Origin of the sequence: Prevotella sp. P4-51, assembly GCF_002251455.1 — a bacterium.
In the GTDB taxonomy this organism is placed as follows: Bacteria; Bacteroidota; Bacteroidia; order Bacteroidales; family Bacteroidaceae; genus Prevotella.
Map to the genome: position 1 here is coordinate 1 of NZ_NPJM01000017.1, position 57,671 is coordinate 57,671.

The 57,671-nt window shown below is 55.9% G+C and carries 47 protein-coding genes; 25 read left to right on the top strand and 22 right to left on the bottom strand.

Annotated features, from left to right (window positions below):
- Positions 1 to 76: 76 nt before the first annotated feature.
- The 3 genes from CIK94_RS01690 to CIK94_RS01700 form a co-directional block, all read right to left on the bottom strand.
- Positions 77 to 880, bottom strand: a complete 804-nt coding sequence (locus CIK94_RS01690; protein WP_094420972.1) for a ThiF family adenylyltransferase — start codon at positions 878 to 880, stop codon at positions 77 to 79.
- A 36-nt stretch (positions 881 to 916) separates the two neighbouring features.
- The gene (locus tag CIK94_RS01695; protein ID WP_094420974.1) at positions 917 to 1,807 is read right to left on the bottom strand and encodes a DMT family transporter; all 891 of its coding nucleotides are present in this window, start codon (positions 1,805 to 1,807) and stop codon (positions 917 to 919) included.
- 177 nt (positions 1,808 to 1,984) lie between these two features.
- Positions 1,985 to 2,881, bottom strand: a complete 897-nt coding sequence (locus CIK94_RS01700; RefSeq protein ID WP_144007673.1) for a hypothetical protein — start codon at positions 2,879 to 2,881, stop codon at positions 1,985 to 1,987.
- 200 nt (positions 2,882 to 3,081) lie between these two features.
- Here CIK94_RS01700 and CIK94_RS01705 point away from each other — a divergent pair, with 200 nt between their 5' ends.
- Both CIK94_RS01705 and CIK94_RS01710 read left to right on the top strand, forming a co-directional pair.
- A complete protein-coding gene (locus CIK94_RS01705; protein ID WP_094420979.1) occupies positions 3,082 to 3,960 on the top strand; it encodes an OmpA family protein in 879 nt (292 codons plus the stop codon).
- Between the two features lie 912 nt (positions 3,961 to 4,872).
- Complete coding sequence (locus tag CIK94_RS01710; protein WP_094386690.1) at positions 4,873 to 5,151, top strand: hypothetical protein; 279 nt, start codon at positions 4,873 to 4,875, stop codon at positions 5,149 to 5,151.
- A 9-nt stretch (positions 5,152 to 5,160) separates the two neighbouring features.
- Here CIK94_RS01710 and CIK94_RS01715 read toward each other — a convergent pair whose 3' ends face one another.
- The 3 genes from CIK94_RS01715 to CIK94_RS01740 all read right to left on the bottom strand — a co-directional run bounded on the left by CIK94_RS01715 (position 5,161) and on the right by CIK94_RS01740 (position 12,216).
- Positions 5,161 to 6,450, bottom strand: a complete 1,290-nt coding sequence (locus CIK94_RS01715) for an ATP-binding protein (RefSeq protein WP_094386689.1) — start codon at positions 6,448 to 6,450, stop codon at positions 5,161 to 5,163.
- Between the two features lie 333 nt (positions 6,451 to 6,783).
- The gene (locus CIK94_RS01725) at positions 6,784 to 8,073 is read right to left on the bottom strand and encodes an ATP-binding protein (RefSeq protein WP_022310313.1); all 1,290 of its coding nucleotides are present in this window, start codon (positions 8,071 to 8,073) and stop codon (positions 6,784 to 6,786) included.
- A gap of 1,185 nt (positions 8,074 to 9,258) precedes the next feature.
- Positions 9,259 to 12,216: a PEP/pyruvate-binding domain-containing protein gene (locus CIK94_RS01740; RefSeq protein ID WP_094420988.1), complete on the bottom strand. Its 2,958-nt coding sequence runs from the start codon at positions 12,214 to 12,216 to the stop codon at positions 9,259 to 9,261.
- 280 nt (positions 12,217 to 12,496) lie between these two features.
- On the opposite strand from CIK94_RS01740, the gene gdhA reads away from it, so the two are divergent.
- From gdhA to CIK94_RS01785, 8 genes are all read left to right on the top strand, one after another.
- On the top strand, positions 12,497 to 13,834 hold the full coding sequence (gdhA, locus tag CIK94_RS01745; protein WP_022309715.1) for an NADP-specific glutamate dehydrogenase: 1,338 nt from the start codon (positions 12,497 to 12,499) through the stop codon (positions 13,832 to 13,834).
- 121 nt (positions 13,835 to 13,955) lie between these two features.
- Positions 13,956 to 14,555, top strand: coding sequence for a septal ring lytic transglycosylase RlpA family protein (locus CIK94_RS01750; RefSeq protein WP_022309714.1), 600 nt, complete (start codon positions 13,956 to 13,958; stop codon positions 14,553 to 14,555).
- 268 nt (positions 14,556 to 14,823) lie between these two features.
- Complete coding sequence (locus CIK94_RS01760) at positions 14,824 to 16,164, top strand: ATP-binding protein (RefSeq protein WP_094420992.1); 1,341 nt, start codon at positions 14,824 to 14,826, stop codon at positions 16,162 to 16,164.
- A 110-nt stretch (positions 16,165 to 16,274) separates the two neighbouring features.
- Positions 16,275 to 16,892 carry a fumarylacetoacetate hydrolase family protein gene (locus CIK94_RS01765; RefSeq protein ID WP_022309713.1) on the top strand — a complete coding sequence of 206 codons (618 nt, stop codon included), beginning with the start codon at positions 16,275 to 16,277 and terminating at the stop codon, positions 16,890 to 16,892.
- A gap of 79 nt (positions 16,893 to 16,971) precedes the next feature.
- The gene (gene porU / locus CIK94_RS01770; protein ID WP_254046120.1) at positions 16,972 to 20,448 is read left to right on the top strand and encodes a type IX secretion system sortase PorU; all 3,477 of its coding nucleotides are present in this window, start codon (positions 16,972 to 16,974) and stop codon (positions 20,446 to 20,448) included.
- A gap of 45 nt (positions 20,449 to 20,493) precedes the next feature.
- Positions 20,494 to 21,669 carry a type IX secretion system outer membrane channel protein PorV gene (gene porV / locus CIK94_RS01775; RefSeq protein ID WP_094386681.1) on the top strand — a complete coding sequence of 392 codons (1,176 nt, stop codon included), beginning with the start codon at positions 20,494 to 20,496 and terminating at the stop codon, positions 21,667 to 21,669.
- Between the two features lie 19 nt (positions 21,670 to 21,688).
- Positions 21,689 to 22,171 carry a 2-C-methyl-D-erythritol 2,4-cyclodiphosphate synthase gene (gene ispF / locus CIK94_RS01780; protein WP_094420997.1) on the top strand — a complete coding sequence of 161 codons (483 nt, stop codon included), beginning with the start codon at positions 21,689 to 21,691 and terminating at the stop codon, positions 22,169 to 22,171.
- 106 nt (positions 22,172 to 22,277) lie between these two features.
- On the top strand, positions 22,278 to 23,204 hold the full coding sequence (locus tag CIK94_RS01785) for a glutaminase (RefSeq protein WP_094420999.1): 927 nt from the start codon (positions 22,278 to 22,280) through the stop codon (positions 23,202 to 23,204).
- Between the two features lie 1,420 nt (positions 23,205 to 24,624).
- On the opposite strand, the gene CIK94_RS01800 is transcribed toward CIK94_RS01785, so the two are convergent.
- The 4 genes from CIK94_RS01800 to CIK94_RS01815 form a co-directional block, all read right to left on the bottom strand.
- A complete protein-coding gene (locus CIK94_RS01800; RefSeq protein ID WP_094386677.1) occupies positions 24,625 to 25,527 on the bottom strand; it encodes a M23 family metallopeptidase in 903 nt (300 codons plus the stop codon).
- A gap of 258 nt (positions 25,528 to 25,785) precedes the next feature.
- Positions 25,786 to 27,882, bottom strand: coding sequence for an ATP-dependent DNA helicase RecG (gene recG, locus CIK94_RS01805; protein WP_173823490.1), 2,097 nt, complete (start codon positions 27,880 to 27,882; stop codon positions 25,786 to 25,788).
- Positions 27,879 to 28,544, bottom strand: a complete 666-nt coding sequence (locus CIK94_RS01810) for a 2-C-methyl-D-erythritol 4-phosphate cytidylyltransferase (protein WP_094386676.1) — start codon at positions 28,542 to 28,544, stop codon at positions 27,879 to 27,881. Before CIK94_RS01810 ends, recG begins: the two co-directional genes overlap by 4 nt.
- A gap of 15 nt (positions 28,545 to 28,559) precedes the next feature.
- On the bottom strand, positions 28,560 to 29,114 hold the full coding sequence (locus tag CIK94_RS01815; protein WP_022309704.1) for a DJ-1 family glyoxalase III: 555 nt from the start codon (positions 29,112 to 29,114) through the stop codon (positions 28,560 to 28,562).
- A 122-nt stretch (positions 29,115 to 29,236) separates the two neighbouring features.
- Here CIK94_RS01815 and CIK94_RS01820 point away from each other — a divergent pair, with 122 nt between their 5' ends.
- The 3 genes from CIK94_RS01820 (at position 29,237) to CIK94_RS01830 (ending at position 32,895) form a co-directional block, all read left to right on the top strand.
- Complete coding sequence (locus CIK94_RS01820; protein ID WP_094386675.1) at positions 29,237 to 30,121, top strand: NAD kinase; 885 nt, start codon at positions 29,237 to 29,239, stop codon at positions 30,119 to 30,121.
- 22 nt (positions 30,122 to 30,143) lie between these two features.
- On the top strand, positions 30,144 to 31,814 hold the full coding sequence (locus CIK94_RS01825; RefSeq protein WP_094421003.1) for an ABC transporter ATP-binding protein: 1,671 nt from the start codon (positions 30,144 to 30,146) through the stop codon (positions 31,812 to 31,814).
- Between the two features lie 61 nt (positions 31,815 to 31,875).
- Positions 31,876 to 32,895 (top strand): alpha/beta hydrolase, encoded by a 1,020-nt coding sequence (locus CIK94_RS01830; RefSeq protein ID WP_094421005.1) that lies wholly within the window; start codon positions 31,876 to 31,878, stop codon positions 32,893 to 32,895.
- A 95-nt stretch (positions 32,896 to 32,990) separates the two neighbouring features.
- Here CIK94_RS01830 and CIK94_RS01835 read toward each other — a convergent pair whose 3' ends face one another.
- The 4 genes from CIK94_RS01835 to CIK94_RS01850 are packed head-to-tail and all read right to left on the bottom strand — an operon-like array spanning position 32,991 to position 36,482.
- Positions 32,991 to 33,749, bottom strand: a complete 759-nt coding sequence (locus tag CIK94_RS01835; protein WP_094421007.1) for an SDR family NAD(P)-dependent oxidoreductase — start codon at positions 33,747 to 33,749, stop codon at positions 32,991 to 32,993.
- A gap of 37 nt (positions 33,750 to 33,786) precedes the next feature.
- Complete coding sequence (locus CIK94_RS01840) at positions 33,787 to 34,287, bottom strand: dihydrofolate reductase (RefSeq protein ID WP_094388106.1); 501 nt, start codon at positions 34,285 to 34,287, stop codon at positions 33,787 to 33,789.
- 15 nt (positions 34,288 to 34,302) lie between these two features.
- Positions 34,303 to 35,097, bottom strand: coding sequence for a thymidylate synthase (locus CIK94_RS01845; RefSeq protein WP_094386671.1), 795 nt, complete (start codon positions 35,095 to 35,097; stop codon positions 34,303 to 34,305).
- Complete coding sequence (locus tag CIK94_RS01850; protein WP_371591639.1) at positions 35,094 to 36,482, bottom strand: hypothetical protein; 1,389 nt, start codon at positions 36,480 to 36,482, stop codon at positions 35,094 to 35,096. Before CIK94_RS01850 ends, CIK94_RS01845 begins: the two co-directional genes overlap by 4 nt.
- Before the next feature lie 104 nt (positions 36,483 to 36,586).
- Here CIK94_RS01850 and CIK94_RS01855 point away from each other — a divergent pair, with 104 nt between their 5' ends.
- Genes CIK94_RS01855 through CIK94_RS01865 form a run of 3 tightly spaced genes read left to right on the top strand, consistent with a single transcriptional unit; the run spans position 36,587 to position 38,148 of the window.
- Positions 36,587 to 37,243, top strand: coding sequence for a DUF6249 domain-containing protein (locus CIK94_RS01855; RefSeq protein ID WP_144008267.1), 657 nt, complete (start codon positions 36,587 to 36,589; stop codon positions 37,241 to 37,243).
- Between the two features lie 28 nt (positions 37,244 to 37,271).
- On the top strand, positions 37,272 to 37,814 hold the full coding sequence (locus CIK94_RS01860; RefSeq protein ID WP_094421012.1) for an RNA polymerase sigma factor: 543 nt from the start codon (positions 37,272 to 37,274) through the stop codon (positions 37,812 to 37,814).
- Positions 37,801 to 38,148, top strand: coding sequence for a DUF5056 domain-containing protein (locus CIK94_RS01865; protein ID WP_158216494.1), 348 nt, complete (start codon positions 37,801 to 37,803; stop codon positions 38,146 to 38,148). The genes CIK94_RS01860 and CIK94_RS01865 overlap by 14 nt, the downstream gene beginning before the upstream one ends.
- 70 nt (positions 38,149 to 38,218) lie before the next feature.
- On the opposite strand, the gene CIK94_RS13935 is transcribed toward CIK94_RS01865, so the two are convergent.
- The 7 genes from CIK94_RS13935 to CIK94_RS01890 all read right to left on the bottom strand — a co-directional run bounded on the left by CIK94_RS13935 (position 38,219) and on the right by CIK94_RS01890 (position 46,581).
- Positions 38,219 to 38,407 carry a hypothetical protein gene (locus CIK94_RS13935; protein WP_144008268.1) on the bottom strand — a complete coding sequence of 63 codons (189 nt, stop codon included), beginning with the start codon at positions 38,405 to 38,407 and terminating at the stop codon, positions 38,219 to 38,221.
- Positions 38,408 to 38,425: 18 nt separating this feature from the next.
- Positions 38,426 to 38,581 carry a hypothetical protein gene (locus CIK94_RS14285; protein ID WP_158216495.1) on the bottom strand — a complete coding sequence of 52 codons (156 nt, stop codon included), beginning with the start codon at positions 38,579 to 38,581 and terminating at the stop codon, positions 38,426 to 38,428.
- Positions 38,582 to 38,707: 126 nt separating this feature from the next.
- Positions 38,708 to 40,771 carry an OmpA family protein gene (locus CIK94_RS01870; protein ID WP_094421016.1) on the bottom strand — a complete coding sequence of 688 codons (2,064 nt, stop codon included), beginning with the start codon at positions 40,769 to 40,771 and terminating at the stop codon, positions 38,708 to 38,710.
- Between the two features lie 53 nt (positions 40,772 to 40,824).
- On the bottom strand, positions 40,825 to 41,889 hold the full coding sequence (locus tag CIK94_RS01875; RefSeq protein ID WP_094421018.1) for an acyltransferase: 1,065 nt from the start codon (positions 41,887 to 41,889) through the stop codon (positions 40,825 to 40,827).
- Positions 41,889 to 43,961 carry a DNA topoisomerase 3 gene (locus CIK94_RS01880; protein ID WP_094421020.1) on the bottom strand — a complete coding sequence of 691 codons (2,073 nt, stop codon included), beginning with the start codon at positions 43,959 to 43,961 and terminating at the stop codon, positions 41,889 to 41,891. The genes CIK94_RS01875 and CIK94_RS01880 overlap by 1 nt, the downstream gene beginning before the upstream one ends.
- Positions 43,962 to 44,184: 223 nt before the next feature.
- Positions 44,185 to 46,080: a cation-translocating P-type ATPase gene (locus CIK94_RS01885; protein WP_094421022.1), complete on the bottom strand. Its 1,896-nt coding sequence runs from the start codon at positions 46,078 to 46,080 to the stop codon at positions 44,185 to 44,187.
- 147 nt (positions 46,081 to 46,227) lie between these two features.
- Positions 46,228 to 46,581 carry a hypothetical protein gene (locus CIK94_RS01890; protein WP_094421091.1) on the bottom strand — a complete coding sequence of 118 codons (354 nt, stop codon included), beginning with the start codon at positions 46,579 to 46,581 and terminating at the stop codon, positions 46,228 to 46,230.
- Between CIK94_RS01890 and CIK94_RS01895 the strand changes: the two genes are divergently transcribed.
- The 7 genes from CIK94_RS01895 (at position 46,580) to CIK94_RS01925 (ending at position 54,210) form a co-directional block, all read left to right on the top strand.
- Positions 46,580 to 46,873, top strand: coding sequence for a hypothetical protein (locus tag CIK94_RS01895; RefSeq protein ID WP_144008269.1), 294 nt, complete (start codon positions 46,580 to 46,582; stop codon positions 46,871 to 46,873). The two genes, CIK94_RS01890 and CIK94_RS01895, sit on opposite strands and share 2 nt — an antisense overlap.
- Before the next feature lie 47 nt (positions 46,874 to 46,920).
- Positions 46,921 to 47,571, top strand: a complete 651-nt coding sequence (locus CIK94_RS01900; RefSeq protein ID WP_094421026.1) for a DUF2975 domain-containing protein — start codon at positions 46,921 to 46,923, stop codon at positions 47,569 to 47,571.
- Positions 47,572 to 47,583: 12 nt separating this feature from the next.
- Complete coding sequence (locus tag CIK94_RS01905) at positions 47,584 to 47,811, top strand: helix-turn-helix transcriptional regulator (RefSeq protein WP_022309496.1); 228 nt, start codon at positions 47,584 to 47,586, stop codon at positions 47,809 to 47,811.
- Positions 47,812 to 48,039: 228 nt separating this feature from the next.
- Positions 48,040 to 49,311: an ATP-binding protein gene (locus CIK94_RS01910; RefSeq protein WP_094388113.1), complete on the top strand. Its 1,272-nt coding sequence runs from the start codon at positions 48,040 to 48,042 to the stop codon at positions 49,309 to 49,311.
- 107 nt (positions 49,312 to 49,418) lie between these two features.
- Entirely contained in the window at positions 49,419 to 51,443 is a 2,025-nt protein-coding gene (locus CIK94_RS01915) for a M13 family metallopeptidase (protein WP_094421028.1), read from the top strand.
- A 218-nt stretch (positions 51,444 to 51,661) separates the two neighbouring features.
- Positions 51,662 to 52,534 (top strand): hypothetical protein, encoded by an 873-nt coding sequence (locus tag CIK94_RS01920; protein WP_094421031.1) that lies wholly within the window; start codon positions 51,662 to 51,664, stop codon positions 52,532 to 52,534.
- 140 nt (positions 52,535 to 52,674) lie between these two features.
- Positions 52,675 to 54,210 carry a Gfo/Idh/MocA family protein gene (locus CIK94_RS01925; protein ID WP_022309492.1) on the top strand — a complete coding sequence of 512 codons (1,536 nt, stop codon included), beginning with the start codon at positions 52,675 to 52,677 and terminating at the stop codon, positions 54,208 to 54,210.
- Positions 54,211 to 54,512: 302 nt separating this feature from the next.
- Here CIK94_RS01925 and CIK94_RS01930 read toward each other — a convergent pair whose 3' ends face one another.
- A complete protein-coding gene (locus CIK94_RS01930; RefSeq protein WP_094386660.1) occupies positions 54,513 to 55,769 on the bottom strand; it encodes an ATP-binding protein in 1,257 nt (418 codons plus the stop codon).
- A gap of 326 nt (positions 55,770 to 56,095) precedes the next feature.
- Here CIK94_RS01930 and CIK94_RS01935 point away from each other — a divergent pair, with 326 nt between their 5' ends.
- A complete protein-coding gene (locus CIK94_RS01935) occupies positions 56,096 to 56,722 on the top strand; it encodes a hypothetical protein (RefSeq protein WP_094386703.1) in 627 nt (208 codons plus the stop codon).
- Complete coding sequence (locus CIK94_RS01940; protein WP_094421033.1) at positions 56,719 to 57,558, top strand: nucleotidyl transferase AbiEii/AbiGii toxin family protein; 840 nt, start codon at positions 56,719 to 56,721, stop codon at positions 57,556 to 57,558. Before CIK94_RS01935 ends, CIK94_RS01940 begins: the two co-directional genes overlap by 4 nt.
- Positions 57,559 to 57,671: the final 113 nt, after the last annotated feature.

Consider the following 57,671-nt stretch of genomic DNA (forward strand, 5'->3'; position numbering starts at 1 on the left):
CCCCAAAAGCCCCTCCCCATGCCCTCCCTTGGGGAAGGCTGGGATGGGGCTTTGGATGGGGCTTTGGATGGGGCTTCTATGCCAATGCCTTGGTGTAGATGTCGTTGAGCACCAAACCACCGATGGTGAAGCCGAAGATGGCGGTGATGTGGACCATTGAGCCGTTGATTTGGGCCTTGCTGGCGTTCCAGTCGTGGTGGGCGAGCGTGGGGTCGCCGGGGGCGGGTTCTTGGGTGTCGGGCATGGTGCTGGCGGCGACCTGATGGGCGCCCCGATTGTCGAGCACCTGCTCGCCGTAGACGCACATGAACTTGCGGGCGGGGCGGCAGTGCATGTGCTTGAACTTCTTGCGGAGGGCGGCGCCGAGCGGACAGCCGCGCACCTTCCAGAACTCAGCCACGCGTATCTGAGTGGGGTCCATCTTGAGGGCTGCGCCCATGGACGAGAACAGGGTGGCACGGGTCTCGCAGGCGCGGAGCATGAGCAGCGCCTTGTCCTTGAGGCTGTCTATGGCGTCGATGATGTAGTCGTAGGTGTCGAGGGCGAAGTCGTCGGCGGTGTCTGCGGAATAAATCTTCTGCAGCGCCAGGATGTCGGCATCGGGACTGATTTCGAGCAGATGGCGGCGCAGCGCGTCGACCTTGACCTCGCCCACGGTGAGGGAGGTCGCCATGAGCTGGCGGTTGACATTGGAGGCGCAGATGCGGTCGGAGTCGACGATGGTGAGGTGGCGTATGCCCGAGCGTATGAGGCACTCGGCTACCCAGCTGCCCACGCCTCCGGCGCCGAAGATGATGACGCGGCGGCTGGCGATGGTCTGCATCACGTCGTCGCCCATGAGCAGTCGCGCACGGTCGAAGATAGGATTGTCTGTATACATGATGAATGGGTTGACAACGGTGGTGGGGCGGACGGCCTATCGTTCAGTCCGGGTGACCAGCCAGGCGCTGAGCAGCACGAGGATGAGCGCGACGGGCTTGTCCCATGTGAGGATGTCCTGGTGGATGAGTATGGCTACGACCGATGCCACGATGGGCTGGAGGTTGGTGTAGATGCTCACGCTGGTGGCTCGGATGTAGCGCATGGCGAAGGGTATGGCCACGTAGCCGGCTACGGTGGCGAAGACCACGATGAACGCCATCTCAGCCACACCGTCCCACTGCCAGGCGGCGGAGTAGAGCTTCTGGGTGTCGAGTTCGCCCCAGGCTATGGGCAGCACGGCTATCGACGAGGCAAGGAAAATCCACTTCATCTGGGTGACGGCAGAGTAGCGCGCGCTGACCTGACGGGTGATGAGCAGGTAGAAGGCCCAGGTAATCAGGCTGAGCATACCGAAGCTGATGCCCAGGAGATCGTGGCGTCCGGTGCCTCCGTGCCAGTGGGTGAAAATCATGAGCAGGGCGCCCGCGGTGGCGAGGATGACGGCGATGCTGCGGGTGAAATTGATGCGCTCGCCGATGAAGAGAGCCGCCATGAGCATGGTGGCTACGGGGGTGAGGCTGGCGATGATAGAGAAATAGACGGGCGAGGTGAAGACCAGTGCCCAGGCTGCCAGCGTCTGTGAAATGACAAATCCTAACAGTCCGCCACAGCAGATTACGACGAGGTCGCGGCGCTCGACATGCTCGGAGGGCAGGAAGAGCGAGATGAGCCAGAATATGGCGGCGGCGCCCACGCAGCGCGTAAGCATATAGACCATGGGAGAAACCCACTCCTTGAGCAACAGAGCGGTGACGGGTACGCCAAATCCGAAGATGATATTGGCGGTCATGACGGCCATGTGGCCTTGTAACTTCTTGCTTTTCATATCGCAAAGGTACTGCAATTAGCCAGCACTGCAAAACAAAAGGGTGTGAAAAATACTGGCGTTAGCATTTTTTGTCATCATCGGCTGCCGGACAGCAGCAAAAAGAAGAGGCCGTGCAGCCGGTGGCGATAGTGCCAGGGTGCATAGCCTCTCCTTGGAGCGGACTGGGGCAGAGGGTCAGCGACGGCGGAAGAGCTGTCCCATATTGATGCCGATGCCGATGGACGAGGTGTATGCCTTCTTGCCCGTAGTGGTCTGGAAGAGGGGGAGGAGTCCTACGCGTCCGGTGATGGCGAGGGGTCCGAAGCAGACGACTGTCTCGAGGTTGAGGCCGAAGGGCTTGAGTCTGACATTGCGCTCGATGGGGTCGCCCATGTCTGCCGGTGTGAAGCGGTACTTGCCTCGGGTGCGCATGTCGGCAGAGATGCCTATGGCAATCTGCGACGCCATGTTGTCCGGGGCTATCTGCCACGACAGCATGAGTGGTATGCGCACGCCGCCATAGGAGAGCCTGTTGGTGGAAGCCGCCGAGGCTGCGGGGGTGAAGCTGACGTGGCTGCCCTCGCCCTGGAGCAGCGCGCCGGGCTGGAAGTGCATCCATGTGTAGTAGGTCTGGGCGCCCATGGAGAAGCCCAGCTGGCCCCATCGGCCACGGTCGGTGAGCGGCGTGATGCCCTCGAAGATGGTGACGCCCACCTCGGAAGATCCGGAGCCACGGGTGTGGAGTCCGGATGAACTGTTGGCGTCGGAACCTATCTTGCTGTTGGTCGATGTGTAGGCATACCACACTGTGGGGAGTATGGGCGCCAGGGCGGCGGCCCTGGTATAGGTCGAGGGGAGGAAGGGCGAGGTGACATAGACACGCTCTACCTCCTGCTGGTTGGCGAAGACGGTCTCGCGGGTCTTCAGGAGCTGGTTGTCGGTGGAGTCGTAGACAGCCACGTGGGTCTCGCCCTTATGGGTGGTGACCACGATGCGCTGCTGGTTGACAATGATGGTGGTGTCTCTGCCGGTCTGGGCGGCTGCCATGAGCCATGCCAACGATGTGCATAGCAAAACGGATAATCTTTTCATATACCTTATTATATATAGTGGTTGTTTCAATGTTGTCGGTTATGGTAATAACGTATGAAAGTGGTGATTGTGACATGGGAAACGCAGATTTTTGGGCTGTTTATGGTTAAATATCATTAAAGGGTTATACAAAAGGTGCTTTTCTTGCGTCATATATGTAAGATTTAATAACTTTGTGGAATAATATCGTGATAATTAAGATGAACAGAAGTAAAACAACCGTGCTGACGCTCGCCCTTGGAGCCCTGTTGATGACAGGTTGTGTCAGCAAAAAGAATTTAGAGAGTTGTCAGGCAGAACTGAAGAACTGCCAGACAGAGAACAGAGAGTTGACCGGCAGCTACCAGAACACCAAGGAGCAGTTGGCCGTCGCCCAGGCTCGCGTGGCAAGTCTCAGCGACCAGCTGGCAGAGCAGCAGAAGGCCTACAAGGCCCTGCAACAGAGTCTGGACAAGAGTCTGGCCAATACCAGTGCCAACAGCGTGAACATCTCTAAGTTGGTGGACCAGATCAATGAGAGCAACCAGTATATCCGTCACCTGGTAGAGGTGAAGAGCAAGAGCGACTCGCTCAATATGGTGCTCACCAACAATCTGACCCGCTCGCTGAGCAAGGAAGAGCTCAAGGAGGTGGATGTGCAGGTGCTCAAGGGAGTGGTATATATCTCGCTCGCCGACAATATGCTCTACAAGAGCGGTTCGTATGAAATCAGCGAGCGCGCCGAGGAGACTCTGAGCAAGATAGCCAAAATCATCATGGACTACAAGGACTATGACGTGCTGATCGAGGGTAACACCGACAACGTGCCTGTGAACACCAAGGCTGCTTCGATGAAGAATATCCGCAACAACTGGGATCTCTCTGCCCTTCGCGCATCATCAGTGGTACAGTATCTGCAGAACAGATTTGGTGTGGCGCCCAAGCGTCTTACCGCCGGTGGTCGTGGAGAGTATACCCCCGTGGCCAGCAATGACACCGAGGGGGGCAAGCAGCGCAACCGCCGCACCCAGATTATCATCACTCCGAAGCTCGACCAGTTTATGGATCTCATCGACAAGGCGCCTGAGAGCGAGAAGTAAGTCGGGAGAACATAGAAACATACAGGAAACTCACCCTAACCATCCCTGCGCGGATAGGTTAGGGTGAGTTTTTTAGTGGATGTTATTTTTTTATACGTATAATCAAATTGGAAAATCCGTAGATTTACCATACCTTTGCACATGTATTCAAGAGGATACCCGCAGGACATGTTCCTGCCGACGGACGATGTAAAGACGAAAGAAAAGAAGAAAAGAGAATGACGGAAACTTTTATCAAAACAACTTAAATTAAACGTATTACTATGGGAAGAAAGTATTATCGTCGTCTGAATGACGACACTTGGTTTGAGTATGATATGTGGGAGAGCGGAATCGTAAATCCTGGCACGTACTATCCAATGCCTTTATGGTTGAAGATTTTCTTTTTTGTACCTCTGGGTGCTTGCGCAGCGGTCATCATATGGACTATCATAAAGGTGATGATTTACGGACCGTCTGTACCTTATTAATGGATAGGGTAAACCTAATCGGCTGCCTGTCTTACGGGGTAGGCAGCCATGGCCTTGTTGACCGCGACCTGCATAAGTATGAGCATGAAAAACACACAGCAACTCTATGTGATTACCTATGGGCAAAGGCTATAAGTAGCGCTTATAGACAGTTTGCCACAATTGAACTCTCTTTCTAATGTGATGGAAACACAAACGGTCAGGCATAAGAAGAGCCCATCAACGAGAGGTTGGTGGGCTCTCTGCTTGATGAAGATTGCGATGGGGTAAGGTGCTGTAAGGTTGGGGGTGGTTGGCCTGCGGGTGGATGTAATGAGAAGGTGGTGCCAAGCGGTGATATTTGCCTTTCCACTTCTCACGGTGTCGCGCTGGTGACCTTCGGCTCTTAGTGGCTGCTGATTGTGTGGGTTCAATCATGTGTTTTTCTACTTTGATTGCGCCTATGAGAGTGATGGAATTGATACAAAAAGCCGTGGCGGAGGATGGCGGCTTCGCCTTGGCGGTGATGTCGGTGCCGACTGTCGGAAAACGGGTTTTCCTGCGTGTCGACGCCACCATCCCCACCGTCATGCGCGGCATGACGCCATCCGCCGCGACGGTAAAAAAAGCGGCCTTTGGCCGTTCAAAAAGTCCGGCTTTCGCCGGTAGAAAAACAGCTGCGGATAGAAGCCCCTCCCCAAACCCTCCTCAAGGTGCGGGAGCTCATTCCTGCTGTGTTTGAGGTGGTTATTCATTCGTTTCTTCCCTGTAGCAACAGCCATTTCCACACAGGGAGTACCTCAATGGTGCCATATTGGTCCTCAATGCTGTCGGACTCGTCATTTGTCAATATCAATCGACGCTTGCAAGACAATGCGCCAGGGATCTTTTTCAAGGCATTGACCTCGCGCTCATAGGTAGAGGTAGACTGGGTGATACTATACGAAACCTGGATGGCAGTGGCATCTTCGGGGATGTAGAAGTCGACCTCCACCTTGTCATTATAGAAGAACACTCGCTCGTTGTCGGCATCATGTCCGTACTTATGGAAAAGCGCCAGGGCAACGATGTTTTCAAGCAGCATGGTCTCTCCATCGAGCAAAAAGAGGTCAAGCACTCCGTTGTCGATGAAGTAGTACTTGCAGGACGTTTCTTTTTCTGTGAATGGTGCAGAAACATTTCGTAGGCGCAACAAGAGCCATGCGGCCTCGCTGTATTCGATATACTTACTGACCGTAGGCATTGATATTCTTCCGCTTATGGTGGAAAGAACATTGGCCAGGCGATTGTATGACACGGGTTGGCCAACATTCTCAGCCAGTTTCTTGACCATGAGGCGCAAAAGGTTGGGGTTGGCTATCTTGTTACGGCTTGCAATATCACCGAGATATATTTTCTGGAACGTACTGCTAAGATAATTGCGTTTCACGGTAAGTCCGACAGATTCGGGAAGTCCTCCCCATAAGAGATATTCATTCCACGCCCGAAGTATCTTTGCCCGCGACTCTGTAGCCATTTGTGATATCTTATCGTAAGGGATATCCTGTATTTTCAGAAGCTCCTGAAAGCTGTATGGATATACTTCCGTTGCCAAGTATCGACCTCCCAAGGTGGTCATAACCTCTGAAGATAACATCTTGGCATTGCTGCCGGTCAGCCATACGGCATACTTTGCATCTGCCAAACGGCGGGCAAACTTTTCCCAGCCTTCTATATTCTGGATTTCATCCAAGAAAAGCATTGGGCGTTGCCCATACATTTCCGCGTGTGCCTCCAATATCAGCTCGAAGTCGCTTCTATCGAACTGCGCAAGGCGGTCGTCTTCAAAGTTCAGGTAAAGCATTGTTGCCCAACTTTGTCCCGATGCCAGCGTCTGTTGCATCTTCTGGTACAGCATAAACGATTTTCCGGCACGGCGTACACCGACAAACACGCGACATGGGAAATCGTCGCCTGGCAATGTACGCGGAACTATCTTGTAGTTCTCAATGTCTTTTTGGTTGGATGCCAAAACCTGCTTAAGTATATCCTTATTTATCATAACGCCACTTTTTCAAATTGTCACTTTGAACTTTTGTGGCAAAGTTATAAATTATATTTTGAATTTTGCTCATTTCCTCCCGAAAAAGTGGAAGTTTGGGCTGATTATTGTACTCTTTGGCTGGCTCAGAGAGCCTCGCCAGCTGTTTTGGGCGTATTGTTGTGATACTGGGTGTAGCAGGCGGAAGGGTATGGGCCTTGGGCAATGAGGGGAAGATGTGCTTGGAGGGTGTGCTCTGGGCAGACACTAAGACGGAGTGGGCAAACAATGATTATCGGTCAAGCTGCGGGACATCAAGAAACGGTTGATGAGGCACTCGGCTTGACCGATACTCTATTGCAGGAAAACGCTGTATAGCGGCATGTTGGTGATATTCTCCTGCTGGCGGTAGGGCAGCATGGAATAGCGTATGGCAGATATTTCCCGATGCTCCATCAGGTAATTGTGCAGCGAGGTTGACTTGATGCTTGTGCCTCCCTTTACCTCTATGGGCAGCAGAGCGCCATCGCGCTGAACGAGAAAGTCCATCTCCATACGAGAGGTGTCAGAGCTGTAATAGTAGATGTGGCTGATGCCCAATGCGAGCAACTGCTGGAGAACATACTGTTCGGTGAAGGCGCCCTTGTATTCCGTAAACACGTTGTCGCCAAGCAGCACATCCTTTGCTGTGGTGTCTGCCATAGCCCCCATCAGTCCGCAATCGCAGAGAAATAGCTTGAAAGCCGACAGGTCTTCATAAAACTTCAGCGGCAGTTCGGGCTTTGTCACCCTGGTTGTCTTATATACCAAGCCGGCATCCATCAGCCATTGTATCGCCAGTTCAAATTCCTTAGCCCTGCCGCCCTTCTTTAACACACCATAGACAAACTTCTTGTTCTCTTTGGATAGCTGTCCCAGTATGGACTGCCATACCATGTCTATGCGAGGCACCTCCTGTGCCGGGGCGTGCTTGGAAAAATCGCTGGCATAATTGGATAGAATTTCGTTCTGAATAGTGCGCACCTGGTTTGGCAGCCTGTTGTCCACATACGTCTTTACGACCTCTGGCATTCCGCCAACATAATAGTATTGACGCAGATAGTCTTTCAGCTTCTCGTGGAGCGCGTTCATCACCCCATAGTCCTTGTTGTGCATCAGACAGAGCAGCTGGTCTTCTCCCATTGCCATGAGGAATTCCTCAAAGTCCATAGGAAACAGTCGCATCGACTGAACCTTGCCTACGGGAAAGGAGATGCCTGCATGCAGGGCTACGCCCAACAATGAGCCAGCCACCACGATATGATATTCGGGGGCATCTTCGCAGAAATACTTCAAAGCCTCCAGGGCCTGTGGAAATGCTTGCACCTCATCCAAGAATATAAGAGTCTTTCCAGGGATAATATCCACGCCGGTAAGCGCGCTTAATCCTCTTATGATACGCGCCGTGTCAAAGTCACCTGCATAGATGGCGTGCAGGCTCTCATTTCGGTCGCAACTGATGTAGGCCAGATTGTCGAACTCGTTCCTTCCGAATTCCTTCAGGATATAAGTCTTCCCACATTGTCTGACCCCATTTAGTATCAGGGGCTTGTGCTGCTCTCTGTTTTTCCAGTCTACAAGCTCTTTGTATATCTTCCTCTTCATCGCTTTACACTTTTCGACACATGAAATGGTCAGATGTTTACACTTTTCGACACATGTTTTGGGCGAAAACCAACACTTTCTGACACATAATGCCATCGCAAAGCTACACTTTTCGACACATACTGCCAAATAAATGATGAAAAACACGCTGGTAATTAAGATATTTTAAGTCAAGCAAGCCATTGTCAGCAGCAGATGGGTTGTCTTCTTGCTCATGGCCCCTGCCGATGGCCTCACAATAGCCATCCTCGGGTTTGCCCTTTCGGTTTGTCTCGTCGCTATATATATAATAAGGTATAGGATGGCGCCGCGAAGGTCACCGGCGCGGCGCTTTGCGGTGCGGGAAGGTAAGGTGTTGCGCGTAGCCGTAGGCGTAATGCTCAATCTGATAATATCCACCTATGCATTTCATTACATTGTCCTGCTGCGGGTAACGCCTACGGCTAATCGCAACTTCTACAGAGTTGCCAGGTTAGTGGGGGATGCTTACCCAGGGTAGCGTGCTTCGCCCGCAACCCTGGGCTGGGGAAACGCAACTCCTACAGAGTTGCTGCTGCTTATTGGAGGCCCCTCCCCATGCCCTCCCCAAGGGGCGGGAGCTCCTTCTTTCTGAGTTTAAGGAGGTTATGTGGTTCGCCTTCCAATTGGGGAAGGCTGGGGTGGGGCCTGCTGGTGGGATGGGGCTTCTCTTTGGCTTTCCCCCTATTGTTTATTGCGCCTGGGAGGGTGATGAAATAAACACAAAAAGCCGTGGTGGCGGATGGCGGCTTCGCCTTGGCGTGGATGGCGGTGCCGACTGTCGGAAAACGAGTTTTCCTGCGTGTCGTCTCCACCATCCCCACCGTCATGCACGGCATGACGCCATCCTCCGCGACGGTACAGGAAGCGGCCTTTGGCCGTTCAAAAAGTCCGGCTTTCGCCGGTGCAAAAACAACTGCTTATTGGAGCCCCCCTCCAAACCCTTCCCAATGGGCTGGGGCTTACTTTGGCAATTCTTATCGTGGTCGGTGAGGGTGGAAAACGGTGCTTCGGGATGGGGTAAAAATAAAAAAGGGACTCCGCTGAGTCCCAATCTTTGTTAACCTTAAATCTAATACCATGAAAAACACGATGCAAAGGTATAAGGTTTTTATCATATCTGCAAATAAATTACCTCTTTTTTTGCTAAAAACTATAATTATTGACTTAAATCAACACTACACCCTCCTGTTTCTTGCCATCCATGAGTATTTTGAGCGGTTTGTCAAATCTCACGTGCCTTACAAATTGAGTCTCTTCGACTGCGGGCATCGCATCGAGCACCTCCTTGCGATAGATACCGTTGTCGGTGTTGGTGTCGATGGTGAAGTAGCCCACGCCAAAGCTGGTGAGGTTCTGGAAGAAGTGTGTGCCCTGGCTGGGGTCCACCCGGTAGTTCTTGAGTTCGACCTCGACGATGACCTGAGCGGCGCTGATGTGAGGCCACTTGACCGGCACGCCCAGCCAAGGGTCGCTCGAGCCCCACCGTCCGGGCCCTATGAGCACGTATCCACGGCCTTCATCGAGGAAGCGGCGGTTGATGCGCTCTATCTCACAGGCTATGGCGGGGTTGTTGATGGCTGTAAACTGGTCGTCGGTCTTGACATAGACCACATCGGTCACCTCTTCGCTGGCGCCGTGGCCCAGCGAGTTGTGGGAGCGCAGCAGGCAGCGGTCGTCGCTGATGGCGCAGATGTCTTCGTCAAGCATCTGCTTGCTGTCTACGATGGGCCTTATCTGCAGGAGGAAGAAGCTGCCTGTGCGGTCGGCGTTGAGGTTGCAGGCAAACTCCACCTCTATGGGGCGTCTCATCTCTGCCGCTCCATAGCGCATGGTCATCTGCAGCAGTTGGGGCAGGGGGAACACATCTTGCTGCAGCACTCCGGCAAAGGAGATTATCTTGCGTCCGCCGTCGTAGAGTCCGTCGCGTATCACCTGGTCGTAAGGGTCGTAGGTCGACGCGATGAAGTTGAGTGCATGGTCGGCCTCGGCGTCCTTGACCCTGAGTTTGAGGATGTTGAACCCATCGTCGACCTTGAAGTCTTCGCCCACGTGTTGCATGTCGAGCGCATAGAACTGGGTTTGTGTCTCGCGCAGCGCAGTCTCCATCTCGCTCGTCTGCAATACCTGATGCGGATGATAGGGCGAAACGCGCAGCGTCTGTCCTCCATCTACGATATACTTGCCCAGACCCAGCGCGAGCGAGGCGATACCCTCGTCGGCCTGTTCGTCGCCGATGGGGTAGTAGTTGATAGACCGCAGCACACCCGAGAAGTTGGGGTAGAAGCGGTTGCCATACTGGTGGCCCACCACCTCCTGCAGTATCACCGCCATCTTCTCCTGGTCTATCACGTTGCTCGTGGCGGTCATGTATGCCTTGGAGTCGCGGTAGAATACCGAGGCATATACGCCCTTGATGGCACACGCCAGCATCTGCAGCATGGCATACTTGTCGGCGAGATAGGGTATCATGTAGGTCGAGTAGATGCCGGCGAAGGGCTGATAGTGTGCGTCTTCGAGCAGCGATGATGAGCGTATGGCTATAGGGCTCTGTATGGCTTCGAAGAAAGCATAGAAGTCGGCGATGAACTCATCGGGCAGCTGCGCCTGGAGGAAGTGCTGGAGTATCTCTTCGTCAGAGGCGTCGCTGAGGGCTATCTGGTAGAGGTTGTTCTGCTCCATAAACCGGTCGAAGACATCGGTGCAGAGCACCACGGTCTTGGGTATCTGCACGCTGACGCCGGCAAACTGGTTGAAGTCGGGGTGGCGCTTGATGATGTTGTCCAGAAAAGCCAGGCCACGGCCCTTGCCGCCGAGCGAGCCTTCGCCGATGCGTGCGAAGTGGCTGAAGCGGTCGAACTTCTTGCGGTCGAACACTGCCACCACGCCCTGGTTTTTCAGGTGTCGGTACTGGACGATGGCATCGTAGATAATCTGTCGGTGGGCATCGACATCCTGCAGCTTGTTCCATGTCACATCCTTGAGGAACGCCGACACGGGGAAGATGGCGCGCGCCGAGAGCCAGCGGCTCATGTGGTTGCGGCTGATGTGGTAGAGCATGGAGTCGTTGGGAATCTTGAAGATGTTGTCCTGAAGCTCCTTCAGACTGTGTATACGCAGTATCTCCTCGTGGCTGCGCGGGTCGCGGAAGACGAAATCGCCAAATCCCATGTGCTCTTCCATCAGCCGGCGCAGGTCGAGGCTCATCTTCTTGGAGTTCTTGTCGACAAATCTGAATCCCTCGGCTTCGGCCTTGGCGCGGTTGCTGCTCTCGGAGCTCTCCATGATGAGCGGCACATACTCGTTACGGCTGCGTATCTCGCGGAAGAGCTTGATGCCGGCTTCGGGGTCCTTCTCGCCGTGGATGGGGAAGCGGGCGTCGCTGATGACGCCCAACACATTGTCGCTATAGCGTTCGTACATGGCCATTGCCTCTTCATAGGTGCGCGCGAGCACCACCTTGGGTCGTCCGCGCATACGCATGGTGGCGGCATGGCGGTTGAGCGCCTCGGTCGAGAAGCGCTGGCTCTGCAGCAGTATATAATTATAAAGGTTGGGGAGTATCGAACTGTAGAACCTTATGCTGTCTTCGACCACCAGAATCATCTGCACACCCGCCTCGTGGATGTCGTGGTCCAGATTCATCTTGTCCTCTATCAGTTTGATGATCGAGAGTATGAGGTTGGTATTGCCCAGCCAGCAGAATACGTAGTCGAAGATAGACAGGTCTTCGTGCTGCATGCGCTTGGTGATGCCATGCGAGAACGGAGTGAGCACTATGCAGTGCATGTGGGGAAACTTGTGCTTGATGGCGCGGGCCACGGCGAAGGCGTCGTTGTCGGCGTTGCCGGGCATACATATCACCAGGTCTATGTTGGTGGTGTGCAGCATCTTCTCGGCCTCCTCGGTGGTGCTCACCTGAGTGAATGTAGGCGGATAGCGCAGTCCCAGCAGCATATATTCATTGTAGATTTTCTCCTCGATGCGTCCGTCGTCTTCGAGCATGAAGGCGTCGTAGGGGTTGGCGACGATGAGCACATTGTAGATGCGTCGCATCATCAGATTGACAAAGCTCACGTCTTTGAGATAGAACTTCTCCCATTGGGCAGGTATCTTCGATTCCATAATACACATATTTATATTATGCAAAGGTATATCAAAAAACTTTTTTAGTATGCTTTGCGTCAAGATAATTTTGCTTTTTGTGGCATTATTCATTCTTTTTGTTTTAATTTGCATCATGGCGGTCGTCGCGGTCTGCCGTCCCGCCGGCCTGGCATATGTCGAAAAGTAAGTGGGGAGAGTAAAATAAATGCGTTTTTTCTTGTTTGTTTGCTTCAAATACACTACTTTTGCCATAGTAATAAACAATCTGTAAATCTCAATTACTTAAAGAAATACCACTATGGAAGTACAGAAAATCATGCAAGACCTGGAGCGCAAGCATCCTGGTGAGTCAGAGTTCCTTCAGGCAGTGAGCGAAGTGTTGGAGTCTATTAAGGACGTCTACAACCAGCATCCTGAGTTTGAAAAGGCCAAAATCGTCGAGCGCATCGTAGAGCCCGAGCGTGTACACATGTTCCGTGTGCCATGGGTAGATGACAATGGCGAGGTGCATGTCAATATAGGTTATCGCGTACAGTTCAACGGCGCCATCGGCCCGTACAAGGGCGGTCTGCGATTCCATCCCTCTGTCAACCTTTCTATTATGAAGTTCCTGGGCTTCGAGCAGACATTCAAGAACGCGCTCACCACGCTGCCTATGGGTGGCGCCAAGGGTGGTTCAGACTTCTCTCCCCGCGGTCGCAGTGATGCCGAAATCATGCGTTTCTGCCAGGCGTTCATGGACGAGCTCTATCGCTATATCGGTCCTGATGAGGACGTTCCTGCAGGCGACATCGGCGTAGGCGGTCGTGAGATTGGCTATCTCTTTGGCCAGTACAAGAAGCTCACTCATCGCTACGAAGGTGTGCTTACCGGTAAAGGCATAGAGTGGGGCGGTTCTATCCTCCGTCCCGAGGCTACCGGTTTCGGCGCGCTCTATTTCGTCAACCACATGATGAAGGACAAGGGCCTTGATATCGCCGGCAAGACAGTGGCTATCTCTGGCTTCGGCAACGTGGCTTGGGGTGCAGCCAAGAAGGCTACCCAGCTTGGTGCCAAGGTGATTACCATCAGTGGACCTGACGGTTATATCCACGACCCAGAAGGCGTCAGCGGCGACAAGATAGAATATATGCTCGAGCTCCGCTCCAGCGGCAACGACATCTGCCAGCCCTATGCTGAGGTTTATCCCGAGGCTACATTCGTGGCAGGCAAGAAGCCATGGGAGGTAAAGGCCGACATCTATCTGACCTGTGCTACCCAGAACGAGCTCAATGGCGACGACGCCGACATGATTCTCGCCAACCACCCATTGTGTGTGGCTGAGGTGAGCAACATGGGTTGTACGGCTGAGGCTGTCGAGAAGTTTGTGGCTGCCAAGCAGCTCTTCGCTCCCGGCAAGGCTGTCAACGCTGGTGGCGTGGCAACATCGGGTCTGGAGATGACTCAGAACTCTATACGCCTGCACTGGAGCAAGGACGAGGTCGACGAGAAGCTCCACTACATCATGAGCTCCATCCACGACCAGTGTGCCAAGTATGGCACTGAGCCCGATGGCTACATCAACTATGTCAAGGGTGCCAATATCGCCGGCTTCATGAAGGTAGCCAAGGCTATGCTGGCCCAGGGCGTAGTGTAAGCGACAATGCACAGACCGCGGTTGTCGGCAACGAAGCCGGCAACACGCGGTTGCTACATAACTTATGAAACAAATACGAAGAGTAATTATTGCAATCTTATCACTCTTGAGCTTTACCCCTATGCTGGCACAGACGCAGAGGGGTAAGGCTACTTTTTATTCCAAACGCGCCACCGGCGCGCGTACCGCCAGCGGCGACAGACTGCATCACGACAGTCTCACCTGCGCCCATCGCACCTATCCCTTCGGCACCCTGCTCAAGGTAACCAATCTCTCTAACAACAAGTCGGTAGTGGTCAAGGTCACCGACCGTGGCCCCTTTGCCCGTGGGCGTATCATCGACCTGTCGTGGCGTGCTGCCAAGGAGCTCGACATCCTTGCCAAGGGCGTATGCACCGTGAGGGTGGAGCGTTACAACGGCAGCGAGATTCCCTATCGTCCTGCCGAGGGTATCAATATGCCAGAGATAGACTTCGAGATAACCGAGGCAGGTTACAGTTTTACCGGCGAGTGGGCCGAGCGTATGAAGCAGAGCGATATGCCCACAACGAAGACCAAGAGAAAACACACCGCCAAGCCCCACGCTACCAAGAAGCACGCTTCCCGCAAGTCGAACAACTCGCAGCAGAAAGACCGCAACGCCGAGGACAAGAAGGAAGAGGGCAACGCGTGGTCCAATATCTTCAAGACCATCAAGAAGAAGAGCGAAGAGATGTTCTGACCCGTTTCCACTGGTCAGAGTCGCCGCCGAGGCCATTGTTCAGGCTCCGGAGGTTGTGTCCGTCGTCCCAATGATAGCCCTCTTGCCCTTGATTTGCGACAAGAATACCGCGTTGTTGCCCATGATTTGCAACAAAAGTAAAGTCCTGTTGCCCCTGATTTGCGACAAAAATAGCAGTTTGTTGCCCATGATTTGTAACAAATTTGTCTGAAAGTTTCTGGAACTCAAGAAAATTCCATATCTTTGCACCAAGTCAAGATAATTCATTATGTTTGAACGGCAGATATTGGCTAAGCTGGAGCAATGGAAAACCTCAAGCCGGCGCAAGCCATTAATATTAAGAGGTGCAAGGCAAGTGGGCAAGACAACGGTTGTCAACCAATTTGGCAAGCAGTTTGACAACTATCTCTATTTCAACATGGAGATGGCCGAGAATGTCAGGATGTTTGAGATGGCAATTCCCCTTGACGATTTGGTCGACATGCTCTTTGCCAGTCAGGGCAAGGCACGAACCCCTGGCAATATCCTCATATTCATCGATGAAATCCAGAATTCGCCTAAGACCATCGGGCTGCTCAGATATTTCTACGAGCGGCGCCCCGACCTCCATGTCATAGCCGCTGGCAGTCTGCTCGAAAATCTCATTGATGTAAAGGTGAGTTTTCCGGTAGGGCGGGTGCAGTATCTTGCCTTGCGGCCCTGCTCGTTCTACGAGTTTCTGGGTGCAACGGGCAAGCACAATCTGCTGGCCTTATTGAGAGAAAAGCCAGAGATGACCGTGGCGTTTCATGAGCAGATGATGCATTGGTTCAACCTTTTCGCCATCGTTGGTGGAATGCCCGAGGCAGTGAAGCAATATGCCGAAACACGTGATATTGTTGCCCTTGAAGATGTCTATGAGACACTGGTGCAAGCCTACAAAGATGATGCAGAGAAATATGTGGCAGGTAACAAGCTGACAGACACCGTGAGGTTTATCCTCTCGTATGGTTGGGCGTCGGCCGGCGAGACCATTACGCTCGGCAACTTTGCCAACTCGGGGTATAAATCGCGTGAGGTGGGCGAAGCCTTTCGTCTCCTTGAGAAGGCCATGCTCCTTGAGTTGGTCTATCCGGTGTCTTCGACCCAGTTGCCTTTGGTTCCAGAGACGCGGAGGATGCCCAAACTGATATGGTTTGATACCGGGCTGGTCAATTATCAAGCCGGTATACGCCGTGAGATTATCGGTTCGACAGATATGGTAGACTCCTGGCGCGGACACATAGCCGAGCAGGTGACGGCGCAGGAACTGCTGTCGCTCGACGACCGTGTGGGGCAGCGCAGAGTCTTCTGGGCCAAGGCCAACAATGGTGCCGAGGTCGACTTTGTCATCAACCACGAGTCGCGGCTTTATCCCATAGAGGTCAAGAGCGGTTCTAACTCGCATCTGCGTTCGCTCCAGGTGTTTATGGACAGTTGCGACCACGATGTGGCTGTAAGGATATGGTCCAAACCTTATTCCGTAGACAGGGTCAATACGCCCAAAGGCAAGACGTTCAGACTCGTCAATCTGCCATTCTATCTCATCGGGCGTATCCATGACATCCTGGAAGAGGTGTCCAATCGCTGAAAAAACAGCATTACATTCAGCCTTTTTGTGTCGTGTGGTTACATCTTTTTTTGTAACTTTGCAACAGATTGGAACTGAACTTTATCGGTAGAAACATTAAGAAAACGACAATGAAGATATTTGGTATCGGAATGAACTACATCCAACACAATAAAGAGTTGGATGGTGCGTTATATAAGACAGAGGCCCCAGTGTTGTTCACCAAGGCCGACTCGTCGCTGCTCAAGTCGGGCAAACCCTTCTTCGTTCCCGACTTCATGGGACGCATAGACTACGAGGCCGAGTTGGTGATACGCATCTGCAGATTGGGCAAGAACATTCCCCAGCGTTTCGCCCATCGCTACTATGATGCCGTGACGGTGGGTATCGACTTCACCGCCCGCGACGTGCAGCAGCAGCTGCGCGAGAAGGGTCTGCCCTGGGACCTCAGCAAGAGCTTCGACGGTGCCGCAGCTATCGGCGAGTGGGTCGGCAAGGACAAGTTTCTCGATGTGCAGGCCCTGCGGTTCCACCTCGATATCAATGGACAGACCGTGCAGGAAGGCTGCACCGCCGACATGGTCTTCGGCATCGACGAGATAGTGGCCTACATCAGCCAGTATTTCACCCTGAAGACAGGCGACGTAATCTTCACCGGTACTCCTGCCGGCGTGGGTCCCGTGCATATCGATGACCATCTGGAAGGTTATGTCGAAGAGCGCAAGGTGCTCGAGTTTAACTGTAAGTGAGACGATATTGAAACATAAAACCATCAGCCATCTGAAATCAGTCAGATACATATTAATCATGATACTTCTTGCGTCGGCTATGACAATCCGGGCACAGAAGTTTTATAATTTGACCGCCCAGCAGGTCAAGATAGACAGCGTGGCCCCCACCTTTGCCTGCGCCATACCCCTCTCGGGCGATTATGCCGACAGCGTCTATACCGTCAGCATAGCCTATCCCGAATATATCGACATGACGGCTGCCGACGTAGCCCGCTACCGGCTTGCCACCCATGATGTCCAACCCGGCGCCAGCCCCCTTATCACCCAGCACATCGTCACCTCGCGCCGCCAGGCCAGCCTGGAGGTCGCTTTCTGCCCCGTGGTCTTCCGCGGAGGCCGTCACCAGCTGCTTGTCAGTTTCATGCTCGATGTGCAGTCGCGCCCCCTCAGTCGTGCCGCCCGTCGCCGCCAGCGTGCGGCAGTGGTCCCTGTGGGCGAGCGCTATGCCGCCAACTCCGTGCTGGCCCAAGGACGATGGGCGAAGATACGCGTGAGCGAGAGCGGAGTCTACCAGATTACCGAGTCGCTCATCCGCCGTGCCGGATTTACCGATCTTTCGCGTGTGCATGTCTATGGCATGGGCGGCGCCCTCATCGACGAGAAGCTGACGGGTGCCAGTCTGCAAGCCCATGATGATTTGCGCGAGGTGCCCATCTGCCAGGTCGGCGGCAAGCGCCTCTTCTACGCCCAAGGCCCCGTGAGCTGGAGCGCCAACGATGCCACTGTGCGCACCCGCAATCCCTATTCGCAGTATGGCTACTACTTCATCACCCAGACCGATGAGGCTGTGACGCCCATCGATTCCGCCCAGTTTGTAAGCAGCATCTATCCCTCGCCCCACGATTACCACTGGCTCCACGAGACCGACAACTACGCCTGGTATCATGGCGGCCGCAACCTCTATGAGAATACCCCCATCGCCTTCAACTCTTCCTACGCCTACAGTCTGCCTGCCTTCAGCGGTTCGCAGCAGACAGCCCGTATAACCGTAGCCGTGTCGGCTGGTGGGGAAAGCCGTGTGGATGTATTCCTGGCCGACTCGCTGCTGGGCACCATCAGCATCATGCCCCAGAGCTATGACAAGGGAGCGTCGGCGACAGCCACCTACCGCATAGGCCGTTATGCCTCCGACGCCAAACTCGTCATCAAGACCATCGGCAGTTCGACGGTGCGTCTCGACTATATCTCGATGGCTTTCGACTCACCGCGTCCGGCTCCCAGCCTGACGGGCAATATCCCCGTCCCCGATTACGTCTACAACATTACCAACCAGAACCACCATGCCGACGGTCCTGCCGACATGGTCATCATTATCCCCACCAGTCAGAAGCTGCTTGCCCAGGCCGAGCGCATCAAGCGCCTCCATGAGCAGCGCGACGGCATGCGCGTGACCATCGTTCCTGCCGACGAGCTCTTCAACGAGTTCTCCAGCGGAACGCCCGATGCCAGCGCCTACCGCCATTACCTCAAGATGCTCTACGACCGCGCCGAGACCGAAAGCGATATGCCGCGCTATCTGCTACTCTTCGGCGACGCCGTGTGGGACAACCGCATGCTCATCAGCGACACCCGCCGTCTCAGTGCCGACGACTATCTGCTGTGTTACGAGAGTGAGAACTCTTTCAGCGAGCTCTACTGCTACGTGAACGACGGTTTCTTCACGCTGATGGACGATGGCGAAGGCACCGATATCGCCCGCGACAAGGAGGATATTGCTGTGGGACGCATACCCGTGACCACAGCCGAGGCAGCCAAGGGCGTGGTAGACAAGATAGAGGCCTACATGACCAACGGCAATGCCGGCGCATGGCAGAACGTGCTCATGTTTATGGGAGACGACGGCAACCAGAATATCCACATGAAGGATGTCGACATGGCTGCCGAGCAGGTGGCTGCGCTCCATCCTGGCTATCATATCAAGAAGGTGATGTGGGACGCATACCAGCGCGAGTCGTCGGCCACCGGCCACGCCTATCCCGGTGCTTCGCAGGATGTGAAGCAGCAGATGGCTGCCGGTGCGCTCATCATGGACTACAGCGGCCACGGCCGCGCCGAGCAGTTGTCGCATGAGCGGGTGGTGACCATCAACGACTTTGAACAGGCGCGCAACGCCAATCTGCCCCTGTGGATTACGGCATCGTGCGACATCATGGCCTTCGACGGTGTCGAGCCCACGATAGGCGAGACCGCCGTATGCAATGCCAAGGGCGGAGCCGTAGCCTTCTGGGGTACCACGCGCACCGTGCAGACCCTCTACAACCGTCCGCTCAATATGGCTTACCTGCGCCACGTGCTCACCGTGACCGACGGACGCCCCACCACCCTCGGCGAGGCGCAGCGTCTGGCCAAGAACGAGATGGTGACCACCGGACAGGATGTCACCGTCAACAAGTTGCAGTTTACCCTCCTCGGCGACCCCGCCATGACGCTCAATCTGCCCACCATGACCGCTGTCATCGACAGCATCAACGGTGTATCCGTGACCGCCGACGCCCGTCTGCAGGTGGGTAAGGTGGCGCGCATATCCGGCCACATCGAGCAGGCACAAGACTTCGACGGAGTGGTGACAGCCACCGTGCGCGATGTGCGCGAACTGGTGACCTGCAAGCAGAACAATCAGGCTGAGGCCGAGGAAGCCTTCACCTATTATGACCGCAAACGCGTCATCTACCATGGTTCCGACAGCGTCAGGGCCGGTCGCTTTGCCCTCACCTTTGCCGTGCCCAAAGACATATCCTACTCCGACGGAACTGGGCTCATCAACCTCTACGCCGTAGACAATGCCCGCCAGCGCGAGGCCCACGGCGCCTTCGACCGCTTCACCGTAGCCGGAGGCGAGGTGACCACCGACTCCATAGGCCCATCCATCTACTGCTATCTCAACTCGCCCCAGTTTGTCAACGGAGGCAAGGTCAACACCACGCCCTACTTCGTGGCAGAGATCACTGATGAAGACGGCATCAACGCCACCGGCAGCGGCATCGGCCACGACCTGCAGCTCGTCATCGACGGCGACATGGCAAAGACCTACACCCTCAACGACAACTTCGCCTTCGACTTTGGTACCTATACCCGTGGCACCACCTATTATAATATACCCGAACTCACCGAGGGCAAGCACACCCTCGTCTTCCGGGCTTGGGATGTGCTCAACAATGCTTCTACCGCCCGTCTCGATTTCACCGTGGTGCGCGGACTCGAGCCCAATATCTTCAGCGTGGGTCTGAGCAAGAACCCTGCTACCACCTATACCACCTTTATCATCAACCACGACCGCACAGGCAGTCCCATGGACATCGACATCGAAGTCTTCGACATGAGTGGACGTCTCCTCTGGACCCACTCCGAGAACGGGGTGCCCGCCACGGGAGCCTATACCGTAGACTGGGACCTGACGCTCGACACCGGCGGACGCCTCCAGACGGGAGTCTATCTCTACCGCGTGCGTGCCGGCTCTGATGGCAGCAAGAAAACATCCAAAGCAAAGAAACTTATCGTCTTGGGCAATAATTAGGCGGTAGTCTCCGTTATCCTATAGCATAACAATAGTAGAAGTATAATGAACAAGCTCACATCTATCATTTTCGCCATACTCCTTGTCATGGTTGCTGCCACGGTGCAGGCCCAGGACAAGAAAGATATGTTCAATCCCGTCAACACTTCGGTGACCTCGCAGACGATAGCCCCCGACGCACGTGCAGCCGGAATGGGCGATGTGGGTGTGGCTACCGATGCCGATGTCAACTCCCAATACTGGAACCCCGCCAAGTACCCCTTTGCCATTTCGCGTGCCGGAGTGGCGCTCAACTATACCCCCTGGCTGCGACAGCTGGTCAACGATATGGATGTGGCCTATCTCGCCGGCTACTACCGCATAGGCGACTACAGTGCCGTGTCAGCCTCTATGCGCTACTTCTCCATGGGCGAGGTCTTCATGGACGGTCACACCGATGACAATGCCATGACCATCAACCCCTATGAGATGTCGCTCGATGTGGCCTATTCGCTCATGCTCAGCGAGACCTTCTCTATCGCCGCCGGCGTGAGATGGATTTACTCCGACCTTACCTTTGACTTCAATGAAGACACCCAGCCCGGTTCAGCCTTTGCCGCCGACATCGCCGCATACTACCAGAACTACATCAATCTGGGCCAGCGCGAGTGCCAGTTGGGCTTGGGACTGAATATCTCCAACATCGGTAGCAAAATCAATTTCGGTGGCGACAACCACAGCTTCTTCATCCCCACCAACCTGCGCCTCGGAGCCTCGCTCAAGGTGCCCATCGACGAGTACAATCGCATCACCTTCGCCGCCGATGCCAACAAGCTGCTCGTGCCTACCTACCCCAAGCAGCGGGAGGGCGAGGACGAAGAGCAGTACAAGCAGCGCATGGAGGACGAATACTGGAACGTGTCGTCCATCAGCGGTATCTTCAAGAGCTTCACCGATGCACCCAACGGATTTAAGGAAGAGTTGGAGGAAATCAACTGGAGCGTGGGCGCAGAGTACGAGTATAACGACAAGTTCTTCCTCCGTGCCGGTTATCACCACGAGAGCGAGAACAAGGGCAACCGCAAGTACTTCACCGTGGGCGCCGGCTTCCGCATGAAGGTCTTCTCGCTCGACGCCGGTTATGTCATCGCCACCGCCAAGACCAATCCGCTTGACCAGACGATGCGCTTCACCCTGAGTTTTGATATGGACGGCATCAAGGACATCTTCCGCCGTCGCTAATTCCACCTTATTATATATTATGACAAAGATTAGAGTAGGCATGGGCTTCGACGTCCACCGGCTGGTGCCCGACCGCGAACTGTGGCTCGGTGGTATCCGTATTCCCCACACCATGGGATTGCTGGGCCATAGCGATGCCGACGTGCTCATCCATGCCATCTGCGACGCCCTCTTAGGTGCAGCCAATATGCGCGATATCGGCTATCATTTCCCCGACACCTCGGCAGAGACACTCAACGTAGACAGCAAGATACTGCTTGCCAAGACCATCGACCTTATTGCCACCCGCGGCTACCGTGTGGGCAATGTCGACGCCACCGTCTGCGCCGAGCGGCCCAAAATCAATCCGCATGTGCCCGCGATGAAGGCATGTCTCGCCCATGTCATGGGCATCGACGAGGACGACGTCTCCATCAAGGCCACCACCACCGAGCGACTGGGCTTCACCGGCCGAGAAGAGGGCATCAGCGCCTACGCCGTGGTGCTCATCGAGAAGGCATAACCCGCTTTCTCCATCCATTTTACCATCCATAACCATCAAGAGGGATGCCTCCCGCGGCCCATCATGAAGCGTAGGCATCCCCATACTATTAACCACCATCAACGACATGATACACGACAGAAATTACCAAGAGATTATAGAGAATATTTGCCGCGAGATACAGCCTTATGCCCAACTGGGACGACAGGCCGATTACATCCCCGCGCTCGCCAGTGTAGACCCCGACAAGTTTGGCATCTATCTGAGCGTCCTCGGCGGCGACGATTGCATGTATGGCGACTACGACACCTGTTTTTCCATTCAGAGTATAGCCAAGGTTTTCTCGCTTGCTATAGCGCTGAGCCTTGAGGGAGAGAACCTGTGGATGCGTTTAGGAAAAGAGCCGTCGGGCACGCCTTTCAACTCATTGGTGCAGCTCGAGTACGAGCATGGCCGCCCACGCAATCCCTTTATCAATGCCGGCGCTCTGGTGGTGGCCGATGTGCTGCTGTCTCATCTCGACGATGCCCAGGAGTTCTTCATCCAGTTTGTGCGCCAGCTTAGTGGCAATGTCACGGTCGACTATTCGATGGAGGTAGCAGAGTCGGAGTACGAGACCGCCTATCTCAACGCTTCCATCGCCTATCTGCTCAAGCATTATGTCAACCTGCACAACCCCGTCGACGAGGTGCTGCGGTTCTATAGCATGATATGTTCTGTGGAGATGAACTGCCGCGACCTGGCTCGAGCCTTTGTCGCCTTTGCCAAGAGCGATGAGCCCTTCGACCACGCCGGCGTGAAGTTGAGTGCGTCGGGCGTGAAGCGCATCAACGCCATCATGCAGACCTGTGGCTTCTACGATGAGGCGGGCGAGTTTTCCTTCCTCGTGGGACTGCCTGGCAAGAGCGGTGTAGGTGGCGGCATCGTGGCAGTCTATCCCTCGCGCTATTCCATCGCCGTTTGGAGTCCGCGACTCAACAAGCACGGCAATTCCATCATGGGCATCAAGGCGCTCGAGCGGTTTACCACCGAGACCAGCGAGTCTATCTTCTGATAATATCCACTTACCCATTTCATTCCATTGTCCTGTTGCTTGGGTGGGCTCTATTGCACGTTTTTATCCACCATTTATTGCGTCTATAAGGGGATGACATAAACACAAAAAGCCGTGGCGGCGGCTGTCGGCTTCGCCTTGGTGTGGATGGTGCGCACCCCTGGCAACTCTGTAGGAGTTGCGATTTCATAGCCCAGGGTTGAGGTGCGCAGCGCCTCTACCCTGGGTACATATATAATAAGGTGTAGCAACGCTGTAAGTGTTGCGGTTAGCCGAAGGCGTTATACTCAATCTGATAATAACCACCTACCCATTCCTACCCTTTATCCTGCTGCAGGTAACGCCTACGGCTAATCGCAACTCTTACAGAGTAGCCAGATTAGTGGGGGCAGTTACCCAGGGTAGCGTGCTTCGCCCGCAACCCTGGGCTGGGGAATCGCAACTCCGTCAGAGGTGCTGCTGCTTGCTGAAGCCCCTCCCCGAGCCCTCCCTGGGGGCGGGAGCGCATTATTACTGAGTTTAAGGCGGTTTGAGTGACGCTACTTCTCCTTGGGGAAGGCTTGGGTGGGACATCTCTATCCCCTGACAACTCTGTGGGAGTTGCTGCTGCTTGTGGAGGGCCAATTGTGGGGGTTATCCATTAATAGATACTTCTATAATAGGTTGACATAAACACAAAAAGCCGTGGCGGTGACTGTCGGCTTCGCCTTAGTGTGGCTGGTGGTTCCGCCAGTCGGAAAATGAGTTTCCCTCCGTGTCGTCTCCGCCATCCCCACCGTCATGCATGGCATGACGCCATCCGTCGTGACGGTAAAAAAAGCGGCCTTTGGCCGTTCAAAAAGTCCTGCTTTCGCCGGTACAAAAAACAGCTGCTTATTGGACGCCTCTCTCCGGCTCTCCCTTGGGGACTTCTGTTTCCCTCTGTCCATGCGCATCGGCCGATGTGGATGTCGCTGTCGACCGATGTGGATGTCGCTGTCGACCGATGTGGATGTCGTTGTCGGCCGGCGGGCAGCGCTTTGGGGCATTACTGCGCTTCTCACTGACTGGACTACGGACATGATGCATGTCATGCTGTTCTCGGCGATTACGTGCAGCGCTGTGGGTGTCGCCGCGCGTTTGCAGACTGCCATTCCGACACTCGCAATCATTATTGCTGGCTCGTATCATTTGATACGTGGGCTCGTGCCTATTGTCACGTGAGCTCGTGCCTTATGATACGTGGGCTCGTTTCAAATGATACGAGGTGGCGATGTGGGTTCGGGCGGGCGTGGGTGTGATGGTGACGATGCGTGAATGTGGCTTGGGGGCGGCCGCAACAGCAAGGGCAGGGTGGCGAGGGGATAAAAAGAAATGTCCATCCAATCGGCTGTCGCTTCTCGGATGGACATTGTCTGTCAAACTGTTTCCTATAAAAGTATTATGTATATCTTAGCATCTGTCCTGGGCGCAGACGTGTGGTCTTGCGCAGATGATTGAGCTTGCAGAGCTTGTTGATGGTGGTGCCACGCTTGTTGGCGATTGACGAGAGGGTCTCTCCCTTTGCCACCTTGTGATACTGCTTCTCGCTGCGGGCTGCTGCGGGCTCTGGCTCTTCGTCGCTGCCAGTCACCTCGGCACGTGTATAAGTTTCCTTGTACTTTCCGCGCAGGCGTGTGGCCTCTTCGCCGTCAGTACGGTAGGTGTCGCGACGGAACATGTAGGTGTCGCAGGTGATATCCTGCTCTCTGAAGTTGAAGAAGATGGCGGGGTTGAGTGCAACGCCACACAGACGGGTCTCGAAGTGGAGATGCGAACCCGAGCTGCGGCCTGTGCTTCCTCCCAGACCTATCACCTCGCCAGCCTTTACCGTCTGGTTCTCGGTCACGAGCTGCTTTGAGAGGTGTCCATAGATAGTTTCCAGTCCGTTGGGGTGACGAATAACGATGTATTTGCCATATCCTGCGCGCTCATATTTGACGATGCGCACCTTGCCGGCGAATGCGGCGCGGATGGTGTCACCGATATACACCTTGATGTCCAGTCCCTTGTGCTGGCGGCCCCATCGGGGACCGAAGTTGGAGGTGATGATGCGGCTGGGGGTAGGCATGGCAAAGTGGCGGAGGTCTATACGGAACGAGTCGGGCAATTCGGTTGCCTTGTGGGCGTAAGTATTGTTCCACTCGTCATAGAGTTCTGCCGAGGGTGAAATCTCATTTTCTCTGTTGATAAGGCTCTGAAGCGCCAGAGTGTCTACGCGCTTCATGCGGCGGTCAATGGGAGCCTGGCGGGCAATAAGGTCTTGCGCCACAGCCGGTACGGCTGCAAGCACCATAAGTCCCATTACGATTGTTCTTAATATTTTCTCCACTATTAATACTTTTTTTTAGGTCAGGGCTGGCTAAAAAGGGGCGTGGTCGCCAGCAGGTAATATGTAGAAAACGCTCCGAAAAGATTGTTTTGCAATTCAGACTTTACAAAGTTAGTGAAAAAATATGGGAAAGTGGTGATGTTTAACAGAATTTATGCCATAATTAACACAAATACCGTAAAAATCGGCTTGAGGTATATCAATTTTGGACCCAAAAAGGACAAAACCGCGTCAACTGATAGCCGACCAGTTGACGTTGCTCTTCCGGAGTTCCTTGAGTCGGTCCCAGAGCATCTTGTACTCGTTGCTGCTGCACTCGGGGTCGCGGTCGATGATGGCCTGTGCCTGTTCGCGGGCGAGCTGCACAATCTGTCCGTCGCGGGCTATGTCGGCTATCTTCAGGTCGAAGGCTATGCCGCTCTGCTGGGTACCCTCGAGGTCGCCGGGGCCGCGCAGTTTGAGGTCGGCTTCGGCTATGCGGAACCCGTCGTTGGTCTCGCACATGATGTCGATGCGCTTGCGCGTCTCTTCGCTCAGTTTGAATGTGGTTACCAGTATGCAGTAGCTCTGTTCGGCGCCACGGCCCACGCGCCCGCGCAGCTGGTGGAGCTGCGAGAGTCCGAACCGCTGTGCGTCGAGGATGACCATTACCGACGCGTTGGGCACGTTGACGCCCACCTCTATCACCGTGGTAGCTACCAGTATCTGGGTTTCGCCGCTGGCAAAGCGCTGCATCTCGGCGTCCTTGTCCTTGGGCTTCATGCGTCCGTGTACCTTGCTCAGGCGGTATTGTGGGAATATCTCGCGCATGGCCTCAAATCCGTCTTCGAGGTTCTTGAGGTCGCTCTTCTCGCTCTCTTCGATGAGCGGATATACGATGTAGACCTGTCGGCCGCTGTCTATCTGCTGACGTATGCCCTGGTAGAGGCTTGTGGTCTGTGTATCATACTTGTGGAGGGTCTGGATAGGTTTGCGGCCGGGCGGAAGTTCGTCGATAACGCTCACGTCAAGGTCGCCGTAGAGGGTCATGGCGAGCGTGCGGGGTATGGGGGTGGCTGTCATCACCAGGATGTGGGGTGGCATCTCGCTCTTGGCCCAGAGTCGGGCGCGCTGTGCCACTCCGAAGCGGTGCTGCTCGTCGACCACAGCCAGTCCCAGACGGGCAAAGACCACCGCGTCTTCGATGACGGCGTGGGTTCCCACGAGTATGTCTATCTCGCCCTTGGACAGACGGTCGAGTATGTCGGCGCGTCGTCGTCCTTTGACCACTCCGGTGAGCAGTTCTACGTGTATATCCATATCTCCCAGCATCTGGCGGATGGTGGCCAGGTGCTGCTCTGCCAATATCTCTGTGGGCGCCATGATGCACGCCTGGTAGCCGTTGCCTATGGCTATGAGCATGGCCATGAGCGCTACCAGCGTCTTGCCCGAGCCCACGTCTCCCTGCAGCAGCCGGTTCATCTGCCGGCCACTCGCCATGTCGTCTCTTATCTCCCGCACCACGCGCTTCTGTGCATTGGTGAGGTCGAAAGGCAGGTGGTTGCGGTAGAAGTCGTTGAGCTGGGCGCCGGCGCGACTGAAGATGTAGCCGCGATACTTGCGGCGGTGGTCGCTGGCGTAGCGCAGTATGTTGAGCTGCACATAAAAGAGCTCTTCAAACTTGAGGCGGTAGCGGGCCTGCTGCATTTCGCGGGCGTTGTGCGGGTAATGGATTTGGCGTAGTGCTTCGAGGCGCGAGATGAGGTGCAGAGGCCCAGTGATGTAGGGCGGCAGCGTCTCGGGCAGCGTCTCGGGCAGTTTGGTCACCAACGTCTTGGTCATCTTCTCCATCGCCCTCGAGTTTATCCCCGCCTTCTTCATGCGCTCGGTGGTCATGTAGTAGGGCTGCATGCCCATGTCGGAGAGCTGCAGTTGGGAAGCGTCGTCGATATCGGGGTGGGCAAACTGGTAGCGACCACCATAGACGGTGGGACGGCCAAAGACTATCAGCTCTTTGCCAATGGGGTAGTTCTTGTAGATATATTGGGCACCCTGAAACCATACGAGGTCGACCACGCCATGACCATCGCTGAAGTGGCCCACGATGCGCTTCTTGCGGGCACCCATGGCATATTCGTCGTAGCCCAACATGCGTCCGCGGATTTGGACAAAGGGCATGTCGCCACTGATTTCGCTGATGCGATAGATGCGGCTGCGGTCTACATATTTATAAGGAAAGTGCTCAAGCAGGTCACGCCAGGTCTGGATGCCAAGCTCTTTGCTCAGAATCTCCTTCTTCTTGGGCCCAACGCCCGGAAGATACATCACGTCCTGGTCGAGAATGTTCAGCACAGCGTTTCGGCTATCTTCAAATCAAAGGGTGTGGTAATCTTGATGTTCTCGCGGTTGCCTTCGACCATCTCCACGCTGCAGCCCATGGCTTCGACCACCGAAGCGTCGTCGGTAAACTCTTCGCGGAAGGGCTGGGTGAAGGCGCGCTTGAGCAGCGCGATGTCAAAGACCTGTGGGGTCTGCACGATGCGGTAGTCTGTGCGCAGCACGTTGTGGGCGGTGGTGGCAGAGTCGATGTGGCGCAGCGTGTCGGTGACCGGCATCACGGGGATGGCGGCTCCGTGGGCGCGGGCGGCATCGTAGCAGCGGCTTATCACCTCGGCAGCCACAAAGGGGCGCACCCCGTCGTGTATGCCCACGGTTCCCGTGGCGTCGTCGGGGATGGCGGCGAGTCCGTTGCGCGACGAGGCAAAGCGCGTGTCGCCTCCGTCTACCACCGTGTGGGCGATATCGAATGCGTATTGGCTGCACAGGTCGTGCCAGTATTGCTGCTGGTGGTGTGGGAGTACGAGTATAATCTGCATCGAGGGATTGCACTCATGAAAACGGCTGATGGTGCGCATCAGTACGGGCATTCCCTTGACGGGCAGAAACTGCTTGGGCACGTCGCTGCCCATGCGCAGCCCCTTGCCTCCGGCTACGATGATGATATAGTCCATGGCTGTCGTTGTGGGTTAACCTTTGTACATCATCTGGGCCTTGAGTTCTGCCACAGCTTCGGGTGCGACAAACTTGCCGAGGATGGCGTAGCCGAAGTCCATCGACGCGCCGGGACCCTTGCCCGTGATGATGTTGCCGTCGATGGTCACCTGTTCCTGGGTGTAGGTGGCGCCGGTCATGCGCTTCTCGAATCCGGGGTAGCAGGTGGCTCGCTTGCCCTCAAGGATGCCTATCGAGCCCAGCACCAGCGGTGCGGCGCAGATGGCGGCGACTATGCGGCCCTGGTTGTACTGCTCGAGCAGTATCTCGCGCAGCATCCTGTGCTTGTTCAGATTGGTGGCTCCTGGCAGACCGCCTGGCAGCAGCATGGCGTCGACGTCGCTGAAGTCGGCGATGTCCTCTATCCTCAGATCGGTCATGAGCTTGATGCCGTGGGTGGTTTCCACCATCTGCTCGCCGGTAATGCTCACTGTTTTTACCTCCAGTCCGCCTCGGCGGAGTATGTCTACGGGTGCCAATGCCTCTATGTCTTCGAAGCCATTGGAAAGAAATTCATATACTTTTGCCATAATTTCAACGTGTTTTACAACAAAAAGTAGTATTTTTGTCGCATCATTCACGTGCAAATGTACTAAATGTTTGGCATTTGTGAGCAAGAATGAGGAACAAAGATTAAAAAAAGATAACATTTATGGCGGCAAACGTGTTGCGGTTCGCTCTCTTCGGCAAGGAGTTCCAGGCGGGTAAGACGGTATCTATCCACCGGCTCATAGACAGTCTCAAGGCTCGTGGAGCCGAAATCTACATCGAGCGCACCTTCTTCCGGTACATCACATCGGCCTTGGGCATGGAGGTCGAGGTAAGCGGCGTCTTCGACAACTACAACTTCGACGTAGACTTCGTCATCTCCATCGGCGGCGACGGCACCTTCCTACGCGCAGCCAGCATGGTGGGAAGCAAGGCGACGCCCATAATCGGTGTCAACACAGGCAGACTGGGATTTCTGGCCGACATCCATCCCGACGAGATAGACCACGCCATCGCCGAGATAGCAGACGGGCACTACGCTGTGGAGCCCCATGCCGTCATCATGGTCGAGGCCGACGGCGAGATAATCGAGGGCAGCCCCTTCGCCCTCAACGACATCGCCGTGCTCAAGCGCGACAATGCCGCGATGATTTCCGTGCGCACCTGCATCAACGGCGAGTATCTGGTGACCTACCAGGCCGACGGGCTCATCGTCTCTACACCCACCGGTTCTACCGCCTACGGTCTCTCCAACGGCGGCCCCATCATCGTGCCCGATGCCGACATCCTCTGCCTTACTCCCGTGGCGCCCCACAGCCTCAATGTCCGCCCCATCGTCATCAACGACGACAGCGAGATAACGCTCGAGGTGGAGAGCCGGTCTCACAACTTCCTCGTAGCCATCGACGGCCGCTCGGAGAAGTTGCTCGAGAGCACGCGCCTTACCATCCGCAAGGCCCCCTATACCATAAATATAGTGAAGCGCGACAGCCGCAGCTACTTCTCCACCCTCCGCGAGAAGATGATGTGGGGCGCCGACCACAGATAGACCCACAACCACACCGAGAGTCATGAAGATAAAGATAGCCCAATGGATAACGCCCGCCAACTCGGCCTACACCACGCGCGACATCATGCGCTGGCTGTGGAAGATATGGCGGGGCAACCGACTGCAGACCATACTCAACGCATCGATGGGCATGGCTACGGTGGTGGTGAGTCTGGCCCAGGTGTGGGCGGTGAAGCGCGCCATCGACGTGGCTTCGGGCAACATCGAGGGCTCCATCTACTGGGCGGTGGCACTCATGGGTGGGCTGGTGCTCATCGACTTTGCCATCAACATATCCTCGGTCTGGATACGCAACGTGCTGGGCGTGAAGGCGCAGAACCGCATGCAGCAGTACATGCTCGACCGTATACTCCGCTCCGAATGGAACGGGCGCGAACGGCGACACTCTGGCGATGTCATCAACCGCCTCGAGAGCGACGTCAGCAATGTCGTCACCTTCATTACCGAAACCTTGCCCAATACGCTCAGTGTGGTGCTTCTCTTCTTCGGTGCTTTTGCCTATCTCTTTACTCTCGACCGGCTGTTGGCGGTCATCACCGTCGCTCTGCTGCCCCTCTTTGTGGTGCTCAGCAAGGTCTATGTGCGCCGTATGCGTCACCTCACCCGTCAGGTGCGCAACTCCGACTCCCAGGTGCAAAGCGTGCTGCAGGAAACCATCCAGCATCGGGTGCTCATCAAGACTCTGGAGAGCGACGACGCCATGGTGGGTAAGCTCGAGAGTACCCAGAGCCAGCTGCGGCGCAACGTCATCCAGCGCACACGCTTCAGCCTGCTCTCCAACTTCATCCTCAACTTCGGGTTCTCCCTTACCTATCTCATAGCCTTCCTCTGGGCGGCAGTGCGCATGTCCATGCACACGCTGTCGTTTGGCGGCATGACAGCCTACCTGCAACTCGTCAACCGCATACAGAGTCCGGCGCGCAACCTGAGCCGCATCGTGCCCGCCTTTGTCAGTGTCTTCACCGCTGCCGAGCGACTCATGGAACTCGAAGAGCCTCCCCTCGAAGAGCAGGGCGACCCCATCGTGGTCGAAGCACCCTGTGGTGTGAAGCTCGACGATGTGGGCTATGGTTATAATGACGGCGACGGACGCGTGATAGACCACCTGTCGTTCGACTTCCGTCCCGGCACCTGCACCGCCATCCTTGGCGAGACGGGAGCCGGCAAGACCACCCTTATCCGCCTCATCCTCGCCCTGCTCCGTCCCCAGGAGGGAGAGATAAACCTCTACCACGCCGACGGAGACGGCCAGCAACTGTCGCCGCGTATGCGTTGCAACTTTGTCTACGTGCCCCAGGGCAATACCCTCATGAGCGGCACCATCCGCGACAATCTGCTCATGGGCAGCCCTAACGCCACCGACGACGAGATGTTTGATGCGCTCCACCAGGCATGTGCCGACTTCGTCAGCCAGTTGTCCGACGGTCTCGACACGCGTTGCTCCGAGTCGGGAGCCGGTCTGAGTGAGGGCCAGGCACAGCGTATTGCCATCGCCCGGGCCCTGCTGCGCAACCGCCCCGTGATGCTCTTCGACGAGGCTACCAGCGCCCTCGACATCGAGACCGAGCGCCGCCTGCTCGCCAATGTCCTGGGCAGCCGTCAGCACACCATCATCTTCATCACCCACCGTCCGGCGGTGGTGGAATACTGCGACGAGGTGCTGCGGCTCTAAGCAGCAGCGCCATCTGCAGTCTCCTGTCTCTGCAGAGACGACCTTAATGTTCTTATAGATTATGCGTATTTTCCACACCTTATTCTTGTTGTTTTCCATGGTATGCCTGTATGGGCAGACCTATCCCTCCGACTCGCTCCAGCGGCGTATGCTCGACGACGAGCGCCACTTCCTCAGCCGTATGCCTACCGACCTGCAGCACAGACAGATGCTGGCGGTGCGCGCGGCTATCTCTGGCGACTATGCAGCCTTGCAGCAAATCAGGCAGAGCCGCAACCAGCCGCCCCAGTTGCCCGATGGCGTCACTGCCACTAATCCCACCCCCGACATCTGCCTCTTCACGCCCTCCCGACCAGCCCTCCGCAAGCGTCCGCTGTTGCTCTATCTCCACGGAGGCGGCTGGTGCTTCGGCAGCATCAACAGTTGTGCGCGCTTCTGTGCCACTTTGGCGTTGGAGGCCGACTGCTGCGTGGCTGCCCTCGATTACCGCCTGTCGCCAGCCCATCCCTTTCCGGCTCCGCTCGACGACTGCCGCCGCGCCTTTGCCTATCTCCGCCAGCACGCCGATGCGTGGGGCTGCGACTCTACCCAGGTGGCGGTGGGAGGTGACAGCGCCGGAGGCAACCTTGCCCTCGCCACAGCCCTCTCGACCAAGGGTGTGAGCCGGGTTGTGCCCATCTATCCTGTCACCAGACTCTACACGCGTGTCACGCCATCGTGGACAGACTATGCCCAAAGCTATGGCGACGACGCCGAACTGCTTGAGGCTTTCTGCGAAGCCTACGCCCGTGGAGAGGAGCACAATCCGCTCGTCTCGGTCGAACTCGCCGACGACGACGCGCTACGCTTCCTGCCGCCCATGTGCCTCATCTCTGCGGGTCACGACATCCTCTTCGACCAGACCACCCAACTGGCGCAGCGGCTGCAGCGACTTGGCCACAGACTCACTTACCATGTCTTCCCCACAGCCACCCATCTCTTCATCACCGTGCCCGGCCAGCCCACCGCCTTTACCGAGGCTGTCAGCGTCGTTGCCCGCTTTCTCAATGTGCCTGCCGACGCGCTCGCCGAGGGTAGATAGCGCGCGGTGCCCATTATCCCCACTACGCAATCAGGCCTTGATGACCACAGCGAGTCATCAAGGCCTGATTGCGTGATGATGGTTGGATGCCCAACCTATGCTTCCCGATGTATGTAGGAGCCATTGGCCTGATGGGTGGCCAACACCAGCACCTCGGCTATCTGCACATGCTTCGGCGCCGATGCTGCATAGAATGCCACATCGGCTATGTCGTCGCCCGTAAGCGGCTTGACGCCTTTGTAGACATTGTCGGCACGCTCGTTGTTGCCATGGAAGCGCACGCGGCTGAAGTTTGTTTCCACCAGTCCGGGCTTAACGTTGGTCACGCGTACTTCCGTGTGGGCCACGTCGATACGCAGACCGTCGGTGAGGGCCTTCACGGCTGCTTTGGTGGCACAGTACACGTTGCCGCAGGCGTAAGCGGCGTCGCCCGCCACACTGCCTATGTTGATGACGTGGCCCCTGTTGCGCGCCACCATGCCCGGCACCACCAGTCGGGTCATCGTGAGCAGACCCTTGATGTTGGTGTCTATCATCGTGTTCCAGTCTGTCGGGTCGCCTTCATACTCCTTGTCCAGACCGAGTGCCAGCCCGGCGTTGTTGATGAGCACGTCTATCTCCTGCCATCCTTCGCCGAGCGACGCGATGGCCTTGGTGGTAGCCTCGGCGTCGCGCACGTCGAACGCCAGTGTCACCACCTCGGCGCCCATAGCCTCCAGCGTGGTCTTGATTTCCTCCAGCCTGTCGGCTCTGCGCCCTGTGATTATCAGATTGTATCCGCCTGCCGCAAACTTTCTGGCGCAGGCTTCTCCGATGCCACTTGTGGCACCGGTGATAAGAGCTGTCTTCTTCATTGTCATTGCCATTTGGGTTATGTTTTCCTCTGTGTCGCTATTGTTCCTCTGCCCGTTTGCCCGGCTCATAGTCTACGAAGTCGTAAGCCTGAGCGTGACGCTCGTCTTTGTCGTGGTGCTCGCGCCAGGTCTCGTGCCATCCGCTGTAGTCGGGGAAGAAGGCGTCGGCAGCCTCTGGCGTGTCGTCGACCTCGGTGAGGCAGAGCCGCTGAGCCCGGTCGAGCGCCTGGGCATAGATGCTGGCTCCACCTAGTATATATATATCCTCGTCGTCGCCACAGTGGGCGAGTGCCTCGTCTATCGAGGCATAGGTGTCGCAGCCCGCAAACTCGGTGGCGGTGCGGCTCAGCACGATGTTGCGGCGGTTGGGCAGCGCGCCCTTGGGCAGCGACTCAAAGGTGTGACGCCCCATGATGATGGTGTGCCCCGTGGTGAGCGCCTTAAACCGTTTCAGGTCGTTGGGCAGCCAGTATATGAGTTTGTTGTCGATGCCTATGGCGCGGTTGCGTGCCACGGCGGCTATGATGTTGATGCGCATGTTTTCAGCGAGTGGTTATACCGACACCTGCGCGGCTATGTGTGGCCACGGGTCATAGTCGGTGAGTTGGAAATCTTCGTATTTGAAGTCAAAGAGACTCTTCACGTCGGGGTTCAGGTTCATCTTGGGCAGCGGTCGCGGTGTGCGTGTGAGCTGCAGACGGGCTTGCTCTATGTGGTTCAGATAGAGATGCGTGTCGCCGGTGGTGTGGATGAAGTCGCCGGCACGCAGTCCGGTCACCTGCGCCATCATCTGGAGCAGCAGCGCATACGAGGCGATGTTGAACGGCACACCCAGGAAGGTGTCGGCAGAGCGCTGGTAGAGCTGCAGACTCAGTCGGTCGTCAGCCACATAGAACTGGAAGAGGCAGTGACAGGGTGGGAGCGCCATCTCGTCGACCTCGGCGGGGTTCCAGGCCGACACAATCATGCGGCGCGAGTCGGGGTGAGTCTTCAGCGTGTCTATCACCTGCTGTATCTGGTCTATGGTGCCGCCGTTGTAGTCGGGCCACGAGCGCCATTGGTGTCCGTACACGGGCCCTAACTCTCCGTCTTCGTCGGCCCATTCGTTCCAAATCCTTACACCATGTTCCTGGAGATAGCGCACGTTGGTGTCGCCGCGCAGGAACCACAGCAGCTCATAGATGATAGACTTGAGGTGCAGCTTCTTGGTGGTAAGAAGCGGGAAACCCTCTTCGAGATTGAACCGCATCTGATGGCCGAAGACACTCTTGGTGCCCGTACCTGTGCGGTCGGTCTTGGTGGCTCCTTCGGTAAGGATGCGGTCAAGCAGATTGAGATATTGTTTCATATATTGAGTATTGTCGGTATTTGTTCGGGCAGATGGGTGCTCTTGATACGCCATTCCGGGGGATAGAGGTTGTTGGCGCGGTTGCCCAGGTTCTTGGCAAATCCCAAGGGTATGCCGTGGTAGGTGATGAGCACGATGCCGCGCGGCGTGGCGGCGTCGAGCGTTATCGCTTCTTTGCGCAGATAGGCTATGGCTTGCCCGTATCCGACCTCTGCCTGTGCAAAGGCCGAGCGGTTGAGTGCGGTCGAGAGTGCCAGCGACTGGTGGGGCACCACGTCTTTGCCCTTGACGGTGCCCAAGGTGATGCCGGCGTGCAGCAGATGCAGCGACTTCTCAGCGGCGCGATACTGTGCGAGCCACCATGTGGGGATGGCGCTCAGCGTGTCGCCCCTCTCGCAGAGGGTGAAGTGGTCGCTGCCGTTTATCCACGCCCCCACGTCGGTGCGCGGTCGCGTCTTGGCGGGCTTGCCGCTGTCCTTGGCGCGACGCTCAGCCAGCACGGTGTCGTCGCTCTTGCGCAGCACAGCCATGCACAGCCCTTCGCTGCGCGAGCGGCCGGGGATGAAGCGATACAGACTGTCTTCGCCCTTGAGCGCACCGGTGATGTTCCATTCCTCGCTGATGTCGATGTCCAGCACATCGGCTCCCAGTCCGCGTATCCATGCGATGTTGTCCTCGTTTTCCTGTTCGTTGAACGTGCAGGTCGAGTAGACCAGTATACCGCCAGGCCGCAGACAGGGCCAGATGTCTTCGATGATTTCGCGTTGCAGCCGGTAGCAGTTTTCCACGTTCTGCCGACTCCATTCGGCTATGGCGCCGGCGTCCTTGCGGAACATGCCTTCGCCCGAGCAGGGTACGTCGGCGACAATCAGGTCGAAGAGCAGCCCCGCTTTGCGGAAGTCGCGCGGGTAGTTGTTGGTGACCATCACGTCGGGGTGTCCGTACTTCTGTATGTTTTCGCTCAGTATCTGGGCGCGTTGGCGTATGGGCTCGTTGCATATCAGCAGACTGCCCTGGGGCAGCACCCCGCGCGCCGTGGTCGACTTTCCGCCGGGCGCAGCACACAGGTCGAGCGCTGTCACTGGCCGGTCGATGACCCGCGACAGCACATGGTGCAGAAACATTGACGCCGCTTCCTGCACATAGTAACAACCGGCATGAAGCAGCGGGTCGAAGGTGAAATTGGGACGCGACTCGAGCCAGTAGGCACCGTCGCACCAGGGCACGGGCGTGACTTGGCCCACAGGGCGGCCATCGGTCTTGAAGGGGTTGAGGCGCAGGCTTACCGAGGGTTCATCGTTGAGCCCGCCAACGAGCGTTTCGTAAAGCGCATCGCCCATCAACAGCCGCGTGGAGTCCGCAAAATCTTTAGGTATATCTATCATCTTCACGCTATTAACTTTGCAAAAGTAGTTTTTTTTTAGTTATTTTGCAACTAATTGGCGTCTCAATGCGTCTAATGGATAGAAAAAAACAAAACGAAGAAGATATGAAACGATTTATTCTGACACTTACAGTCATGCTGGCTTGCATCGCCATGAGCGTCGATGCCGCCCCACACCACCGCAACCACCTCGACAACGCTGTGGTGGCCGATACTGCCCACACCGGCATCGAGGCCTACTCCGACACCGCCTCCTGGGATGCTGCCTCCGCTGCCGACTCCACCTACTACGCCTCCACGCCGTATATGGACGACGACCTGGACGATTTCGGCTCGTTTGTCGATTTCTGCAAGCCCCTCTTCGGCATGGGAGGCATTGCCATTGCCGTGATTGTATGCCTGTTAGTGCTACTCTTCCTGTTTGCGCCTCTTATAGCCGTCATCCTCATCGTCCGCCATCTCATCAAGCAGCGCAACGACCGCATAGCGCTTGCCGAGAAGGCACTGGAGCACGGCCAGCCCATACCCTCACAACTCTGCGAGCAGGCTCTCGATACCAACGAGGCCCTCTGGCGCAAGGGCATACGCAACGTGTCGATAGGCGTGGGCATGATAGTGATGTTCTACATCTGGAGTTCGAGCATGCTCATGGGCATCGGCGCCCTGGTGGCTTGCTATGGCGTGGGCCAGCTGGTCATCGTGCGCACCACGGGTGGCCGCCACACCGAAGCACCGCACGACGAGGAGAGCGACAACCAGTAACCACATTATTATATATAGATAGAGCGACGTGAGAAATCTCGAAGACATAGCATGGATTACCCAGGCGGCGATATTCCACAACCGGGCAGCCTTCGGGCGGCTGGTTGAGAAATACCAGGCCCAGGTGCGTCGCTTCTTCCTCAGCCAGACGCTGGGTGACACCCAGTTGAGCGACGACCTGGCCCAAGACACCTTCGTCAAAGCCTACCTCAACATCGCCCGCTTTCGTGGAGAGGCGTCGTTCAGCACGTGGCTGTTTCGCATAGCATACAATGTGTACTACGACCACGTGAAGACGCAGCACCCGACCGACTCTCTGGAAACGCCCGCGGTGATGGGGCGCAGTGGGAGAGACACCGACAGTGGACTGCAGATGGACTTGCGCCATGCGCTGGCGCTCCTTACCGACGCCGAGCGCACCTGCGTGGTGCTCCAGCTGATGGAGGGACAGAGCATAGACCACATCACCATGGTTACGGGTATGCGCGAGGGCACTGTCAAGTCGCATCTCTCGCGTGGAAAGAAGAAAATGGCCGATTATTTAAGACATAATGGATATGACAGACAATGATGACAGACTGATAGCACAGTTTATGACCGAGCACAAGCCCCAGGTGGCCGATATGGGTTTCACCCGTCGCGTGATGCGCCACTTGCCGCAGCACACCGACCGTCTTAACCGTTACTGGACGCTCTTCTGCTTCGTCATAGGGGCGCTGGCGGTGGCTATGATGGGGTCGCTGCCCCGACTGGGTTCGCTGCTCATGGGAGTCATGGGCGACTTGGTGGGCGTGGTGGCTGTCAACGACTGCGTGCGCCCCTCGACACTCCTTACGGTGGTCGTGGGGATAACCGCCATCAGCATCATTACCATCAGCCGCACTCCTGTGCATCATCGCCGATAGCCGTCCGCGGGCGGGGACTGTGGCTGCGCGCCGCGCCTGCATACTGCCGGGCATAGGGTTCGTTGTACATTCACCTGTGGATGTACAGCGAACCCTTTTTGGTACATCCGTGACGGTGGTCGTGGCTCACGTTGCTGCGCAGCGTGTGGATGCGGTGATGCTCATTGGCTTCATCCTTGTGCTTGCCATCATTGCCGGCTCGTAACGTAAGGCACGAGCCCACGTAGCTTATGTTACGAGCCCACGTTTCTTCCGTCACGAGCCCTCGTGCCTTCCGTTACGAGCCGATAGAGATGGTCAGCACGTTGGTAAAGGTGGTCTCGGCGCCGCCCAAGATATGCCCGGCGCCGCTCTTTGTACACTCTGTATCGTTATCGTTACTCACAGCATGGCTGCCCTTGGTGCCAGTTTTCCCCACGGTCTGCAGTGACAAAGCCCTGACTCTTGCGAGCCAGGGCTTTGTCGTCTGTGGGAAAAAGAGGTTATGCTATAGGGTGATGAGGCTATGCTGTGGAGTGATGAGGCTATGCGCCTGCTGTGTGGGCGCGGTGGTGTGGGGCTACTCGATGATGATGTTCAGCCCGTCGTCGCCCTCGTGCTTGTCGGTGGTGGCAGGCTTGGGTCTCTTCTTGAGTTTGCCGTGCTCGTCGAACAGTCCGTAGGTGGTACGCAGCACGATAAACTCGGTGCGGCGGTTCAGCTGGTTGGCTATCTCCTGCTTGTCCTTGTCCAGATGGCTGATAAACTCTTCGGTCAGCACGTCGCCCTCCTTGAGCCACGTGAGCCGCTCGGTGAGCTTGCGCCGTATGGTCTTGGGCTTCTCCTTGCCGTAGCCCACGGGCGTGAGCCGGTCGCGGGCTATGCCCTTGGCGGTGAGATAGTCGACCACAGCCTCGGCGCGGCGCTGCGAGAGCCGCTTGTTGTACTCGGCGCTGCCCTTGTAGTCGCAGTGGGCGCTCAGCTCGATGGTCACATTGCCGTTTTCGTTGAGCAGCGTCACCAGTTCGTCGAGCGCCTTGGTCGACTCGGGGCGCAGCGTGGCCTTGTCGAAGTCGTAGAAGATGTTGTCTATCAGCACCGGTGCGGTGATAGATACCAGCGGGAACTGCAGCACCGTCTCTTCCGACTCTTCGGTGGGCTGCACGGTGAGCTCTTCCTTATGGTTGAGGAAGCCCTTGCAGGTGGCGAGCATCACATAGCTCACTCCGGGCTTGACCACCTGGGTGAACGAGCCGTCGCTCTTGAGCGTCAGTCGGCGGTTGGTGCCGTCGTTGCCTACCATGTAGACCTCGGCCTGCGGCAGTTCGTATCCCTCGGCCTCGTAGACCCATCCCTTGACGGTGTTGACCACCTCGGGGTTCTCAAACGCGTATATATGGTCCCATCCGCGGCCGTCGCCACGGTTGGACGAGAAGTAACCCCGGTTGTGGGGTCCCTCAAAGGTCATGCCGAAGTCATCGCCGTGGGAGTTGAGCGGGTAGCCGGGGTGGTAGAGCTGGTAGCGGCCCTGCTTGTTGACCTTGGCGATGAAGATATCCAGTCCTCCCAGTCCGGAATGGCCGTTGCTCGAGAAGTAGAGGTCGCCGTTGGGGCGGAAGGTGGGAAACATCTCGTCGCCGGGGGTATTGATGGGCTCACCCAGGTTTTCCACGCCGCCCAGTCCGACCGATGTGATGCGCACGCGCCAGATGTCCATGCCTCCCTTGCCACCTGGCATGTCGGAGACGAAGTACAGCCACTCGCCGTCGGGCGATATGGCGGGGTGGGCATAGCTTGACAGCGTGTCGCGGGTGAGCTCCAGCTTGGTGGGCTTGCTCCATGCGGCGTCGCTGCGGTTGGAGGTGACTATCTCTGCATATCGGGGCGACGAGGGGTCGGTCACACACTGGGTGAGATACATCTCACGGCCGTCGGGGCTGATGCAGCATGCGCCCTCGTCGTAGGCGGTGTTGAGGCCGCCGCTCACGGGTTCGGGCTTGGACCACTTGCCCTTGTCGTCCTTGACCGAGACGAAGATGTCGGCATTCTTGGTGCCCGTGATGCCACTCAGCTCGTCGCCCTCGGCCTCGTTGCGCGTCGAGGAGAAGTAGAGGTGGTCCAGGGCGTCGCCTGCCAGCACCGGGCTGTAGTCGGCCCGTCGCGAGTTGAAGACATCCATCCTCTTGACCTTGTATCGCGAGCCCGCCTGCTTGATGGCGGGTGCGTTGAGCGCCGATGCCAGTCCACTCTTGGCCAGCTCGTTGTCGGGCATCGAGTCGAGCACTGTCCTGAACATGTCGGCAGCCTCCTTGTACGACGCACTCTTGAGCAGCTGTCGGCCATAAGCAAGACGGTCTTCGAGCCCAGCCTGTCCGTATCTGAGGGCATTGGCGTAGGCAGAGTTGGCTCGCTGCGACTGGTTGATGCGCTCATAGCAGCGCGCCATCTTGAGCGCCACCTTGCCGCGCTGCTCCCGCTCCTTGGGCGAGAGCTGTCGGTAAGCCTTGCGATACTGCACGGCGGCATCATAGTATTCGCCCAGTGCCTGGTGCTTGTCGCCTTTGCGCACGGCACGCTCGGCACCACAGCCGCTCAAGGAGAGCAGCGTAGCGACAAGGATGAGAGTATATAATAGGTGTTTCATCTTTGAGTCTTTTACAAAGATAACGCCGGAATTGGCGATTTATTGCCCCAGGGTCAGTCTATTCCTAACCAGTAGCGGCTCCAGGGCAGGCGACCGAGGCACCATACTGCGGCATAGGTGGTGGCGGTGGTGCTGAGGGCTATCATCGGCACCAGGGCAGCCACGGGCGCAGCGCCGTCGTAGAGGTCGTGGAAGGCGTTGAGTATCATGATGTGGGCCAGATACATGGCGTAGCTGCACGTAGATACCGAGATGACCAGCCGGCCTATGGTCGAGGTGGCGCTGAGGCGTACGCGGCTTAACGCGCCAAAGGTGCCGAGCGTCATCATCATCACGTTGACGGAGCAGAAGTCCCAGGGCACCTCAAGCTCTACGGCATCCTTGGCAAAGGAGTCGAAGTAGAGGAAGGCCTGGGCAGTAAACAGATAGCCCACCACCAGCAGTGCCATCGACACCGACAGTCGCGGACATCCGTAGCGTCGCAGATAGTGGCCCAGGACGAAGTAGCCGCCGAAGCCGGTGTAATAGTAGAACGCTGGGGTGACGTTCCACGACGCCTCGCCCCACAGCGCGATGCCTGCATGGTGCAGATAGGGCAGCAGGGTGGTAAGCATCCACAGTGCCAGATAGCCCTGGAGTTCGCGCTTGCCACACTGGCGCAGCCAGGGCGAAACGATGGGCGCCAGCAGATACACGCCGATGAGCATGTAGATATACCAGAGGTGGCCCACCTCGACTCCGTAGTTGAGCGGGATGCGGCACACACTGGCGATGCAGGTGGCGATGCCGTCGCCGCTACGCAGCATGAAGTAGACGGCATAGGCCACGCACCAGAACACCCACGGGAAGAGGATGCGGGTGAAGCGGTGGCGGAAGAAGGTGGTGGTAGAGGTGGAGACGGGCAGCAGCAGATAGCCCGAAATCATTACAAAAAGCGGTACACAGATGCGTGCCACGCTGTTTATCCATGTCAGCAGCGGGATGTTGGCATGGATGATGCTCAGGTTGTCTCCGATGTAGTAATACTCGCTGGCGTGCTGCCACAGCACCAGCACGATGGCGACCACTCTGATGAGGTCGAGCGCCACATTGCGCGTAGGTTTGCAGGTAGAGGTCATTATTGTGTCTTGTTGTCGTTGTTGAGAGGCTGTCTCCAGTCACATCCCTCGCGCCAGCGGCTGCAACCATAGGCGGTCTTGCCCTTGATGATGGTGCCCTGGCCGCACTTGGGGCAGGGGCGGCCCACCATGGGGTCGGCGGGCTGTGCGTCGGGTGCAGGTGCGACGGGCTTGGGGGTAGAGTCGGCGGCTTTGGGTTTGGCGTCGGCGGGCTTGGCTGCCGGCTTGCGGGGTGCGGCCTTGCGCTTGGCTGGCTTCTTCTTGAGGTCCTCGTCGGTGGTCACGGTGACACGCCGGTTGGAGTTGTCGCGCAACACATCGTTGACGATGTCGGTGATTTGCACCTTGAGTTCGTTGACAAACTGCGAGGCGTCGTACTTCTTGTGCTCTATGTCGCGCAGCTTCTTCTCCCAGATACCCGTGAGCTCGCAGCTGGTGAGCAGCCGCTCGTGTATCATGTCTATCAGCTGTATGCCGGTGGGCGTGGCTATGAGGTTCTTGCGCTCGCGGCGTATGTAGTGGCGCTTGAAGAGCGTCTCGATGATGCCGGCTCGCGACGACGGGCGTCCGATGCCGTTCTCCTTGAGCGCGGCGCGCAGTTCCTCGTTGTCCACAAACTTGCCTGCCGTCTCCATGGCTCTCAGGAGCGTGGCTTCGGTGTATGGCTTGGGTGGCGTGGTCTGCTTCTCGGTAAGAGTAGGCGTGTGGGGACCCTCTTCGCCCTTGACAAAGGCTTCGAGCGTGCGCTCTTCGTCGTCTTTCTCGGCCTCGTCGTCCTTATGGGTGTCTCGGGCATAGACCTGACGCCATCCGGGGTCAAGAATTTCCTTTCCCGACACCTTGAAGTCTATCTTGTCCACGGCTCCCGTCACCGTGGTGGTGGCAAAGGTGCAGTCGGGGTAGAAGGCGGCGATGAAGCGGCGCACGATGAGGTCGTAGACATTGTGCTCGAGGTCGGTGAGTCCTCTCGCCTCCTGTCCGGTGGGAATGATGGCGTGGTGGTCGGTCACCTTGGAGGTGTCGAAGATACGCTTGGGCTTGATGAGGGGCTTCCCGGCTATCGGTCGCATCAGTTCGTGATAGCTCTTGAGCCCGTTCATGATGCCTGGACACTTGGGATAGATGTCGTCGGAGAGGAATTGGGTGTCGACACGAGGGTAAGTAGTGAGCTTCTTCTCATAGAGAGACTGGATAATGTTAAGCGTCATCTCGGCAGAGTAACTGAACTTCTTGTTGCAGTCTACCTGGAGCGAGGTGAGGTCGTAGAGGTGGGGTGGGGCTTCGGTTCCCTTCTTCTTCTGCACGCCTGTCACTCTGAAGGGTTTGCCCTCGATGGTGGCAAAGGCCTGCTCGCCCTCTTCGCGGGAGGTGAACTTGCCCTGTGTCGCAGTAAACTGAGTGTTGCGATATATCGTCGCCAGTACCCAATATGGTTCGGGTTTGAACTGGTCTATCTCCTTCTGTCGGTTAACGATAAGTGCCAGCGTGGGAGTCTGCACTCGGCCGATGCTCAGCACCTGTCGGTTCTGTCCATACTTGAGCGTATAGAGTCGGGTGGCGTTCATACCCAGCAGCCAGTCGCCCACGGCTCGCGAGAGTCCGGCCAGGTAGAGCGAGTTGTAGTCTTCCTGCTCGCGCAACTTGGCAAAGCCTTCGCGTATGGCCTCGTCGGTCATCGACGATATCCACAGTCGCTTGACGGGGCAGGTGGCTTTGGCCATCTGCATCACCCACCGCTGTATGAGCTCACCCTCCTGTCCGGCGTCACCGCAGTTGACGATGCTGTCGGCCTGGGTCATGAGTTTCTGGATGACTGCAAACTGCTTTTTGATGCCCTGGTCGTCTATGAGCTTGATGCCGAATCGTGGCGGAATCATGGGTAGCGCGGCAAGGCTCCAGTGCTTCCAGTTCTCGGCGTAGTCGTTGGGCTCCTTGAGGCAGCACAGGTGGCCGAAGGTCCACGTCACCTGATACCCGTTGCCCTCCATGTATCCGTCGCGCGCCGAGGTGGCGCCGATGATGCGGGCAATGTCTTTGGCCACACTGGGTTTCTCTGCTATACAAACTATCATCTGTCTTGTCCTTAATCTTTGCTGTGGTTGCAAAGTTACTAATTAATGGCGAAACGGACAACTTACTGCCCTGTTCTCTTTCCTGTGCATCAACAATATATACAAAAAAGCTGGAGGTACTCTCCTGCTTGGTGAGAGTAATCTCCAGCTTTGCAGAGGCATCCTCCAGCGTCGGGGAGATGTCCTCTGTATGTGTAGAGGTGTGGGCGGTGGCGGCAGTGGCTCAGGCGCGTTTCCACTTGAGCCGCAGGCTGTTGAGCACCACGCTCACGCTGCTCATGGCCATCAGTGCGCTTGCCCACATGGGCGTAATCTGGAAGTCGGTGACGGCGTAGAGGACTCCAGCGGCAAGGGGGATGCAGACGAGATTGTAGATGAACGCCCAGAAGAGGTTCTGGCGAATCATGCCTACCGTCTGGCGCGACAGACTGAAGGCTTCGGCTATGCGGCGCAGGTCGTTGCCCATGAGGGTGACCTGTGCCACGTCCATCGCTACATCGGTGCCGCGGCCCATGGCTATGCCCACATCGGCGGCTGCCAATGCCTGACTGTCGTTGATGCCGTCGCCCACCATCGCCACATGCCTGCCCTCGGCCTGCAGACGGGCCACCATGTCCTGCTTGTCCTGTGGCATGACGCGGCTACGCCAATGGTCTATGCCAGCCTGCTTGGCCCAGTAGGCGACAGCCTCGTCGCGGTCGCCGCTCATCATGTAGATGTCTATACCCTGACTCTTGAGTTGCGCGATGGCCTCGCGGGCGTGGGGCTTCAGACTCTCGCGTCGGCTTACGTCGTCGCTGTCGGCGGCATCGGCTGCAGGGAGGGTGAGGGTGCCCGTCTTGTCGATGACGATGGCATCGATGTGGCGCATGGTCTCGAGCGCGGTGGCGTCCTTGATGAGTATGCCCATGCGCGCTGCACGCCCTATGCCCACCATGAGTGCAGTGGGGGTGGCGAGTCCCATGGCGCAGGGACAGGCGATGACCAGCACCGACACCGCCGACATGACGGCTCGGGGCAGCTGGCTCATGCCGCCGATGACGAGCCACGCCACGAGGGTGAGCACCGAGAGCACAAGCACCGTGGGCACAAAGACGGCGGCTATCCTGTCGACCACTCGCTGTACGGGAGCCTTGGAGCCCTGGGCCTGCTGCACCATGCGGATAATCTGTGCCAGCATGGTCTTGCTGCCCACCTCGCGGGCGGTAAACCGCAGGGCGCCGCTGACGACGATGGTACCAGCCAGCACGCGGTCGCCGGCATGCTTGGCTACAGCCTGGGGCTCACCGCTTATCATGCTCTCGTCTATCGTCGCTGTGGTGTCGCCCCAAGCGGTGACCACGCCGTCGACAGCCACTTTCTCTCCGGCTCTCACCTCGACGCAGTCGCCGGGTTGCACAGCAGCGAGAGGCATCTCGACGAGAGCGTCGCCGCTCACCACGCGTGCTGTCTTGGGAGCCAGGCCCATGAGCGAGCGTATGGCTGAAGCTGTGCTGTGCTTGGCGCGCTCCTCGAGCATGCGGCCCGTGAGCACGAAGGTGAGAATCATGACTGTGGCATCATAGTAGGTGTGCCACTCCATGCCCGAGGCAGTCCACACGTCGCCCCAGAAGGTGTTGAAGAAACTGAAGCCGAAGCTGATAATCGTGCTCATCGCCACGAGGGTGTCCATGTTGGCTGTGGCATGCAGCGTCTGTCGCCATGCCGAGTGATAGATGTCGCGTCCGCACCACACCATAGCCGCCAGAGCTATCAGCATGGATAGTTGGTTGGCTGCATCGGCGCTGCCCGTCTCTATCCACCCCATGCCTATGGCCATGCAGAGCAGCGAGAGCAGCCACGCCACCGCCACCTTGCGTCTCAGGCGCTGATACTGCCGTCGCTCGATGGCTTCTACGTTGCGGTCTTGCTCTATCACCAGGTCGTAGCCCGCCTGGGCCAACCGCTCCTTCATCGCCTGGGGCGAGGTGAGGTGCTCGTCGTAGGTCACCGTCACGGTGCGAGCGGCGAGATTGACGCTGGCTGTCGTCACGCCCTCCATGCGCGAGAGGGTGCGCTCTACGGTGCCGGCACATCCGGCACACATCATGCCGAGTACGGCTATCGTGCGTGTAGTCATATCCTTATACCTTATTATATATATGTTATTACCTTATTATATATATAGATCCGACGCCAAACACCATGAGGGTGGCAGCGACGACGATGTGTGCAAAGTTACACAACTCTGCGCAGAATGCAAACGGTTGGGACTGGAAATCAGAGGTCAGTGCCACACTTCGCGCCATGACTCCCTATGCCACAGGTGGTGTAGCCAGGCGTAGGGACGGCGTTGCTGCGGGTAGCGCGGGTTGTACTGGTTGGCGTAAGCCTCGCGCTCAAAGGCGAGGTTGGCATAGCTCTTGTAGCCGTCACGGCAATAGGCCAGACGGAGCAGCCACTCGACGGCATACCACAAGTAGAAAAAGATGTAGAGCATCTCGCGCTGCTGCAGGGTGTGTATATACTCGTGACGGGTACTGACACTATTCAGCGGACCTTTGGCGAAAACGACGCCAAAGAGGTTGATGGCATAGAAACTCTTACCTAAAGGCAGGTGGTTGACACAATATACTCTCATGACAATAACTTTAGCCTTGCGGCGCAATACACATTCATTGAATACACTGCTGCAAATGTATTACATTTTTGTGAAACCGCTCTATTTTTCCCCCTCTTTTTTTCTATCCATCATTACTTTTATCGTGTCGGGGAATGAGGTGGGCGTGGAGACCCTCATCGCTGTGACGGCGATGATGGCCGCCACGATGCGTGTAAGAGTGTTAAATTTATCGTTAAACGATAATAAAACTGGAGTTTTACTTGGTGGTTACAGAGATAATCTCTACCTTTGCCATATCGTTATTCGATAAATAATATACAATTAACAATAAGTTATTAATAATTATCAAGAAAACAGATGAAACGTAAGTTCAACTTCTATTGTATTCTGCTGTTGATAGCTGTGGCTTTCTCTCTCTTCACGGCTGCCCAGCACTTTGTCGAAGGCTTTAACAGCGGTTATGCCGACGCCACCCTTGAGTTTCAGGACCGTGCCACGGGCAAGACCTGCAAACCCTACATTCTGGACTTGCGTTCGCACAACCCGGCACGCCGCGAACTGGCGATGACCAACACGATGACTGGCAATACCGACTCGCTGCGCGTGAGCAAGGTGACCGCTTGGGTGGTCGCCGAAGGCACGGGTAGCACGCCGGTGCTGGTCATCATAGGTAATATGCTGGTGCTGCTGGCGATGTCGGGTTGTTGTTTAGCTTTCTGGGTAGTCTTCATCCGGCTGGTGCTTGCCGTAAACCGAGGTGAAGACTTCGGCGAGTCTGCCACTCGTCGGCTGCGGCTGATGGGTTGGTACATCATAGCCATCTATCTGGGCGAATGGCTGTTGCTGGCCTTTGACACTACGCCCGCCGTGGCCTATGCCGGCTACGACGTGAGCCTCCACAGCGAGATAGACAGTATGCTGCTCGTCATAGGGTTGGGCTTGCTCATGGTGAGCCAGCTCTTTGCCGTGGGCCAGAAGATGAAAGAAGAAAACGACCTTACCATATAAACAGTACCAATCATGGCAATCATAGTAAATGTAGATGTGATGATGGCCCGGCGCAAGATGTCGTCGGGCGAGTTGGCCGAGCGGGTGGGTATCACTCCCGCCAACCTCTCGGTACTCAAGACGGGCAAGGCCAAAGCCATACGCTTCACCACCCTCGAAGCCATCTGTCAGGCTCTCGACTGCCAGCCCGGCGATATACTCGAATATCGTGCCGACGATGACGGTCAGCATGCCCCTTGAGGTCAAGTCAGGTGATGTATTCACCAGTTGATCGCCGGCAGTTGGCTCAAGGGCTTTTCTCACCACGCCGACCACCCCGTCAACCATCATTTCCGCCAACTGAGGAAGCGAAATCGCGCCAACTGAGGAAGTGAAAATGCGCCAACTGAGGAAATAAAAATGCGCCAACTGAGGAAATAACAGAAAAAAGATGTATATTTGCAGCTGTAAATCAAATCATTTGAAGATATGGAGTACAAACATAGAATCGCAGACCAAATGCTTGCCAAGAAGTTGGCAAGCAAAGGAGCCATATTGATAGAAGGTCCCAAGTGGTGCGGGAAGACCACCACCGCCGAACAGCAGGCAAACAGCATCTTGTATATGGATAATCCTACGTCGTTGGCAACCAATCTGGAGATGGCGGAGATTGACGCTTCCGTGTTGCTGGATGGCGATACTCCGAGACTGATTGACGAGTGGCAGTTGGCACCGAAGCTGTGGGATGCCATAAGGTTTGAGATTGACCATAGGCGCGAGGTAGGGCAATTTGTCTTGACAGGCTCTGCCGTTCCCGCGGAAGAAAAAGAGATACACCACTCTGGTACAGGACGGTTCAGCTGGTTGACCATGCGTCCAATGAGCCTCTATGAGTCAGGAGAGTCAAATGGCGGTGTTAGCTTGGCTCATCTGTTTGGAACTCCTGAAAAAATCGTCGCCGTAAACAAGCTGAAGATAGATGACATTGCCTTCTTGATTTGCCGCGGTGGCTGGCCCTTCGCATGCAATTTGCAAGGCGAGGCTGCCCTGGCGCAAGCGTTCGATTATGTGGACGCCATTATCAAAAAAGATATTTCCCGAGTGGATGGAGTTAACCGCAATAGTACGACAACGAGGCTGCTTTTGCGTTCATACGCCCGTAACCAAGGTTCGCAGGCAACCATCGGAACTATAGTGGCAGACATGATGACCAATGATGAAAATGAAATAAGCGTAAAGACGGCAGGCGGTTATTTGGAGGCATTGCGAAAGATATTTGTCATAGAGGACTCTGAGGCTTGGAACCCCAACCTCCGCTCAAAGACAGCCATCCGCACGGCCAACACCCGATACTTCATAGACCCTTCGATAGGCACCGCAGTATTGGGACTTGGTCCAAATGACCTTATTGGCGACCTCAACACTATGGGGCTCTTCTTTGAGACCCTGTGTATCCGTGACTTGCGGGTATTTGCAGATGCGCTGGATGGTGCGGTGTATCATTATCGAGACAAGAACGGGCTGGAATGTGATGCCGTGATACATCTCCGTAATGGAAAATACGGACTTGTTGAGGTTAAGCTGGGTGGTGACAGGCTCGTCAATGAAGGGGCAGCCAATCTGTTGACTCTTAAGGAAAAAATAAATACAGAAAAGATGAATGAGCCTTCCTTCATGATGGTGCTTACAGGTACTGGCGATTATGCCTATCGAAGAAAAGATGGCGTATTCGTAGTTCCCATTGGATGTCTGAAAGACTGAAGCAGACAAGAAAACAATCTCATAAAGGCCCACCTTGACGAGGATAGCCTCTACCATCATCGTGGCACTCAGGACGGAAACAATTAATCAACAAAATAACCCTACAAATGAAAATTAAAATGTTAATCGCGGCACTCGCCATCTCAGGCATGACCTCTGCCCAAACACTCAAAAGCGGCATTGACAAGGCCAACATGAACCTTGAAGTCAAGCCCGGTGAAGATTTCTACCAGTTTGCTGCCGGCGGCTGGCTCAAGAGCCATCCACTCGACGCCGTACACCCCATGAACGGTTCGTTTACCGATTTGGACGAGCAGAACAACGACCGCATACGCGACCTCGTGAAGGAGTATGCCGAGAAGCACATGCCCCAGGGCACAGTGGGCCAGAAAATTGGTTCGCTTTACCGTATGTATATGGACACGGTGGCTCGCAACCGTATGGGCTACGAGCCCATCAAGCCCGCCCTTGCCAAGGTGGCTGCCATCAAGAACCGCAAGCAGTGTGAGCGCGTGATGTACGAACTGGGTGCCAAGGGCTACGGCACCATGCTCTTCGGCTTCGGACTGGGCCAGGACGCCATCAACTCTGACCAGTACATCTTCGGTGCCAACCAGGGTGGCATCGGTCTTGACCCCGAATACTATACCCAGCCCAATGAGCAGCAGAAGGCAGTGGTGGCCGCCTACAAGAGTCTGATGAAAGACCTCTTCAAGATGGTGGGCAACAGCGAGGCCATGGCTGAGAAGAAGATGCAGGCAGCCTTCGCCATCGAAGACCAGATAGCCCGCCAGAGCTACGACCAGGTGAAGAGCCGCGACCCTCAGGCCAATATCCACAAGATGAGCTGGCAGGACCTGCTGCGCGACTATCCCGGCATCGACTGGAAGCAGCTCTGTCTGGCTTATGGCTATCCTTCCGACATTGACTCTGTCGATGTGGGTCAGCCCGAGCCCATCCACGAGGTAGAGAAGATACTCGCCACCGCCGACCTCTTCGCCCTCAAGGCCAGCTTGGAGGCCAGCGTCATCAGTTCGTCTGTGAGCCTGCTCTCCGACGACTTCGTCAACCGCCGTTTCGAATACACCAAGGCCGTCTATGGCGTCAAGGAGCAGCAGCCCCGCTGGAAGCGCGGACTGGGATTTGTCCAGGGACTCATGGGCGAGTCTATCGGCAAGCTCTATGTCGCCAAGTACTTCCCCGAGAGCAGCAAGCAGAGAGTGGTGGAGATGGTACACAACCTGCAGGACGCCTTCGCCCAGCGCATCGGCGAGAACACATGGATGACCGATGCCACCAAGGCTAAGGCCATAGAGAAGCTGCGCAGTATGCGTATCAATATAGGTTATCCCGATAAGTGGCAGAACATGGAAGAGTACGTGCAGATAGACGAAAGCAAGAGCCTGCGCGCCAACTACGACGAGATTATCCCCGCCCTGCGCCGCCGCAGTCTGGAGAAGAAGTGGCGCAAGCCTGTCGACAAGACTGTCTTCGCCTGCAATCCCCAGATGGTCAACGCCTTCTATGCCCCAACCTTCAACAGTATCAACTTCCCGGCAGCCATCCTCCAGGCTCCGTTCTTTGACGCCGAGGCCGACGACGCCGCCAACTATGGCGCCATCGGAGCCGTCATCGGCCACGAGATGAGCCACGGCTTCGACGACCAGGGCTGCCAGTTTGACAAGGACGGCAACCTGAACAACTGGTGGACCGACGAGGACAAGGCCAACTACAGCCAGCGCACCAAGGTGTTGGCCGGCTGGTTTAGCGCACAGGAGGTACAGCCCGGCCTGAAGGTCAATGGCGAGAAGACCCTTGGCGAGAATATCGGCGACAACGGCGGTATCAACGTGGCATTCCGTGCCCTGCAGAACGTGATGGCCAAGCAGCCTCTGCCCGAGAAGGACGGCTACAGCGCAGCCCAGCGCTTCTTCCTCTCCTATGCCCGCATCTGGGCCAGCAATGTGGCTCCGCAGTTTGTGGCTTACCTCGTCAACAGCGACGTACACTCGCCCAACCATCTGCGTGTCAATGCCGCTCTGCCCCATATCGACGCCTGGTATGAGGCTTGGAACATCCACCCCACCGACCGCCTCTATCTGGCTCCCGACAAGCGCGCCCATATCTGGTAATCACTCGGTGTGAACCGACCGCATAAGCATGGCTCCCGTCTGCCCCAAGAGAGGCAGCGGGAGCCTTTTGGGTAGCCACGGTGATGACGGCGCTGTCATCTACACCTTAATTATAATAATAGGGGAAACCCTATTGCGATTTAGGGGAAAAACCATGGCGGTGACGGTGGAATTGATTACTTTTGCAAGCATAACAGTAACTAAAACCAGTGAAGGGAATGAGGAAACAATACGCAGCAATAGCCGCTTCGACGCTCCTGATGATGAGCGGATGCGGCACCTACGCCGGACAGGGCGCCTATACAGGTGCCACCTTCGGCTCGATATTGGGTAGTGCTATCGGTGGCATCAGCGACGGACCGCGCGGTCACGACATGGGTACCATCGTGGGCATGGCGGGTGGCGCCGTGCTGGGTGGCATCATCGGCAACGCCGCCGACCAGCAGCGACAGCAGGGCTATGACAACGGCGGATATGCCAGCCGTCGCCAGCGTCAGCGCGACTATGGCGACGACATCTATACCAGCCGTCAGCGGCGCCAGCGTCCACGCGCCCAGCAACCCGTGACCACCCAGCAGAGCGAAGCCGGATATGGCAGCGGTTTCGACGAGAACAACGGCGGCGACGACCGCATCGAGTTCACCCCCGGCGATGGCGGTAACAGCGAGAAGGGCACTAAGCCCACGCAGGTGCTGCCCGGTTCGTCGAGCGTGGAGAATATCGCCGAGGGCATAACCTATACGCCGACGATAGAGATACGCAACGCCCGGTTTATAGACGCCAATGGCGACAACCGCATAAGCCGCAACGAGCTGTGCAAGGTGGTCTTTGAGGTCTACAACAACGGCCGTCAGACCATCTATGATGTACAGCCCATGGTGGTCGAAGCCACCGGCAACCGCCATATCTTCATCTCGCCCGGCGTGCATGTGGAGAAGATTGCCCCCGGATGCGGCATACGCTACACCGCACTGGTCAAGGCCGACAACCGCATCAAGGTCGGTAACGTGAAGTTGTGCATCTCGGTCATCGAGGGCAACAACCACAAGATATCCAAGGTCAACGAGTTTAATATCGCCACCTGCAAATAGACAGGAGGCCGAAATAACCACACGGCGTGCCCGGGACGTGAAGATAAAAAACGTTCCGGGCATGTTGTTTTTCGTCCCTTTCGTTTGGGGATTGATGATTAAAGCCTTAACTTTGCATAACAATCTAAATTAAAGACGTAATGAACAAGAAAATCATCACTTTGCTGATACTGGTGGGACTGTTTATGACAGCGCTCACCGCCAGCGCCCAGGTGGCCTTTGACTGGCCCTACAAGACAGTGGATGGCACTATTGTCACCCAGGTTCCCGAACGTCCTGCCGGCCAGCAGCCCGCACTGGGACTCACCGCACCCAAGCTCAAGGTGGTGCGCGTGGGATTTGTAGGACTGGGCATGCGCGGTCCCGACGCCGTGCGCCGCTTTACCCATATCAACGGCACCCAGGTGATGGCCCTCTGCGACCATGAGCGCGAGCGCGCCGACACCTGCAACACCATTCTGCGCGCCGCATCCATGCCCCCGGCAGATATATATTATGGTGAGGACGGATACAAGAAGTTGTGCGAGCGCAAGGACATCGACCTGGTGTATATCGCCACCGACTGGCTCCACCACTTTGTTGTGGCCAAGTATGCCATGGAGCATGGCAAGCACGTGGCCATCGAGGTGCCGTCGGCCATGAACCTGCGCGAGATATGGTCGCTCATCGACCTCAGCGAGAAGACCCGCCTGCACTGTATGATGCTTGAGAACTGCTGTTATGACTTTTTCGAGCTCAACAGCCTCAATATGGCGCAGCACGGAGTGTTCGGCGAGGTGCTCTATGTGCAGGGTGCCTATCGCCATGACCTCTCCCAGTTCTGGGATATGTACTGGAAGAAGGACGCCAATGACCGTCTGGGCTGGCGCTTGGACTTCAACCAGAAATTCCGGGGCGATGTATATGCCACCCACGGTCTGGGCCCCATCGCCCAGGTGCTGGATATACACCGCGGCGACCGCATGAAAACTCTCGTGGCTATGGATACCAAGTCGGTGAACGGTAAGGCGTGGGCAGAGAAGCTCTCGGGCAAGCCCTGCGAGAAGTTTGCCAACGGCGACCATACCACCACCCTCATCAGCACCGAGAACGGCAAGGTTATCGAGATACACCACAACACCATGACGCCCCAGCCCTACAACCGCATGTACCAGCTCACGGGTACCAAGGGCTTTGCCAACAAATATCCTACTGAGGGCTACGCGCTCTCGGGCGATGAGATGAAGAACAGTGGCGTGCGCCCGTCGGCCGACAATCTCTCGGGCCACTCCTATATGCCCGCCGCCGACCGCCGTGCGCTCACCAAGAAATATGAGAGCCCCATCGTGACCCGCTATCTGGCTCAGGCCAAGAAGGTAGGCGGCCACGGAGGTATGGACTACATCATGGACAGCCGTCTGGTCTACTGTCTGCAGCACGGGCTGCCTTTCGACATGGATGTCTATGACCTGGGCGAATGGTGCTGTCTGGCAGAGCTCGGTTCGCTGTCGATGGACAATGGCAACAAGCCGGTAGAGGTGCCCGACTTCACCCGCGGCCACTGGAACGATGTGAAAGGCTACCGCCACGCTTTTGCCACACCCGAAGAGGAGGCACAGGTAGATGCCGAGTCTGCCGCCTTCACCGAGAAACTCAAGGCCAAAGGCGCCAAGTATTGGCAAAAGCACAGCAAGTAGATAACCGGGCGCAAGCCCCACGACGATAGCCACCGCAGCCAGAGGCTCAGGTAGCATAGCATTATCCGCAATGCCCATAGACAGGCATTGCGGATATTTTATTAGGCCCAACCGCCCGCCTCCAATTCTCCCGAAACCTCTGCCGACCGCAAATAACCTGACTTCGCGACCTGATATGGCCAAATCGTGGCCCGCAAAGAATAAATACCGTCACGCAATGACTAAATCCAACCTCGCAATCAATATGGAGAGGGTCATGGCATGCACTATTTAGCCTCAGTGGCTGGATATATGGGCTGAGGCTATTGGTTTAATAGCTCTTTATCTGTCAGGAAATCCAATAAGCTAATGGTCAGAATACCAAATTCGTCTTCCTTACGATGGATGTCGTCACCAACAATGACTATTTTTCGAAAGTGGTCGTTGATTGACAGTAACGGACGGCTCTCTTGGGCCTCTTTCTCAGTCGTGGGCATGTGGTAAGCCGACTGGATATACACTCTATATGGAGGGCGGTTTACCACGAAGTCAACCTCCAGCATTCTTCTGACAAACTTTCCGTTCTCGTCCTTGCCCCCAAGTTCAACCAACCCAACATCCACATTATATCCACGACTGCGGAGCTCATTGTAGATAATGTTTTCCATAATGTGTGTTTCCTCTTGCTGACGATAGTCGAGAATAGCTGCGCGGATGCCAATATCGGCAAAGTAATACTTGGATTCGGTACCAATATACTTTCTGCCTTTCACGTCGTAGCGCAAGGCCTCCTCTATCAAGAATGAGTCTTCCAGATATTCAATATATAGCTTTATCGTATCTCGCTTTATGGACACGCCTTGTGCAGACTGAAATGTGTTGGCTATTCTCGTTGGATTGGTAGACGAACCTATTCCTGAAGCTAATACTCGCACAAGTTCTTTCATTCCTTCAGGGTTGCGCAAATGGTTGCGCTCTATCACATCACGGAGATAGGTAGTTTCATACAGATTATGCAAATAATCGGTTTTTTTCTCTTCTGTTTCCAGCAAAGCCACCTGCGGGAGTCCTCCAAAAGTATAGTAATCCAACCATGCCTTGCGTATGTCGCCGCCAATACCCTTGAAATACTCATCGAAGGTGAGAGGCCAGATGCGTATTTCGTCACCTCTGCCACGAAATTCCGTTACGATATCGCTCGACAGGAATCTGGAGTTTGACCCCGATACATACACATCCACATTCCTTATGTGGGTTAAACTAAGGATAACCTCTATGAAATCTTCCACCAGTTGTACCTCATCCAAAACAATATAAAAAGGATTGCCATCATCAACTACCTTGGAGTCTATATAGTCAAGTAGAGCATCAGGTTTTCTCAGTCGTCGGTTTCGGAAGTCATCAAGTTGTATCTCGATGATGTGGCTGCCAGTCACTCCATGTTTCAACAGCCAGTTGTGCCAGATATTGAACAGCAGAAAGGACTTTCCGCATCGTCTGACACCCGTAATAATTTTCACAAGTCCGTTTCCGCGTCCTGCGATAAGCTCATTCAAGTATTTCTTACGTTCGAATATCATATTAGGGTATATTTTTTGATACCAGTATCATATTTTACACCGCAAATATACTGCTTTTATATGAAAAGGATGCCTAAACGATGCGAAAAAACGTTCGGCAAGTGTTAGAAACAATTGTTGTTATACCAAAAGCGATGTTGTCGCCACTGTTTCTGATTAAAGAACATTCTATAGTCAATTTGGAAGCAACCAATAAGGTCATGGCATGCACAAACCAAGCCTCATGGAGCCCATGGATGGCCTCGAAATTGCAAAAACAGCCAAAATTGGTACAGAAAAACAATAAAAAGTTTGTTTACTGTACCAGTTTTGACTATCTTTGTGGCATGATTATGGACTTAGAGCATATTGGCAACATTCCAGTAAGCACCGCTACGGTGGCATCTCTATTCCCGGAAATGTCGGCAGGTAATCAAAAGGTGCTTCAACTTGAGACGGCAGGCAAGGTAATACGTCTTAAGAGAGGGCTATATGTGATAGCCCCCAAGGTATCGCGGGTGAGCCTGTCAACAGAGTTGATAGCCAATCATCTCTATGCCCCTTCGTATGTGTCCAGACAGACAGCCTTGCGCTATTACGGACTGATACCCGAGGCAGTCTATACCACCCAGTCGATGACGATAAAGCACTCCCGCCACTTTGATACCCCCGTGGGGCGCTTCGAGTATCAGATGATTTCGCGCGAGGCCTTCTCTGTAGGCGTGACAAGCATCAACCAGCATAGCTACTCGTTTCTGATGGCTACACCCGAAAAGGCGCTGTGCGATCTGATAGCCAATTCTCCTAATGTCAACCTCCGCTATCTGAAGGATGTTGAGGCTTATCTGGAAGGTGACATCCGCATGGACATAGATGACTTCCTGTGTATGGATGTAGGTATCTTTGAGCGGTATGCACAAGTCGGGAAAAAGGGAAAATCGATAGAAACTCTGATAAAATATATGAAGAAATGAGCACAAACGAAATATACAATCAGATGTTGTCGGTCTATGAACTTACGACCGAACAGCAGAGGCGCAATGCCATCTTCGAGGTCAATCAGCAGGTAATCCTTGCAGGGCTGTATAATGGGGGCTTCTTTGACGAGGCAGCCTTTTATGGCGGCACCTGTCTGCGTATCTTCCATGGTTTGCAGCGCTTCTCTGAAGATATGGACTTCTCGCTCGTCTCTCCCAATGACCACTTCGACTTTACCCGATACTTCCAGCCGATAGTCAATCAGTTTGCCCTCGTCGGTCGCGAGGTTGAGATCAAGAAGAAAGACAAGAAGAACTTTGGCAAAGTGGAGTCTGCCTTCTTGAAGGATAACACTGATGTCTATGATATCACCTTCCAGACGGAGAAAACGGTAAAGATAAAGATAGAAGTAGACACGCAACCACCATTGAAGTTTGATACCGAACAGAAACTGCTTCTCCAGCCACAGTCATTCATGACACGATGCTTCACTCTGCCAGACCTGTTTGCAGGCAAGATGCACGCATTGCTGTATCGGGCGTGGAAGAATAGGGTGAAAGGCCGTGACTGGTATGACTTCGAATGGTACGTTCGCCACAATATTCCTCTTGACTTTGCCCACCTACATGAATGGGCCTTACAGTTCAATCAGGAGGATATCACCAAGGAGTCGTTTCTGGACAAGCTGAGCGAGCGACTGGCATCGGCAGACATCAAGCAGGTCAAGGCAGACGTGCTGCCCTTTGTCCGCAATCCCAAGGAACTTGACATCTGGTCAAACGACTATTTCCTGCAACTGGCCAAGATGGTGAAATGGACCACTGAAGACTGACGCCACGGTCATGGCGATAGGGGCTGCCTCTGTAACGAGAGGTATGCCAAGGGCCAGGCTCGCCCCCCGAAATCGCAGCAATAACAATAAAGGCAAGCACCTCTGTCATGGGT

Bases quoted from the DNA above. Each gene is read 5' to 3' on its own strand.
- CIK94_RS01915 (WP_094421028.1), top strand. From the start codon at position 49,419: ATGAAAATTAAAATGTTAATCGCGGCACTCGCCATCTCAGGCATGACC.
- CIK94_RS01835 (WP_094421007.1), bottom strand. From the start codon at position 33,749: ATGAAGAAGACAGCTCTTATCACCGGTGCCACAAGTGGCATCGGAGAA.
- CIK94_RS01880 (WP_094421020.1), bottom strand. From the start codon at position 43,961: ATGATAGTTTGTATAGCAGAGAAACCCAGTGTGGCCAAAGACATTGCC.
- CIK94_RS01740 (WP_094420988.1), bottom strand. From the start codon at position 12,216: ATGGAATCGAAGATACCTGCCCAATGGGAGAAGTTCTATCTCAAAGAC.
- CIK94_RS01750 (WP_022309714.1), top strand. From the start codon at position 13,956: ATGCTGGCACAGACGCAGAGGGGTAAGGCTACTTTTTATTCCAAACGC.
- CIK94_RS01785 (WP_094420999.1), top strand. From the start codon at position 22,278: ATGATACACGACAGAAATTACCAAGAGATTATAGAGAATATTTGCCGC.
- CIK94_RS01760 (WP_094420992.1), top strand. From the start codon at position 14,824: ATGTTTGAACGGCAGATATTGGCTAAGCTGGAGCAATGGAAAACCTCA.
- CIK94_RS01940 (WP_094421033.1), top strand. From the start codon at position 56,719: ATGAGCACAAACGAAATATACAATCAGATGTTGTCGGTCTATGAACTT.
- CIK94_RS01710 (WP_094386690.1), top strand. From the start codon at position 4,873: ATGAGAGTGATGGAATTGATACAAAAAGCCGTGGCGGAGGATGGCGGC.
- ispF (WP_094420997.1), top strand. From the start codon at position 21,689: ATGACAAAGATTAGAGTAGGCATGGGCTTCGACGTCCACCGGCTGGTG.
- CIK94_RS01920 (WP_094421031.1), top strand. From the start codon at position 51,662: ATGAGGAAACAATACGCAGCAATAGCCGCTTCGACGCTCCTGATGATG.
- CIK94_RS01705 (WP_094420979.1), top strand. From the start codon at position 3,082: ATGAACAGAAGTAAAACAACCGTGCTGACGCTCGCCCTTGGAGCCCTG.
- gdhA (WP_022309715.1), top strand. From the start codon at position 12,497: ATGGAAGTACAGAAAATCATGCAAGACCTGGAGCGCAAGCATCCTGGT.
- CIK94_RS01845 (WP_094386671.1), bottom strand. From the start codon at position 35,097: ATGAAACAATATCTCAATCTGCTTGACCGCATCCTTACCGAAGGAGCC.
- CIK94_RS01890 (WP_094421091.1), bottom strand. From the start codon at position 46,581: ATGAGAGTATATTGTGTCAACCACCTGCCTTTAGGTAAGAGTTTCTAT.
- CIK94_RS01910 (WP_094388113.1), top strand. From the start codon at position 48,040: ATGGAGTACAAACATAGAATCGCAGACCAAATGCTTGCCAAGAAGTTG.
- CIK94_RS01690 (WP_094420972.1), bottom strand. From the start codon at position 880: ATGTATACAGACAATCCTATCTTCGACCGTGCGCGACTGCTCATGGGC.
- CIK94_RS01765 (WP_022309713.1), top strand. From the start codon at position 16,275: ATGAAGATATTTGGTATCGGAATGAACTACATCCAACACAATAAAGAG.
- CIK94_RS01800 (WP_094386677.1), bottom strand. From the start codon at position 25,527: ATGGGACTTATGGTGCTTGCAGCCGTACCGGCTGTGGCGCAAGACCTT.
- CIK94_RS01925 (WP_022309492.1), top strand. From the start codon at position 52,675: ATGAACAAGAAAATCATCACTTTGCTGATACTGGTGGGACTGTTTATG.
- CIK94_RS01815 (WP_022309704.1), bottom strand. From the start codon at position 29,114: ATGGCAAAAGTATATGAATTTCTTTCCAATGGCTTCGAAGACATAGAG.
- CIK94_RS01825 (WP_094421003.1), top strand. From the start codon at position 30,144: ATGAAGATAAAGATAGCCCAATGGATAACGCCCGCCAACTCGGCCTAC.
- CIK94_RS01810 (WP_094386676.1), bottom strand. From the start codon at position 28,544: ATGGACTATATCATCATCGTAGCCGGAGGCAAGGGGCTGCGCATGGGC.
- CIK94_RS01900 (WP_094421026.1), top strand. From the start codon at position 46,921: ATGAAACGTAAGTTCAACTTCTATTGTATTCTGCTGTTGATAGCTGTG.
- CIK94_RS01870 (WP_094421016.1), bottom strand. From the start codon at position 40,771: ATGAAACACCTATTATATACTCTCATCCTTGTCGCTACGCTGCTCTCC.
- CIK94_RS01930 (WP_094386660.1), bottom strand. From the start codon at position 55,769: ATGATATTCGAACGTAAGAAATACTTGAATGAGCTTATCGCAGGACGC.
- CIK94_RS01700 (WP_144007673.1), bottom strand. From the start codon at position 2,881: ATGAAAAGATTATCCGTTTTGCTATGCACATCGTTGGCATGGCTCATG.
- CIK94_RS01850 (WP_371591639.1), bottom strand. From the start codon at position 36,482: ATGATAGATATACCTAAAGATTTTGCGGACTCCACGCGGCTGTTGATG.
- CIK94_RS01935 (WP_094386703.1), top strand. From the start codon at position 56,096: ATGATTATGGACTTAGAGCATATTGGCAACATTCCAGTAAGCACCGCT.
- CIK94_RS01695 (WP_094420974.1), bottom strand. From the start codon at position 1,807: ATGAAAAGCAAGAAGTTACAAGGCCACATGGCCGTCATGACCGCCAAT.
- CIK94_RS01855 (WP_144008267.1), top strand. From the start codon at position 36,587: ATGAAACGATTTATTCTGACACTTACAGTCATGCTGGCTTGCATCGCC.
- CIK94_RS01905 (WP_022309496.1), top strand. From the start codon at position 47,584: ATGGCAATCATAGTAAATGTAGATGTGATGATGGCCCGGCGCAAGATG.
- porV (WP_094386681.1), top strand. From the start codon at position 20,494: ATGAACAAGCTCACATCTATCATTTTCGCCATACTCCTTGTCATGGTT.
- CIK94_RS01885 (WP_094421022.1), bottom strand. From the start codon at position 46,080: ATGACTACACGCACGATAGCCGTACTCGGCATGATGTGTGCCGGATGT.
- CIK94_RS01895 (WP_144008269.1), top strand. From the start codon at position 46,580: ATGACAATAACTTTAGCCTTGCGGCGCAATACACATTCATTGAATACA.
- CIK94_RS01715 (WP_094386689.1), bottom strand. From the start codon at position 6,450: ATGATAAATAAGGATATACTTAAGCAGGTTTTGGCATCCAACCAAAAA.
- CIK94_RS01820 (WP_094386675.1), top strand. From the start codon at position 29,237: ATGGCGGCAAACGTGTTGCGGTTCGCTCTCTTCGGCAAGGAGTTCCAG.
- CIK94_RS01725 (WP_022310313.1), bottom strand. From the start codon at position 8,073: ATGAAGAGGAAGATATACAAAGAGCTTGTAGACTGGAAAAACAGAGAG.
- porU (WP_254046120.1), top strand. From the start codon at position 16,972: ATGACAATCCGGGCACAGAAGTTTTATAATTTGACCGCCCAGCAGGTC.
- CIK94_RS01865 (WP_158216494.1), top strand. From the start codon at position 37,801: ATGACAGACAATGATGACAGACTGATAGCACAGTTTATGACCGAGCAC.
- CIK94_RS01840 (WP_094388106.1), bottom strand. From the start codon at position 34,287: ATGCGCATCAACATCATAGCCGCCGTGGCACGCAACCGCGCCATAGGC.
- CIK94_RS01875 (WP_094421018.1), bottom strand. From the start codon at position 41,889: ATGACCTCTACCTGCAAACCTACGCGCAATGTGGCGCTCGACCTCATC.
- CIK94_RS01830 (WP_094421005.1), top strand. From the start codon at position 31,876: ATGCGTATTTTCCACACCTTATTCTTGTTGTTTTCCATGGTATGCCTG.